We start from the raw sequence: 56555 nt of genomic DNA, 5'->3' as shown, positions 1-56555 counted from the left end.
CGGATTCCGCGCCGGCAGCACCATCGGGTACACCCCGAAGACTACGCTCGTCAGCATCCCCACGAGGTACAGGCACGAGGAAAAGAACGCCATGCGCTCCTTCTTCCTCACCAGGTTCCAGCCCACGCCGGCCAGACCCGCCACCGCCAGCAGCGGCAGGAGATAGCCCCATGGCCAGGTCCGGAAATTCAGGGCCACTTGTGGCTGCACGCGCAAGGTCAACGCCGTCACGAGTGCCGTCAGGGCAATCACCGCCCACCACGCCTGTCCCGCGGCGCGGCCCGCGCGCCGGTTCACCACGCCCGCCGTTTTCCACTGCACCCACAGCCCGCCGTGCATCACCAGCGCGGCCAGCGCCAGCACGCCGACCAGGATCGTGTACCAGTCCAGGATCCCGGTCTCCTCGCCCAGCCGGAAATTCGTCCACAGCGGCTCGAAAAAGTACCCGCTCCCATCCAGGGGCACGCCGCGCACGACGTTGCCGAGGGCCGCCCCGTAGAACACGGCCAGCAGCAGGCTCGCGGCGCAGAACAGGAAATCCCACAGCGGGGCCCACACGGCGCTCTCAATGTGGTTGCGGAATTCGATGGCGCTCCCGCGCAGAATCAGCAGCCACAGCACGATCATCAACGGCAGGTAGAATCCGCTGAAACCCGAGGCATACAACGCGGGAAAGGCGAAGTACAGAACCCCACCCGCGGCCAATAGCCACACTTCGTTGCCGTCCCACACCGGGGCAATGCTCGCGAGCACCTGCCGCCGTTCGGCGTCCGTCTTGGCCACCAGCAGGTGAATCGCGCCCGCTCCCAGGTCGAATCCGTCGAGCAGCACGTACATCGCGATCATGATCGCGACGAGGCAGAACCAGATCGTTTCCATTTCGGCTCCTCCTCACTCCGCTACGGTCAGTTCCGGCCCGCGCTCGATCTCGTGGTGGACGAGAAACAGCCACAGGATCGTCAGCACCGCGTACATTCCCATGAACCCCAGCAGCGTGAACCACGCATTCCCCGCGGCCACCCGCGGCGAGATGCCCTTCGCCGTGTGCATCAAGCCGTAGATCAGCCAGGGCTGGCGGCCCAGCTCCGCCGTCATCCACCCGGCGGTATTGGCGATGTACGGCAGCGGTGCGCAAAGCAGCAGCGTCCAGAGCATGGCGCGGGAGGTGTACAGGGTGCCGCGCCATAGCAGCCACGCGGCAATCGCCATCACCGCAAGGAAGATCGTTCCGAGCCCGGCCATGACGTGATAGCTGTAATAGAGCAGGGGAATCTTGTCCGGCCACTGCTCCTCCGGAAAGCTGTCCAGCCCCTTCACGTTCGCGCTCCAGTTTTGATAGGTGAGAAAGCTTAGCGCCCTGGGCACGACCAACGGGTTGTCCAGGCGGCGCTTCTGCACGTCCGGCTGGCCCAGAATCACCAGCGGCGCGCCCTGCTCGGAGACGAACAGCCCTTCCATGGCCGCCAGCGTCGGCGGCTGGTGCTTGGCAATCATCCGGCCCTGCATGTCCCCCGTCGGGAAGATCTGCAGCACGGCGGCGACCGCGCCGACCAGTACGCCCGTTTTCACGAACGTCCGCGCATACTGCTCATGCCGGCTGGTCAGCAGATAGAACGCACCGACCGCGGCCATCACGAAGCACCCGGTCTGCACCGCGCCCACCATGTTGTGCGCGTACTGCCACAGCGCCCACTTGTTCACCACCAATTCCCAAAAGCTGGCGAGCTGAAACTGGCCCTCCGGCCCCAGTGTGTACCCCGTCGGATGCTGCATCCATGCATCGGTGGCCACGATCAGATACCCGGAGAGCCATGATCCCAGCCACACCAGAAAGGCCGCCCACCAATGCCCCACCCGGCCGAGTTTCTTCTCCCCGAATAAAAACAGTCCGAGAAAACTGGACTCCAGGAAAAAGGAAAAGACGCCTTCCATCGCCAGCGTCTGCCCGATGACCCCGCCGGCGCTTTTCGAAAATTCCGCCCAGTTGGTGCCAAACTGAAATTCCATGGGGATGCCCGTCACCACGCCCAGCGCAAAATTGATGCCGAATATTCGCGCCCAGAAACGCGCCGCGCGGTTATAGTGCTCATCGTTGGTGCGCAGCGCCTTGGTCTTCAGATAGACCAGCAACAGCGCCAGCCCCATGGTCAGTTGCGGGAAGATGTAGTGGAACGTGACCGTGAATGCGAAGTGCAGGCGGTGCACGTCGAGGGCTTGGTCCATGATGCCTCCTCGCGTTGTACGGGTATTCTCTGCAGGGCGTCTAGCGTGGCAAGCACCCCTGGCGGGCGCTTCCGGGCCATTCTCGCACTTTTCCGGCTCCGTTCAACACTTTTCGTGCAAGTTTGCGGGTGCGACCCGCTCATCCGGTCGCACTCTGCATCTCGCGGAACGCAGCGGCCGAATCCCGGAGCTTTCTGACGGGCGCCATGCGCAGGCAGACAGGCGCATATGGTCAGTTCACGCCCAATACGCTGAAGATGTAAAGGAAATCGGGGCGGGCACCGCCGCGCGCAAAAAGGGCCGCTGAGTTCTCAGCGGCCCTTTTCCATTCTCCCGAATTGTCTGCGCAAAAAAAAGGGCGGACTGGAAGTCCGCCCTGGAAACTCGATACGTTGAGTGCTCTTTGACCGATACGATCTGCCAGAATCCGCCCGAACCCGCAGCGCTTGCGCGCCGCGAGTAGAGAGTAAAACGAGCCTGCCGCAGACCCGTGAGAGCCTGGAGCAGCCCTCCCAAACAAGCAAGCTTGTCTGGGAAGTGGGCCGTACAAATCCCGCACACCTGCACGGGAAGTACATGCCGTTTTCTTTAGAAAGGAGGTGATCCAGCCGCAGGTTCTCCTACGGCTACCTTGTTACGACTTCACCCCAATCATGAGTCATACCTTGGGCGCCTGCCCCTCTTGCGAGTTAGCGTGGCGACTTCTAGTACAACTCACTTTCGTGATGTGACGGGCGGTGTGTACAAGGCCCGGGAACGTATTCACGGCGTCGATCTGATACGCCATTACTAGCGATTCCAGCTTCATGCAGTCGAGTTGCAGACTGCAATCCGAACTGAGCAGAGTTTTCTCCGATTAGCTCCCCCTCGCGGGTTGGCAACGGTTTGTACCCTGCATTGTAACACGTGTGTAGCCCTGGACATAAAGGCCATGCGGACTTGACGTCATCCCCACCTTCCTCTCCGTTATCCGGAGCAGTCCACGTAGAGTTCCCTCCTTGCGGAGTGGCAACTACGTGCAGGGGTTGCGCTCGTTGCGGGACTTAACCCAACACCTCACGGCACGAGCTGACGACAGCCATGCAGCGCCTCCACACAGGTCCCTTGCGGGAAGTCCCTATTTCTAGGGATGGTCCGGTGCGCTTCGAGCCCAGGTAAGGTTCCTCGCGTAGCGTCGAATTGAACCACATGTTCCACCGCTTGTGCGGGCCCCCGTCAATTCCTTTGAGTTTCAGTCTTGCGACCGTACTCCCCAGGTGCAGGACTTAACGCGTTAGCTCCGGGACGTCTCGCGAACACGAGACACCCCAAGTCCTGATCGTTTAGGGCTAGGACTACCAGGGTATCTAATCCTGTTTGCTCCCCTAGCTTTCGTTCCTCAGCGTCAGTAGTGGTCCAGCGTGCCGCTTTCGCCACGGGTGTTCCTGCAGATATCTACGCATTTCACCGCTACACCTGCAATTCCACACGCCTCTCCCACACTCGAGCACAGCAGTTTCGGAAGCAGCCTCTGGGTTGAGCCCAGAGATTTCACTCCCGACTTGCCGCACCGCCTACGAACCCTTTACACCCAGTAATTCCGAGCAACGCTGGCCCCCTACGTATTACCGCGGCTGCTGGCACGTAGTTAGCCGGGGCTTCTTATACCCGTACCGTCACTCCCCTTGCGGGGCATTCGTCCGGGTCGAAAGGGGTTTACACTCCGAGAAGCTTCATCCCCCACGCGGCGTCGCTGCGTCAGGCTTTCGCCCATTGCGCAATATTCCCCACTGCTGCCTCCCGTAGGAGTCTGGACCGTGTCTCAGTTCCAGTGTGGCTGGCCATCCTCTCAGACCAGCTAACGATCATAGCCTTGGTAGGCCGTTACCCTACCAACTAGCTAATCGTGCGCGGGCTCCTCCTCCGACGACTTACGCCTTTGAAACCAGGGACCGAGGTCCCCGGAATATTATGCGGAATTAGCCCCGCTTTCGCGGGGTTATTCCCCATCGGAGGGCAGATTGCCCACGTGTTACTCACCCGTGCGCCGTGCGCCCACTCCTGTATTGCTACAGAAGCTACGCACTCGACTTGCATGTGTTAAGCACGCCGCCAGCGTTCGCTCTGAGCCAGGATCAAACTCTCGTTTGAAACCTGTCGCCTGGACAAATAAAAAACTCCGGTTTGCACCGGAGCCAGCCTGTCCAAGCAAATTGTTGATCGCTCGATTTACTACTCAGACCATTCGGGCTCGAAAAGCCGAATGGTTTCGAACGGATTCTGGCACATCGTATCGGTTGTCAAAGAGCAAGGCCCCCCTGTCCTGCAGAAAGGCGTACTGACAAACAGTGACTATACGGAAGAGATGCGACGTTGTCAACATCTCTCTCGGCTCTTTTCCGTTTTCCACAGATGTTGTGGGAACTCGTCAAAGAAGCGTCTTACAGCTTTCCGCAAGACGCATAGCCAACTTGGACATGTTAGCATGTCCCTCCGGAAAAAGCCAGCCCGGAGGTAGACCGCTTCGCGGTCACATATAATCAATGACCATGACCAAAATCACGCGCCGCGAGTTTTCCCGCCGCGCAGCCGTCGCCGCAGCGGTGCCCCTGGCCACAACATGGCTGGCCTTCCCGCAGGAAGCCCCGAAACCGCAAAGCGCGCCAGCGCCCAGCGCAGGCCGCGCCGCAGAACTGCAGACAAAAGCGGAGGCGGAGCGCCAGGAGGTGGCCGCGGCGCTGCACGCCAAGCCCCTGCCTTACGATCTCGAGCCCGCCTTCGTCTTCGCCGCCAAACCACGCGAGAAGAAAAGGCAGGGAAGCAAGGAACTTCAGAGGTAGAGGAGTGAAGTAAGGACTGAAGCGGCAGCAATCCTCGAGTACTGGAGGCTTTCATGAAGCGACCTATCTCATCTCTGGGTTTCCTGGTTTTATTCTCCCTCTTTTTCCTGCCGCACACAGCGGGGGCGCAAAACCCGGAAGTGAAATTTATCGCCGATACGCTAGTGGTACAGGCCGACGGCACTTACGAAGCCGATCCGGACCTCGCCATTCTGACCTTCGACATCAGCGCACAGGAAAAAGAGCTGAAGCTGGCCTACGACAAGGCCACCCAGTCTATGCGCAAGATCGTGGACCTGGCTGAACGCAATGGTCTCAAGAAAGATGACATCTCCATGGGCGTGCTCACCGTGCAGCCCTTCTACGAAGGCGACCGCAAAAAACGCGCGCGCTCCTACCGCGTCAGCGGCCGTCTCGTGCTCAGGGTGAGAGACTTTTCCAAGCTCGGAACCCTCCTGGACGAATCCATCCAGGATGGAATCGCCGATTTCCGCTCGCTGACTTACTCGCTGGCTGACGAAGAAGCCGCCAAGCAAAAAGCCGTCGCCGAAGCTATGAAACGCGCCATCGGGCGCGCCAGCGCGGCGCTCGAGCAGAAGGGCCAGAAGGTCGGAGCTCTGCGCTTTGCCAATCTAGACGTGAAACAGATCGTCGGCGTCTCCCGCATGGATGCCTATACGATGGCGGAATACAACACCCTGCAAGCCATCGAAGTCGCCGATAGCGGCGGAATGTTTAGCAAGAATAAGAGAGCTGCTGCTCCTCCTCCGCCAGTGCCGCAGCCGGAGAAAATCACGGTGAGCGCGACGGTTCAGTGCGCATTTCAGATTCAGTAGCAAAGGGCGCCGCCAGCCCGTTTGACCGGGGAATCATCCTCCGTCCCGGGCAGGCGATTTCAATCCCGTTGTCATCCTGAGGGCTGCGCCCTTTACAGCCCGAAGGATCTCAACTGTGACGCACCACGGACTCATCTGACGGTACAAGGAGAAGCGGCATGGTCGGCGAGGACATCCTCTATCTGAGCGTGCAAGAACTGGGCAAGCTGATCCAGGAGCGTAAGATTTCGCCGGTGGAGCTGGCCGAAGCCACTCTCGCGCGCCTCGAGCAACTGGGGCCGAAGCTCGGCGCCGTGGCCACCATCACCCGCGAGCGCGCCCTGGACGAAGCGCGCATTGCCGAGCGTGAAATCGCCGCCGGGAACTCCCGCGGGCCGCTGCATGGCATTCCCTACGGCGCGAAGGACCTCCTGGCCACCCGCGGCATTCCCACCACCTGGGGTGCGCCGCCCTTCCGGAACCAGGTCTTCGACCACGACGCCACCGTGGTGCGCAAGCTGCGCGAAGCCGGCGCCATCCTCGTCGCCAAACTGGCCATGATCGAACTGGCGGGCGGCGGCGGCTACAACAGCGGCTACGCCTCGCTGCAGGGCGCCGCGCGCTGCCCCTACAACCTCGCGCACTGGGCCGGTGGCAGCTCCAGCGGGCCGGGCGCGGCCGTGCCCCCGGGGCTGGTGGCCTTCGCCATCGGCTCGGAGACGCTCGGCTCGATCATCACTCCCAGCGCATTTTCCGGCGTGAGCGGCCTGCGACCCACCTACGGCCGCGTGAGCCGCCACGGCGCCATGGCCCTCTCCTGGACCATGGATAAGCTCGGCCCCATGTGCCGCAGCGCGCTGGACTGCGGGCTGGTGCTCAACGCCATCGCCGGCGAGGACCCCAGCGACGCCACCTCCAGCCAGGTGCCTTTTTTCTGGTGGCCGCCGAACGACGAAAAGCGCGCCCGCTCGCTCTCCCGCAAAACCCTGGGCGTGGTGCGCCCGGACTTCACCGCCCACGGCGATCCGGAAGTGGGCGCGGCGTTCGATGCAGCCTGCGCCGTGCTGCGTTCGCTGGGCGCCAAACTCGAGCCGTTGGAGTTGCCGGAGCTCCCCTACGGGGCGGTGGCGGAAGCCCTGTACATGGCGGAGGCCGGCTCCATCTTCCGCCCCTTCATCGAGAGCGGGCGCGTGGACGAGCTGATCGACGACACGCAGCGCGCAGGCTTGCGTTCCACGCTGGGATTGACCGCCGCGGATTATCTCGATGCCTTCCGCATCCGCACGCAGATTCAGACGGAAGTGGCCCGGCTGTTTGAGAAGTACGACGCGCTGGTGGCCCCCAGCCGCATCGCGCCCGCGCCGCCGCTGGATCGCAACTTCGATGCTCCGGCTCCCGGGAAAAAAGACCAGGCGGCGGAGAAGAAAACGGAAGCGCCGCCGCCCAGCATCCAGAAGTGGAACGTCATTGGCATGTCCAACGTCGCGGGCTTGCCGGCCATTTCCGTGCCCTGCGGCTTCACCAGGGAAAAGAACCTGCCCATGGGCATCCAGTTCGTGGGCGATGCTTTCCGCGAGGATACTTGCATCGAGTGCGCCCACGCCTACCAGTTGGCCACCGACTGGCATCAGCGCCGGCCAAACGTGTGAGCGGCAGCGACTCGTGACTGGCGAAGAACACGCTGGCGGGCCTCCCCTCTGCAAGACGGTTTCGACATTAGAAAGAACTCTTCTCCGGTGCGCGATTCGTCTTGCCGCCTCCCGCCTGGGCGCGTAAACTTAGGTCGGATTCAAGATTCCCCTTCGTCAAAGAAAGCCGCCTTCGCAGCAATCGCATCTATGGTACGCAACGTTCAGCTTTACCTCATCAAGCCCACGCAATACGACGACGACGGCTACGTCGTCCGCCACTGGCGCGGCGTATTGCCCAGCAACACCCTGGCCTGCCTGGCCGGTCTGACCGAAGAGGTCGTGGCCCAGAAGCGCCTCGGTGAGGACGTACGCGTCCAGGTGCACCTCTTCGACGAAACCGTGGACAAGGTTCCGGTGAAGCGCATCTGCCGCTCGCAGCGCAACGCGCACACCAGGACCATCGTCTGCCTCGCCGGCGTGCAGACCAACCAGTTTCCCCGCGCCGTGGACCTGGCGCGTGTCTTCCGCCGCGCCGGCCTCACCGTGCTGATCGGCGGCTTCCACGTCAGCGGCTATCTGGCCCTGCTCCCGGCGATCCCGCCGGACATCCAGCAACTCCTGGACGAAGGCGTAACCATCGTGAAGGGCGAGGTCGAGGAGACCTGGGGCGACCTGCTCGCGGACGCGGTGCACGGCCGCCTGCGGCCGCTCTACGACTTCCTCAACGACAAGCCCGACCTTTACGAAAAACCCATCCCCGTGGTGCGCAAGAAGTATCTGCGCAAGTTCGTGGCCCCGAATTTTGGCACGCTGGATTGCGGGCGCGGCTGCCCCTTCGAATGCACCTTCTGCACCATCATTAACGTGCAGGGGCGCAAGATGCGCTTCCGCTCCGCCGAGCACATCGCCGCGGCCCTGCGCCGCAACTTCCGCGATCACGGCATCACCTTCTATTTCTTCACCGACGACAACTTCGCCCGCAACAAGAACTGGGAAGCCATCTTCGACGCGCTGATCCGCCTGCGCGAGGAAGAAAAAATTCCCGTCGAGTTCATGATGCAGGTGGACGTGCTCTCCTGGAAGATCAAGAACTTCGTCGGCAAGGCGCGGCGCGCCGGCTGCATCAACGTCTTCATCGGCATGGAGAGCGTCAACCCCGCCAACCTCGCCGCCGCGGGCAAGAACCAGAACCACGTACACGAGTACGCGCAGCTCATCGAGGCCTACCGCACCTCCGACATCTCCACGCACGTCGGCTACATCGTCGGCTTCCCCCACGACACGGCGGAATCGGTGCGCCGCGACGTGGAATTCCTCAAGCACACGGTGCGCCCCGATCACGCCTCTTTCTTCATGCTCATGCCCCTGCCCGGCTCCATGGACCATCTGCACACGGCCCGCCGCGGCGAATGGATGCACCCCGATTTCAATCTCTACGACTCGCACCACGAGGTCACCGCGCATCCGCACATGAAAGACGGCGCGTGGCGCGCCAGCTATTTCGAAGCCTGGAACAATTTCTACAGCTTCGAAAACATGAAGGAGCTGCTGCAGCGCGGTCCCCGCGCCAACTACTGGAACAATTTCCTGCGCTTCCTGTGGTACCGCAACTCCATCCTCACCGAGGGCCGCCATCCCATGATGTGCGGCTTCTTCCGCCTGAAAGGGCGCAAGAACCGCCGCCCGGGCTTTCCTATCCTTTCGCGCTGGGAATACTTCAAGACCCGCGCCAGGGAGATTCGCGCGGACCTCCGGGGCATGCTGCGCATCCTGACCGAGATGGAAGAGCTGTGGCTGCAGACGCGCCACCCCTCCGAAGCCGAGCAGCGCGTCGTGGAAGAGCTCACCAGGATTCGCGCCGCCTACGGCCGGCTGAAGCCAGCGGATCTGCAGGCCGCCTACCGGCGCGCCAAGGCGCACTTCCCTTCGCTGCACGTGCCCTCCAAGCTGCATCTCTTCTGGGCCAAGTGGAGCCCGCTGCTGGTGCCCGGCAAGGTGTACACGCGCCGGGATCTCGCGGCCTTCTGGAGCACGGTGCGGGAGCGCTGGAGCGAGCGGCGCTGGGTGCGCATCCCCGTGCTCCAGCTTCCCTTCAACCTGCTGCGCGACGCCCAGCTCCTCGTGATCTTCTTCTTCCACATGACCCGCACGCGCTAGTTCCCGCTCCGCCGCTTGCTGCGGAGGAGGAATACTCGACCTACCCGGCCGGCGTTGCTACGATAGCTGCGGAGCGCCATGCCCCCGAAAAAGCCATCGCCGAAACGCGCGCGCACCGAAAGCCCCGGGCGCAACGACCTGGTGCGCCGCGTGCTGCACGCGCTCCAGCGCCGGGAGATGCTGCGCCCCGGCGACCGCGTCGCCGTGGCCGTTTCCGGCGGCGCCGATTCCGTGGCCCTCCTGCTCCTGCTCGAAGAGCTGCGCGAGCGGCTGGGCATCGTGCTCAGCGTCGCGCACTTCAATCACCAGCTGCGCGGCAAGGCTTCCGACGCGGACGAAAAGTTCGTGGCCCGCCTCGCCGCGGCCCGCGCGCTTCCCTTTCACGTGCACCGCGCGGACGTGGCCGCGGAGGCCCGGCGGCGGCGCGGCAATCTCGAAGACGCGGCGCGGCGCCTGCGCTACGAATTCTTCGTGCGCCTGGTGCAGGAGGGCCACGCCGAGCGCGTCGCCGTGGCCCACACCGCCGACGACCAGGCGGAGACCGTCCTGGCGCACATCCTGCGCGGCACGGGACTGGCCGGCCTCGGCGGCATCCATCCGGTGGTGGGCCACGTGGTGCGCCCGCTGCTCGAGCTGCGCCGCGCGGAGCTGCGCGCCTATCTGCGGGCGCGCAAACAGCGCTGGCGCGAGGACGTCACCAATCTGGACCTGACGCGCCTGCGCGCGCGCATTCGCCGCAAGCTGCTGCCGCTGCTGGAGCGGAAATTCCAGCCCGCCGTCGTCGCGCACCTGACCGCCCTGGCGGAGCGCGCCCGCGAGGACGAGGCCTTCCTCGAAGCCCTGGCGGCGGAGCGCATGGCGGCGCTAGCCCAGCGCGAAGAGAATGCGGTGCGCATCCGCACCGCGGATCTGCTGCTGCCGTGGAAGAAAGAAAAAGGACTCGACACCGTTGACCGCCTCGCGGTCACGCATGCAGAAGGCGCCGGGATCACGGAGAAAGAAAGAGCAGCGACGGCGCGGGCGCTGAGCAAGCGCCTGCTGCGGCGCATCGTCGAGAGCGTGAAGCAGCGCCCCGGCCAGCTCACTGCGCAGCACCTCGAAGCGCTCTTGCGTCTGGCCGAACACGGCCCCAGCGGCAACGTACTGCAGCTGCCGGGCGGCGTGGAAGCGCGGCGCGATCTGGACGCCATCGTGCTCCGCGGGCCCTCCGTGGCGTCCGCTGCTGGCCCGGCGGCGCTGGAATTTGCCTATCCGGTGCATCTCGGAGCGGGCGGCGCCACCGTGACCGTGCCGCAACTGCACCGCGTCTTCCATCTCACGGTGATTGACTGGCCTGCGCAGAGGGGAGAAACTAGGGAGGTAGCGGCGGTGTTGGACCGCAACCGGCTCCGTGAACCACTCCTTTTGCGGAACTGGCGGCCCGGGGATGCCTTTCGCCCCGCGGGCCACCAGCAGCCGCACAAACTGAAGCGCCTGTTCCTGGAAAAGCGCATCAGCCGGTGGGCACGCGAGGGCTGGCCGGTCCTGACGAGCGGCGGAGCGATCGCGTGGGTCCGCGGCTTTCCGGTCGCCGCAGAATTCGCACCGGATGCACGTACCCAGGTTGGGATCGTAATCGCCGAGGAATCATGCTGAGCAGCCGTTCGCGCGCGGGCTATTCCGCGCCACGCATCGCCAAACAGGTGGCCGCCCTGGGCAAAGCCATTCACAGGGACTACCGCGGCCGCCGCTTGGACGTGGTCATCACCATGGACCGCGGCTTCATTTTTGCCGCCGATCTCGTCCGCCACCTGCCCGGGCCGGTGACCTGTCACTTTGTTTCCGCGGACGTGCGCGACGTCAGGCACAATAACCGCCCCCTGCGCGAAGTTTTCTTCGGCAAGCGGCCCGACCTCCGCGGCCGGGACGTCCTGCTGGTGGATGTGGTGATCGAAAGCGGCGTGACCCAGGAATTTCTCCTGCGCCGCCTGGGCGAAAGCCGGCCCCGCTCGTTGCGCCTGGCCGTGCTTCTGGACAAGCCGGCGCGGCGCCACGTCAGCCTGGAGCCGGATTACTTTGGCTTCCGAACTGCATCTAATCAAGTATGGGTGGGGTACGGTCTGCCCGCGCCCAATGGCTTGGGGCGCAACCTGCCGGCTTTGGCGGCCGGCGGCGCGTTGACCGCTTCGCGGTCACGCATACAACAGAAGAGCACGCGCCGTGGAAAAAATCGCGGCCGCAAGTGAGTTGCCGGGTAAAATAGTAAGATGGAGCCAGGGACCGGAAGGGCCGGCCGGGGACGGCAAGCGTTGCAGCGCATTCCCCGCCGCACCGGGAAAGAACGCCTCGCTGCGCACGGGGTAAACGTGAGGACATTGTGAATTCGAGTTCTGCGGTTAAGACAATTCTCTTCTGGATCTCGATCATCTTCCTGGGCGTCATGCTCTGGAAGCTGGTCTCCGCCAACGGGCAAGCGCCGCGCGAGGACGAGCCCAGCTACAGCGAGTTCATGAGCAAGGTCGACGCCGGCGACGTCAAAGAGGTCACCATCTACCTCTCCCCGAACAGCTACGAGCTCAAGGGCGAATACATCCGCCCCGCCAACCGCAAGTTCCACATGACCGTTTTCAAGGAAGGCGCGCCGGATCTCTCCAAGGCCTTGCGCGAGAAAGCCGTGCAGGTCAAGGTCCAGGAAGTCCGCAGCAACGACTGGATCATGTTCCTGGTGCAGGCCGCTCCGCTCCTCCTCCTGGTCGGCTTCTGCTTCTTCCTGATGCGCCAGATGCAGGCCGGCGGCAACAAGGCCCTGAGCTTCGGCAAATCGCGCGCGCGCCTGCTTTCCGCGCAGCAGAAAAAGGTCACCTTCAAGGACGTGGCCGGCACCGATGAGGCCAAGGAAGAGCTGCAGGAAATCATCGAGTTCCTGAAGGACCCCCAGAAATTCCAGAAGCTCGGCGGGCGCATCCCCAAGGGTGTGCTGCTCGTTGGCCCCCCGGGCACGGGCAAGACCCTGCTCGCACGGGCCATCGCCGGCGAAGCCAACGTGCCCTTCTTCTCCATCTCCGGATCGGACTTCGTCGAGATGTTCGTCGGCGTAGGCGCCAGCCGCGTCCGCGACCTCTTCGAGCAGGGCAAGAAGAACGCCCCCTGCATCATCTTCATCGACGAAATTGACGCCGTCGGCCGCCACCGCGGCGCGGGACTCGGCGGAGGCCACGACGAGCGCGAACAAACTCTCAACGCCCTGCTCGTCGAGATGGACGGCTTCGAATCCAACGAAGGCGTGATCCTCATCGCCGCCACCAACCGCCCCGACGTGCTGGACCCCGCGTTGCTGCGCCCCGGCCGCTTCGACCGCCGCGTGGTTGTGGCCCGCCCCGACGTCAAGGGCCGCGAAGAGATTCTCCGCGTGCACACCCGCAAGGTGCCCATCTCCGACGACGTGGATCTCTCCGTCATCGCCCGCGGCACACCCGGCTTTTCCGGCGCGGACCTTGCCAACCTGGTGAATGAAGCGGCGCTGTGGGCCGCACGCCAGAACCGCAAGTCCGTCCTCATGGTCGATTTCGAAATGGCCAAGGACAAGGTGCTCATGGGCGTCGAGCGCAAGTCCATGATTCTCTCCGACGAGGAGAAGCGGAACACCGCCTATCACGAGGCCGGCCACGCCCTTGTCGCGGAGCTGACCCCGGGCGCCGATCCCGTGCACAAAGTCACCATCATCCCCCGCGGCATGGCCCTGGGCCTGACCATGCAGCTGCCCATCGATGACAAGCACACCTACACCAAGGACTATCTCGAGGGCATGCTCGCCGTGCTCATGGGCGGTCGCTCCGCCGAAGAGCTCTTCCTCGGGCACATCACCACCGGCGCAGGCAACGACATCGAGCGCGCCACCGATATCGCCCGCAACATGGTCTGCGAGTGGGGCATGAGCGAGCTCGGGCCCCTGGCCTACGGCAAAAAGGAAGAGGCCATCTTCCTGGGCCGCGAAATCGCCCAGCACCGCGACTACTCCGAAGACACCGCCATCCAGATCGACAAGGAAGTGAAGCGCATCGTCAACAGCGGCTACGAAAAGGCCCGCAACATCCTGAACACCAACCGCGACACGCTCGAGCGCATCGCTCAGGCCCTGCTGGAGCGCGAAGTCATCGACGCCGTCGAAGTGAAGCTGATCATGGAGAACAAGCCCTTGCCGGAAAAGCCGCGCACCCCGCCCACTGCGCCGCCGGCCCCGGCCGCGGAGCCCAAGCCCGCTGCCGGCCGCCCGGAGCTGCGTCCCGCGCCCGGTTTTACGCGCGGCGAGAACCCCGCAAAGGCTTAAGTCAGTTAATTTAGCTCAAAGCAGGGGGCGCGGCACGCCGCGCCCCCTGCTTTTTTCTCGCTTTACGTGGCGCCACGCCACCCCGTGCCGCTTCCCCAGAAAATGGCGTAGAATACGCTTATGGCTAAGACTCACGACAAGCCCATCCTCGTCGCCTGCCCCTGCTGCCAGGCCAAGCTGACCGTGGACCCCGCCCTCGGCGTAGTGCTCTCTCACGAAGCGCCGCCCCGCAAGGGCCCCGACGTGGACCTCTCCGACGCCGCCAAGATCCTCGCCGAGCAGAACCGCCAGCGCGAAGACAAGTTCCGCGACTCCTGGTTCACCGAATCCAACAAGGAAGACATCCTCGCCAAGAAATTCGACGAGGCCATGAAGAAGGCCAAGGATCAGCCCGCGGTAAAGCCCATCCGCGATTTCGACCTGGATTAAGCTCTGCTGTAGCGCGGGGCGCCGAACCCCGCGGCTTCTCACTCTGCGATACACTGCTGTGGGACCATGCTCCGCCGCAAACCATACCGCCTGAAACTTCCCGCTCGCACCCTGGCACTGGGCGCGCGCACCCTCGTCATGGGCATCCTCAACATCACCCCGGACAGCTTCTCCGACGGCGGCAAATTCTTCGACCCGCAGCGCGCTATCGACCATGCCCTGGCAGTGGAGCAAGCCGGCGCGGACCTCCTGGACATCGGCGGCGAATCCACCCGCCCCGGCTCCGGCGGTACCCCCGCCGAGGAAGAGCTGCAGCGCGTCCTCCCGGTTCTCGAAGCCCTGCGCGGCCGCCTGAGGATTCCCATTTCCATTGACACGCAGAAGTCCAGCGTCGCCGAAGCGGCGCTCGCCGCCGGCGCGGAGATGATCAACGACATTTCCGGCTTGAAGAATGACCCGCGCATCGCAGAAGTGGCCGTGCGCCACCGCGTCCCGCTCATCCTCATGCATATGCGCGGCGAACCGCGCACCATGCAGAAAAAACCCTTCGCGCGCGACGTGCTGAAGGACGTCGCCGCCGGCCTGCGCGCCGCCGCCCAGCGCGCTCGCCGCGCCGGCGTGCCGAAAAATCAGATCGTCCTCGACCCCGGCATCGGCTTCGGAAAAAGCTTCCGCCAGAACTACGAGCTCCTCGCCCGCCTTCCCGAGCTCGCCCGCCTGGGCTTCCCGCTCCTCGTCGGCGCTTCGCGAAAGCAGTTCCTCGGCGCGACCCTCGCCCCGCTTTTTGCGGGGCTCGCGCGCCACGCCCAGCCGCTCCCCGCCAGCGAGCGCATCTGGGGCACCGCCGCTGCCGTCACCGCCAGCGTCCTCGGCGGTGCACACATCGTCCGCGTTCACGACGTCGCCGAAATGGCCCAAGTCGCCCGCGTCGCCGATTGCCTTCTCGATCCCCGCAAAAGCCCCCTCAACCGTTAACCCGCTCGGCGCGCCCCAGAGGCATTAGCATCGAATTGCATCCCGGCTTTGCGAGCCTGACTGGGCAAGGCGAGGTATAATGGCCGTCCGCGGATCAGGCCGGCGGCGAGTCGTTCGGGCAATGCTCTTTGCCGTCGCAGTCGCGTGCAAGGAGGCTTTGTATGCGCGGCTTTGTTGCATTTTGCGGTGCACTTGCGACGGTGAGTTTGTACTGTGCGCTTCTGGGTCACGCACAGGCAGCCGTCAAGCAACCTTCTCCGTCAGAAGTAGTGGCTGGCCAGGAAGGCTGCGAGATCTATCTCGCACTTCAGCCGCTCGATCCTGCTGCGCTGAATTTGCTTGCTACCCCCATCGTGCCCGCGAATCGAAGCGTCTTTACGGACTCCAGCATCAAACAGCTCCAGGATTGGGATTTACCTCCGAAGGTGACCGCATGGCGTGAACGCCCGAGTCCGGAAGAGCTCGCGCGCCGGTGGGAAGAACTGAACAAGAAGTGGAGTGCCGGGGCACAGAACAAGGACAAATCCAAGAAGGATGTGCCCCAAGGGCATGCTGCGCCATACGCTGCGCTCTCTTTGTCAGCGAAACAGTGGCAAGACCTGGAAAAATGGTTTGGTAAAACTGCTCCCAAGAAACTTTCCGGGCTGTGCGTGGATCCCGTCAAGGCTACGTACGTCCTTGCTGTGGGGGTCATCGCGGGCGGCGCCGGCGTCTCCTCGAATGATCCGAATCGTGTGGGCGATTATACGGGCTATGCAAGTAAGCCCCAGCCCAACAGTTTGGGGCCGAATGCCGGGACGGTTGCTCCCTTCCGAACCCCTCATGATGAATTCTCGGGCTCTGAAATGTCGGACGGTCTTTCCGGCAACACTTGCGTCTACCTCTATCGCACCAACGGCAAGGCTCTGGGAGAGGGTGGGAGACGTCAAGAGGTGCCCGACTACTACTATTGCCACGCTGGGGGCGGCATGTCTCAGTCTGCGGTCACCACGATGCTGAAATACTTGACCAAGACCGGCCTCCCAAGAACTCCGTAGCGGTGATCTCTCGGCGGGTGGGTTACCTTTTGTGATTCAGCAAGGTTTGCGTGCCGCAGGTTTGACGAAGTCAAAGCGTGCGAGTTTTGACATTTCAGACTGCAAGGGCAACTCTCCTCACACACTTTCCCATATCGCTCTTCTCAGCGCGCAGCCTTCCCCGTGCGCTATAATTCGCCCGCTCAAGAGCCATCCACGTTTTGCGGCTGGCCCATTCCTCCATAGAGGTGCCGCTTGATGCGACGCAGCGCCATTTTCCTGGCTTCCTTGCTTCTCTGCTTCCTTGCCTCCCCGCTCCCCGCTGCGGCGCAACTCGCACCCGCAAAGCCCGATTCCCTGGCGCCCCCTTTAGTGCCGAAGATGCCGCCGGGCGCCGCCGGATGCTCGATCACCGAAGCCTCCTCCTGCGAGCAGGCCGCGGCGAAGATTCTCCCCGTGGTGCTGGGCCCCTCGCCGCTGGAGGACAATCTGCGCCGCCTCACCGACGAGGTCGGCGGGCGCGTCACCGGCACTCCGCAGATGGCCAAGGCGGTCGAGTGGGCGAAAGCCGCCTTTCGCGCGGCGGGCGTGGACGTGCACACAGAGAAATACACCCTGCCGGTGACGTGGAGCGAGGGCGAGACGCGCCTCGACGTGCTCGGCCCGGTGGCCTTTCCGGTGCATCTGGTCTCCGAAGGCTGGTCGCCGCCCTTTCCGAAAGACGGGTCTCCGGGCAGCGCCGAAGCGAAACTAATCTACATCGGCGACGGTACAGCCGAGGAGTTTGCCCGCGCGGGCGCCATCAAGGGCGCGATCCTGCTCGTGCACAGCGACATCGGCTCGACTTGGGCGGACCTCTTCAACGAGTACATGCGCCCGCCGGAGATCATCGCGCGCGCCGTCGCGGGCGGGGCCGCGGCCATTCTTTGGACCGGCGCGCGCGAGCGCATGCTGCTCTACCGCCACACCAACACGCTCAACGGTGAGATTGACAAGATTCCGCAGGCGGTCGTGGCGCGCGAGGACGCCCTGCGCCTGGCGCGCGCGGCCGTGGCCGGCGGCAACCTGCGCGTGCGCTTTTCTCTGCCCAACAAGATCGGCGGACCCCTCGAGCAGGAAAACGTGGTCGGCGAAATCCGTGGCCGCGAAAAGCCCGGCGAGGTGGTGATTCTAGGGGCGCACCTCGATTCCTGGGAACTGGGCACCGGCGCGCTGGACGACGGCTGCAACGCCGCGCTGGTCATCGAAGCGGCGCGCGCCATCAAGGCCACCGGCCTCCTGCCGCGGCGCACCATCCGCTTCGTTCTTTTCTCCGGCGAGGAGCAGGGCACGTTGGGTTCCTATGAATACGTGAAAGCGCACCGCGCCGAACTGGACAAGATCCGCGCCGTCATCATCTACGATTCCGGCAACGGACGCGTCACCGGCTATTCCCTCGGCGGGCGCCGCGACATCGAAGCCGGCGTGCGCGAGGCCATGAAGCCGCTGGACGCCTGGGGCGCCACGCAGCACACCTACGACGCTTCGTTCGGCACCGACAATTTCGATTTCCTGCTGGAGGGCGTGCCCACGCTGGTGGCCAACAACGAGGTCGCCAACTATCTCGCCAACTACCACGCCGCCTCGGACACGTTCGACAAAGTGGACATCCGCGAGCTGAAAATCAACACCGCCCTGGCCGCGGTCACCGCCTGGGGCGTGGCCGACCGCGCCGAGCCCCTCGGCAAGCGCCAAACGCGCGCCGAGCTCGAGGTCCTCGTCAAGGAGACCGGCCTCGATCAGCAGATGAAGCTGCTCGGCTACTGGGAGTCCTGGCAGAACGGCACCCGCGGACGGAAGCCGTGACCCCCGTCAATTGTTTGAAGCGGGCGCCACGCACGGCGCGAGTCTGGAGGGGAAGCCGACTTGCGCGTCCTTGAATTGGCGGCGCTTCTCGCTGGAGAGACGGAGCGTCCAGTCCGACCATTTCTTCACTGGCTGCGGAAATTCCACTTCCACGCGGTAGTTCAGAAGCATCGCCAGATACATCCGCTGCAGCGCATCGGAGAACGCGCGCTTTCGCTCGTCGGTCAACTGGTAATCCACGTCCCCAGCGGGAGTGACTCCGACCATGCCAAGCACTTCCCCGCCCGTCGCCTTGGCAATATCCGCAATGTCTTCCGGGCTGGTTGTCCCCAGCGCCTGGACACCCGGCCCAAATTCAGAACTGAACAGCGACGCATAGAAGCGAACCCCCGCGGAAACCAAGGTACGCTCGACATTCCTGACTTTGCTGTGACTCTTGTTGTCGCCGCCGTCGGTGATGGCGTACAACACGTCAGCGGAGGTGGGAGCGTCCAGCATCCGGAACCCCGCGAGGATGGAGTCCAACAGTGCGGTAGTGCCACGCACGTTTTTCTTCGTATAGTCCCGCTGCGCGCCGATCTGGTTCAACCTCTCTGTGACCAACTTTGTTCCCTGGGAGAAATCGACCTGTTCGATGATCTTGTCGGAAAAGAGGATGAGAGCCATCTCGCTATTTGGCAGGCGGGACAAAGCAATGTGCGCAGCCATCGCGCGGGCGAGTTCCCATTCGCGGCCCGAGCGGCCGCCATGCATGCTTCCGCTTACATCGAGAAGGATGACGATGCGGCGCGGACGATTGTCCGGAGCGACGGAGAGAATATGGACCGGCTGGCCGCGGAATTTGGCCTCGAAGTCCACCGGCGTCAAGCCTTGTATTGGCTTCCTGTTGGCATCGACGACCGTCACGGAAAAAGTGCGGCGCAAGCAGGGGGCGTCTTGTGCGGAAGAAGCCGGCAGGAAGCCGGCTCCCAGAATCAGAAATGCCAGGACGCCACGCATGTGCAACATAGCTACTCAGCAAATACCACAGCGGCAAGGAATTTGGCAACCAGCGCAAGCCGGGACAGAACCCGGCCCAACAGCACGGCAATATCCAGCGATTCACTTCCTGCACAACCGGAGCGGCCCCCCGAGGTTTTGGATTACGCTTCACGCTATACTGGGAAAGATGCCGCACACTCAGGGAGCGGTGGTGAAACAGGCAACAGTGGCGGATGCGTCCGTGAAGCGGATTCTCGCGGTGGATTACGGGCGCGCGCGGATCGGCCTGGCGCTGGCGGACATGGAAGCAAGGATCGCGCGGCCCCTCGGGACGCTGCTGCGCAAGAACCGCAACGAGGACATGCGCCGGCTGCGCGAAGTCATCCGCGAGCACGGCGTATGCCAGGTGATTGTGGGGCTGCCCCTGCGCCTGGACGGCACGCCCGGCGCGATGGCTCAAGAGGCGGCGCGCTTTGCCGAGCGCATCCGCAAGCAGATCGGCCTGCCGGTGGAAATGGTGGACGAGCGGCTGACGAGTTGGGAAGCGGAGCAGCAGCTCGGGAAAAAGATTGGCCAGCGCGGCACGGAGAGCGCGGAGAAAAAAAAGAAGCGGCAGGAAGGAAAAGATTCGGTGGATGCGCTGGCGGCGGCGGTGATTCTGCGCGAATATCTGGAACGCGCCGGAGCGGCGCGGGAAAAACATTGAGATGAAAGCCCTGCTTACACTTCTCTTGCTGGTGCTGCTGGCGGCCGCCGCTGCGGGCGTCTGGCTGTGGGTGTCGGTGACGCAGCCCTACCAGAACTTCCCCGCCGAAGGCGTCTTCGTGGAAGTCCCGCACGGCGCCTCCTGCCGGACCGTCTCGCGCCTGCTGGCGCAGGAAGGCGTGGTGCGCAGCGCCCTGGCCTTCCAACTCTATTGCCGGCGCCATCCGCGGCGCCGCCTGCAGGCCGGAGAATACTTCTTCGACCACGCCGTCAGCGGCCGCGACGTCTTCTGGACCCTGGCCAGCGGCAAGGTTTTCGAGAAGCCCTTCGTCGTGCGCGAGGGCCTGACCATGTTCGAGATCGCGCGCGAGCTCGAATCCGCGGGATTCGTCAACGCCGGCGCTTTTCTGCAAGCCGCGCAGGACCCCGCCTTGATCCGCGATCTCGCCCCCGGGGCGCAAACCCTGGAGGGTTTCCTCTTCCCTGCCACCTACCAGTTTCCGCGGCATCCCGCGGCGGCGGCCGTGACCTCCGCGATGGTCGGGAAATTCAAGGAGCAGTGGACGCACATCGTGCGGGGCGGCGCGGCCTCCGGGAACACCGGCGGCAGCGACCCGGCCGGAGAGGGCCCAGCGGTTTCCGTCGAATCCATCGTCACGCTGGCCTCGCTCGTCGAACGCGAAACGCCGCAGCCGGACGAGCGCCCGCTCGTCGCCAGCGTCTACGAAAACCGCCTGCGCAAGCGCATGCTCCTGCAATGTGACCCCACGGTGATCTATGCGCTGGAGCGCGACGGCAGCTACTCCGGCAAGCTCACGCTTGGCGACCTGCGCGTCGATTCGCCCTACAACACCTATCGCAACCGCGGCCTGCCTCCGGGCCCCATCGGCAATCCCGGCGAGGCCGCGCTGCGCGCCGCTCTCGCTCCCGCGCACAGCGACTTTCTCTATTTCGTGGCCAACACCCAGGGCGGCCATTTCTTTGGCAAAACCCTGGCGGAGCATAATCGCAACGTGCGCCGCTACCACCGCCTGTTGGCCGGGCTCCCGGATGTCCCCGAACCCGCGGCGCCAAAAAGGCACGCACCGCCGCGGCACAAGCACAGAGCCGGCAACTCGTCGAGGAGCAAAGGACGATGACCGAAGCCCTGAAAACCAAGAAAGCCCTGATCCTCGCCGCAGCCCGGGCCCTTGGCGCAGAACGCTTCACTCCCGCGGAGATCGAACAGCTTCGCCGCAAACTCCTGGCCGAGCACGGCGAGGAAGGCAAGACCGGGGGCGACTACATCGCCGCAGTGCTGAAAGACGCGGGCTTCCGGGTCCTGCTGACGCTGCAGGAAGAGGCCGAGGAGCAGTACGAGGAGGAGTTCGAGGATCTGCTGCATTTCCGTACGCTGGAGGACGCGGAAGTGTCCCTGACGCGGCTGGACGAGCTGTGGCACCGCTTCCAGGCGCACAAGGAGCTTGCCGCCGTCGAGCGCGTGCTGGAAGTCGCGCGGCTAGGCAAGCGGCGCGCGGAGATGATCGCGCGGAATCCCAAAGTGGAAGCGGCGAAGCGCGCCGAAAAACAGGAAATCGCCAGCTGGTTCCGCATCTGGCTGGAAGCGCCGGACGCCTTTTTCGACTGGCTGGAAGTGCGCAAGCAATCGCCGGACTACCAGAGGCGCTTCGGCGCCGCGAGGCTCGAGGAATAGCGGGATGGAACGCAAGCCCTACGCGCTGGAAGTGGAGGCCATGGACCTCGGAGCGGGCATCAAGGCCGCGGGGCTCGAGCTGCTCGACAAGGAAAGCCGCGAGCCGCTGACCGGCGAGACCGCCACGCAGATCTGGGCGGCGCTTTTCCCGGCCCTGGCCGGCGGAGAATTTTTTGCGCTCGATTTTTTCAGCCATCTGGACCGCGTGCGCGAATTCTGCCAGGCCCGGGGCCTCACTTTCCGCGAAGAGGCGGCGCGCTGCCTGGTGATCCCGCAGCCCCTGCCGGAGCAGCTCCCGGCGCTTCTCGCACGTTTTGCGGGGGAGACCTTCGGGATGCGCGCGGGGGTGGCGGCGCGCGCGGGCGACCGCGCGCTTGAGGACGATCTCTCACGGCGCGGTCTGGACGCCTACCAGGCGGCCTATCCGCGCTACACCTTCTGCGCGGTCTGTGAGCTCGCGGATGGCTGGATGACCGTGCTCAGCGAGACGCTGTGGCCCAGCGAGATTCTCCGCCGGGTGCGCCCGGCGCTGGCCTCCTTCGAGGTCGAACTGGCCCGCCCGAACTAGCAGCGCGCTTTCTCTGCGTGCTGGAAAGCGCGGACGCGTTGCGCGTTGACGGGCCTGCCAGTGGTTGTTAGATTGCTTGATCCACCTGTGTTGGAGCGGAAATAGCGGATGAAACGCATCCTGGCGTGCACGGTTCTGGCGACACTGACGGCCCTTTCTGGCGGCTGCGGCGGCGCGGTCAAGACCACCAAAGTGATGGCCCCGGGGACCAAGCCGGTAATGCTCTCCGCCACGCGCGGGCAACTCCTGGGCATCTACGACGCGACCGCCAGCGCCGTGCGCTCCGTGAACGCCACCCTGGAGCTGAAGCCCACCGCGGGTTCGGCCTACAGCGGCATCATCGAGGAGTATCACGAGGTGAAGGCTTTTCTCCTGGCGCAGCGCCCCGCAGCCATCCGCGTGGTGGGCCAGGCTCCTGTGATCGGCTCCACGGTCTTCGACATGGCCAGCGACGGCGACACCTTCCGCGTTTTCATCCCCTCCAAGCAGAAGTTCTTGACCGGCTCCGTGGCCCTCGAGCGCGCCAGCAAGAAGCCCATCGAGAATCTGCGCCCGCAGCACCTGCTCGATGCCCTGCTCTGGCCGGAGATCACCGCGCAGGACTCCGTGCTTCTGGAAGAGTTCAATGACGAAACCGGGCGGTATTACATCCTGACGGTGCTGCGCGGACCGGAAACGCCGGAAATTGCGCGAAAGATCTGGTTCAACCGTGCCGACCTGCAGGTTGCGCGCCTGGTCACCTACGGCCCGGGCGGAATGCTGCTCTCCGAGGTGTACGTCTCGGACTGGCAGCCGCTGGCCGCGCCCGGCGCACCCCCTCCCGGCCCGGGATCTCCGGCGGCATTCCCCCGCGCGATCCGCATCGTGCGCCCGCACGACGATTACCGGCTGGATCTGCAGATCACCAAATTGACGCTCAACGAGATCCTCCCCGCGGATCGCTTCCACCTGGCGCAGCCGGAGGGAACCGAGCTGGTGCGCGTGGGCGAAACACCGGAAGAGAAAAAGCCATGATGGGCGAGCTCATCCTGCGCAATCTCGTGCATCGTCCGCTGCGTACGCTGATTGCCGTGCTGGCCGTGGCCGTCGAGGTCGCCCTGGTGGTGCTCATCGTCGGGCTGACCAGCGGTCTGCTCTCGGAAACCGCCAAGCGCATCGAAGGCATCGGCGCGGACGTCATGCTGCAGCCGCCCTCGGCCTCCGTCTTTCTGGCCTTCAGCGGCTCGCCCATGCCCATCAAGATCGGCGCGAAGCTGGAAGAGCTGAAGTACGTGCAGGCGGTGGCCCCCGTGCTGCTGCAGTTCAGCTCCTCGGGCGGCGTGGACGTGCTCTACGGGATCGACAAGGAGAGCTTCCGGGCGGTTTCCGGGGGTTTCGTATTCCTCGAAGGCCGCGACATGGAGGGCCCCGACGATCTCCTGGTGGATGATTGGGCGGCCAAGGCCAAGAACATCAAGCTGGGCGACACCTTCCGCATCCTGGACCACGAATGGCACGTCGCCGGAATCGTCGAGCACGGCAAGGGCGCGCGGCTCTTCGTCCCCCTGGCCACGCTGCAGGACCTGGTCGGCGCGCACGACAAGGCCTCCATCTTCTTCCTCAAGTGCACCCGCCCGGAGCACACCCCGGACGTCATGGAAGAGATGCGGCAGATCTTCCCGCGCTACGAGATCCGCCCGCTGAAGGATTTTCTCTCGCTGATGACCGCCACCAACGTCCCCGGCCTCGAGACCTTCATCCACGCCATGATCGCCCTGGCCGTGGCCATCGGCCTCCTGGTGATCTTCCTCTCCATGTACACCACGGTCATCGAGCGCACCCGGGACATCGGCGTGCTCAAATCGCTGGGCGCCGGCAAGCACTTCATCATTCGCGCCCTGCTTTCGGAATCGGCCATGATCTGCCTGTTCGGCATCGTCGCCGGCGTCGTCCTGAGCTACGCCTTGCGCGCGGGCTTTCTTCGGCTCTTTCCCACGCTGTCCATTTTGATCACTCTGGAATGGATTCTGCGCGCGGCGGGCATCGCCCTGGCCGGGGCGATCTTTGGCGCCAGTTATCCGGCCTGGCTGGCCAGCCGCAAGGACGCCGTCGAGGCGCTCTCCTACGACTGAAACAGATCGCGAGGCCCGCGGTATTCGCAGCAGCCCCGCCCCGGCGGACGCGCGGCGAGGGAAGGCTAGGCAGAGATGCATTTCGCGGCTACAATACAGGCACTTCCCGAAAGCGAGACTCTCCCAGGACTTATGAGCACGGAACCGATCCTGAAGACGGAAAACCTCTGGAAGCTCTACCGCGCGGGCAAAGTGGAAGTCCCGGCGTTGCGCGGCGTGAACTTCGCCGTGCAGCCCGGGGAATCCGTGGCGGTGATGGGCCCGTCCGGCTGCGGAAAGTCTTCGCTGCTCTACGTCATCGGCGGGCTGGCGCAGGCCAGCCGCGGGCGCGTCCTGGTGGACGGCAACGACCTCACCGCGATGAGCGACGCCGAGCGCACCAAGCTGCGCCGCCACAAGATCGGCTTCGTCTTCCAGCGCTTCAATCTCCTGCCCACGCTCACCGCCAAGGGCAATATCGCCATCGCCCAGTACATTCACGGCGACGGCTTCGACCCCCACCGCTTCGACGTCGTCACCAAGATGCTCGGCCTCGAGGGCCGCCTGGCGCACAAACCCTCCGAGCTTTCCGGCGGCGAGCAGCAGCGCGTGGCCATCGCCCGGGCCATCATCAACGAGCCCAAAATCCTGCTGGCCGACGAGCCCACCGGCAACCTGGACACCAAGAATTCCGAAGTGGTCCTGGCGATGCTCCGCCAGCTCAACAAAGAACTGGGCCAGACCATCGTCATGATCACCCACAACCCTGAAGCCACCACTTTTTTTGATCGCATCGTGCACATGCGCGACGGCGTCATCGTGGATGGCATTCCGGCGGATTGAAATGCGCAAGCTCTGGCACATCCTGACGCGGATTTTCTTCTGGTCCTACGAACGCGGCACCTGGCAGTACGACGTGGCCGTGGGCGCCATCCTCGTCTTCGTGTTGCTCACCCCGCGCCAGTGGTTCCACGACCAGCCGCAGGTGGGCCTCCCCGCCACGGCCGGCCAGGTGGCGCTCGTCTCCAGCGACGCCGCCACGCGCACTTACCGCGTCGACGCCCGCGTCCTGGCCCCGCCCGTGCGCACTCCCGAGCTTTCCAACGACCTGCACAAGACCTTGCAGCGCGCCGTTCCCGAGCTGCACGACCGCGGCTTCGAGATTCTGCGCATCGAAGCGGCGCGCGACGCCGCCGGCACGGTCATCAGCTACGAAGTACAGATTCGCCCGTAGCCCGCGCCTCCCGGGCGCATGTAACGTTCGTCTCCTTTCGCGCATCTTTCTTTAGTGTGTTAGCATCCCGGACCAGGATGGCCGTTCCTCGCAGACGGCCAGGCGACAGGGGCATCCTTTGAAAATGAGACTTGGAAACTATTGTCTGATGGCCCTGGCCCTGCTGGCCGGCGCGCTCGCGGCTGCCGCGGCGCAGACTCCCCCGCACTGGACCGTGGACGCCGTCGTGGAGCAGATGGACCACGCGGCCGCGGGCTTCCGCACGCTCACCGCAGACCTCGAGCACAGCAAGTACACCGACGTGGTAAAGGATACCTCGCTCGAAACCGGGCGGATTTTTGTGCGCCGTGACGAAAAAATGCGCATCGAAATCCTGAAGCCGGATCCGCGCACCATTCTGCGCAGCGGCGACACCCTTTTCGTCTTTACTCCCAAGATCAAGCGCGTCGAGGAGTACGACCTCGGCAAAAGCCGCGCCATGGTCGACCAGTATGTTCTGCTGGGATTCGGTACCCGGGGCGAGGACTTGAAGAAGAGCTACCTGCTGACGGTTCTCGGCGAAGCTGCTTTCGACGATCGCAAGACGGTCCTTCTCGAGCTGACTCCCAAGTCGGAAAAGGTCCGCAGCCAGATTTCCAAGATCCAGATGTGGGTGGACCAGGCCTCGTGGATCCCGGTGCAGCAGAAATTCTTCGAAACCGGCTCCGGCGATTACTTCATCTTCCACTACACCAACGTGGCTCTGAACTCCAAGATCAGCAACAGCCGCTTCAAGCCGGACTGGCCCAAAGACGTAACCCGGGTCAAACCCCGCGGCTAGCGCCCCGCCGCGTCGCGCTCCCGCTCCAGCAGCCGCTCCTTCCGCGAAAGCCCCCAGCGGTAGCCCGCCAGGCTGCCGTCCTCGCGGATCACCCGGTGGCACGGCACCACGATGGAAACCGGATTGGTGGCGCAGGCCCGCGCCACGGCGCGCACGGCCTTGCCTTTCCCCAGAGCGCGCGCGATCTGGCTGTAGGTGCGCGTGGCTCCGAAGGGAATGCGCTGCAGTTCCTGCCAGACGCGGCGCTGGAAGGCCGTGGCCTGCACGTCCAGCGGAAGATCGAGACGCGGCCGCTGGCCCTCGATGCGTTGCACGATCTCGCGCACCCAGCGTGAAAACGAGGCGTCCGCCGGACCCAGCTCCGCCCGCGGATACTCCCGGCGCAGCTCGGCGGACAGCGCCTTTTCGGCGTCCCCCAGATAGACGGCGGAGACGCCGCGCTCCGTCGCCCCCACCAGCACCTTGCCCAGCGCGCAATCCGCGATCGCATAATGTATTTGCATCCCTGCTCCTCCCCGGCGATAGACCGCCGGCGTCATTCCCAGCTTGGCATTGCTGCGCTCGTAGGCGCGGCTGGCCGAGCCGAAACCCGTTTCGTAGAGTGCCGCGGCCACGTTGCCCCCCCCGCGCAACTCCTTCTTGAAGCGCGCGGTGCGCACGGCATCGGCAAAGGCCCGTGGCGTCAACCCGGTCATCGCCCGAAAGGCCCGGCGCAGCACCCCGGGCGAACTCTGCAGTGCGGCGGCCAGCGCACCCAGCTTCAGCCCCTCCCCGCCGCGCTCCGCGAGATGCCGCGCCGCGCGTTCCACCAGCGTCGCCGCGCCGGACACTTCCTTCGGCCGGCAGCGGCGGCAGGCGCGGAAGCCATTGCGCTCCGCCTCCTCGGGCCGCGCGTAAAACACGGCGTTGCGGCGCAGCGGCCGCCGCGCCGGGCACGAAGGCCGGCAGTAGATCCGCGTGGAGAGCACCGCCAGCACGAATTTGCCGTCCCAGCGGGCATCGCGGGCCAGCACGGCGCGCCAGTACTTCCCGGCGGCGCTGGCGTTTCCGGTCGGTGCATTGGGCGTGGAGTCTTTCATGGGCGTCGTCGGGCGCTTCCCGACACGGCCAACTTAGCGCAGGCGGGCAAACAAATCTATCCGGAATGGCGCGTCAAACTGGAAAAATTCAGGCTTCGCCAGGCGTGGGGATGGCGTCGGCCTCGTGCCCCGGCGCCGCGTGCGGCGCGCTGATCACCAGGATCACCGCGGTGAGAATCACCGCCGCCGCCAGCCACGTGCGCAGCGTCACCCCCTCCCCGGCAAAGGCCCAGCCCAGCAGCAGCGCCACCACGGGATTGACGAAGGCGTAGGTGCCCACGCGCGACGCCGTGGTTCTCTTGAGCAGGTAGAGATATGCCGTAAACCCGATCCCCGAGCCGAACACCGTCAGATAACCGAGCGCCACGCCCGAGCGCAGCGAAACGCCCGCGTGAGCCAGCGTGCGGCCCTCCCCCAGAAGCAGGCCGGCGGTCCACAGCGCGGCGCCCCCGGCCAGGCTCTGCATGGCCACGCCCAGGAAAGGCGACGCGGGATGCGCGCTGTGCTTGGAATAGAGCGACCCATAGGCCCAACTGAGCGAGGCCACTACCAGGATGCCTGCCCCGCCAAGCGGGACACGCTCCGAGCCTCCAAGGTGCGCTGGCCCTACCAGCAGCGCCAGACCCGCGAAACCCATCAGCAGCCCCACGACCACGCCCGGCCCCGGCCGCCTGCCTCCGGGCCGCAGCCATTCCATCAGGACCAGCCACAGCGACACCGTGGCCACCAGCAGTGCCGTTATTCCGCTCGGCACCGTCTGCTCCGCCCAGCACACCCCGCCGTTGCTTATGAAGAGCAGCAGGCAACCAGTGACCGCCGCCGAGCGCCACTGGGCCCAGGTCGGCCGGATGCTCGTCTTCCAACGCAGGATGGGATAGAGGACCAGACCGGCGAGGAGGTGGCGCGACCCGGCGAGAAGCAGCGGCGGGAAGGACTCCAAACCGATGCGGATGGCGAAGTAGGTCGAGCCCCAGATCAGATAGATCGCGGCGAAAGCGGCAAAGAGCATCAGGGACGCCTGATCAGCAGGATTCTTCGTGGCCGGGGTGGAGTTGAATGCTGCCGTGGTCATGGTCGGGCCCGCCCTGCAGTTAAAGTAGGGGCAGAGGGCCAACCTGTCGAGAACCATATTGGAGGCCAAAGCGGAGCCCGGAAAGAGTTCTACATAGGCAGGCTGGTACTGGAACCAAGCAGTTGATTTTAAGACACTTCGCACATTTTTACCAGATTGACGCTTTTCCCTGGGAATGCCATGTTAGCGCTCCGCTCCATAGCTGCGGTCATGGGGGAAGTACAAGTGACCGCGCGGCGGCCACACTGGGGATCCAAACATCGACCGCTTCGCGGTCGTGCATGAGCCTGAGGGCGTGCGGGTGCAAGAATGAGCGCAACGAATCGCGCAGTGCAATTTCCTGTTGTCCCGGCGGCAGATTCCGCCGCGGAAGCTAATTTCTCGAGTGCCGCACCGCAAACGGCGAACGGGCGGGTCCCGCAACTGCGGGTGATGCCGATTCACACCGGTCCGCAGCCGCACCGCTTCGCCCGTGTGCCCACCCACGCCGTGAGTGTACATCGCGACCGCGAGCAGCGCGAACACCCGCGCGCCTCGCTCAAGCTCCCGCTGCGCCTGCGCAGCGTCGACGGCATCGCGGAACCCTTTCCCGTCACCCTGGTGACGCGCGACATTAGTTCCACTGGCGTTTTTTTCCTTTGTCCGCGGAGCCTTGCTCTGGGAACCACCGTCGAACTGGAGATCGTCCTGGTCAGCAAGCCCATGGGCCGCGGCAACGTAGTCATGGTGTCGCTGGCCCGCGTCTGCCGCGCTGAACCCGCGGCCATGCCCGGCTGGTTCGGGGTCGCCGCCTCGTTCGCCCAGCTCGAATTTGACCGCGACGATGGGTTGCCCTCCCGCTTCCTGAACCGCTGACCGCACCCGGAAAACCGCACGGCGCCCGCCCGGCAGAACCTCCTGGCCCGTTAGGATTTCCGCAGACTTTCCACAGGCTGTACCTTGCACTTACCTCCGGAATTACCCTACACTCGCGCAGTTTTGTCCGCGGAGGCCATCCCTTCCACTCGGGCTCCCGAGCTTTCCAGCGGACCAGGGGTAGTTCGGAGGAAAAAAATGAAGAGACTGCTGTGTGCCTTGTTTGGGCTTGCGCTCCTGCTCGTCTGCGCCACGCGGAGCCGGGGTCAGGCGCAGATCACTATGGGAACCGTGCAGGGAGACGTCAGCGACGAGAAGGGCGGCAGCGTGCCCGACGCGGTCATCGAGATCAAGAATCTCGACACCAATTTCACGCGCACGGAAAAGACCGGCGCCGACGGCCACTTTGCGTTTCTGAATTTAGCGCCCGGCCGCTACACGCTGACGGTGACCAAGCCGGGCTTCGCCGTCGTCGAACAGCAGAACATCAACCTGACCGTGGGCCAGGCCATCAGCCTGTCGTTTGCGCTGAAGGTTTCCGCCGTCTCGGAAAGGATCGTCGTGGCCGATGTGCCAGTGGTGGAGACCACCAAGACGGAGTCCTCCTCGACGCTGAGCGAACTCGCCGTGGCCAAAACCCCCGTGCTCGGACGCAAGTTTGAAGACCTGCTGACCCTCACACCGGGCGTGAGCATCGTACAGGGCCCCGACGGAGACGAAATCAACTTCAACGGACAGCGCGGCGTCTTCAATAACATCAGCCTGGACGGCGGCGACTACAACAACGGCTTCTTCGGCGAACAGCTCGGCGGACAGCGCGCGGCCATTGACATCACCCTGGACGCGGTCAAGGAGTTCCAAGTGGTGGCTGCGGGCGCCAGCGCCGAATTCGGCCGCACCGCCGGCGGCGTGGTCAACGTCATCACCAAGTCCGGCACCAACGACGTACACGGCAGCGCTTTCTACTTCCAGCGCCTGGAAGCGCTGGCGGCAAATACTTCCGACGGCAAGCCGCTGCAGGATTTCCATCGCGAGCAGCTCGGCGGCACGCTCGGCGGCCCGCTCAAGAAAGACAAGCTGTTCCTCTTCGGCGCTTTCGAGCAGATCCTGGAAAATCTCACCCGCGACAACTTGAGCGCCCCCCTCGGCACTCCCTGCGCCGTGACCAACCCCGTGTTCAACAGCAACATCACCGACACGCAGATTGGCGCCAGCCCGGATTGCCAGCGCCAGGTGCTGCTCGACTTCTTCCAGAGCACCCTCAGTCAAAACGAGGGTTTGCCGGTGAAGCACCCCATCCGCAACTCCGCTGCGCTCGGCCGCTTTGACTGGAACGTCACGCCGCGCAACCAGTTCTCCGCGTCCTACAACTTCGACTATTCCAAGAACACCAATCAGACCTTTGACGTGCCCACCTACGGCAATTCCGCCAACGGCATCGAGGGCCCCTCGAAGATCCACGCCTTGAACCTCAACTTCTTCACCACGGTCTCCTCGACGAAACTCAACGAAGCCCATTTCACCTACCAGCGCGAGCTGCGCCCGCGCGCGGCCGTCCCCTCCAATATCCCGGCGGATACGGCCATGGGCTTCGGCCCGACGTTCCGTTTCGGCCAGCCGTTCTTCCTGCAGCCCACTGTGGACGAGCTGATCTGGCGCACCCAGATTCGCGACAACTTCTCCATCGTCTCCGGCAAGCACACCTTCAAAATGGGCGGCGAGTGGCTGCACACCCTCAACAACCAGACCTTCCGCGGGTTCTTCACCGGCCGTTACCTCTTCGACGATGTGGCCGGCTTCCTGCACTATGCTTCCCCGGCCGCGCTGGGCACGGGCTTCGGACCGACCGCGGCGGAATGCGCGGACGGGACCTTCACCGACATCTCCTTGGTCGTCGACGGCTTGTGTCCGAATGACTCCGCTTTCACCGGGGGGCCGTTGATCTTCTACCTCCAGGACGGCGTGCCCACCGGCTTGAGCACCATCCCGCCCGGCGCATCGAACATCACCAATCAGGATTACGCCCTCTTCGCCCAGGACAAATGGCAGATCCTGCCGAACCTGACGCTGAATTACGGCCTGCGCTGGGAAGCGCAGATCTTCCCGGGCCCTGTCGTTCCTCCGTCCCAGACGGCCTATGCCATCTACTTGAACAACCCGGCATTCCCTTCCGACGGCACCGAACACAGCCAGAAGAAGGAGTTCCAGCCGCGCCTGGGCCTCGCATGGGATGTCGCCAACAACCACAAGTCGGTTCTGCGCGCGAGCTGGGGCATCTACAATGGCCGCCAGAACATGCTCAGCCAGGTCGGTTCGATCACCACCAACGGCGTGCAGCAGCGCACCATCTACACGCAAACCTCCTTTGGCGGCGGCCCGGTCTGGCCCGATGCATTCCCCGTGGTTGCCGGAAATCCATCCTGCACGCTGGATCCCACGCAGCCCAATCCTTTCCCCTGCTTCACGGGCGTGCGCGTCTTCAGCAAGGACTATCAGAACCCGCGCATCTACACGACGAACGTGGCGTTTGAACAGGAGCTCGCCCCCAGCCTGACGGCCTATGTGGACTTCACCCTGTCGAAAGGCGTCCACATGACCCGCTTCTACAATGCCAACAACGGCTCCGGACCCACGGCGATGCCGGCGAACGGCGACACCGTGACCTATCTCGGCCCCAGCCTCTTCGGACCGAACCTCGGCGACGTCTTCGTCACCGCCAGCCCCGGCAAGTCGCTCTACCGCGGCGTTACCTTCGGCGTCCGCAAGCGCTTCAGCCAGAAATGGCAGATGGAGGCCAACTACACCTTCTCGAAAGATATGGACGACGACTCCAACGAGCGCGACCCCTTCACCGATCGCACCTTCAACCGCTTTGATCTCTCGAAGGATTACTCCTATTCGGACCGCGATCAGCGCCACCGCTTCAACTTCTACACCTATGGCGAGCTGCCCTGGGGCTTTACGGGCAACATCCGCATGCAGGCGCATTCGGCGCAGCCCATCACCCCGGAGACGCGCATCCAGAACGGCGTGGATCTGGGCCGCAACAGCCTGCGCAAGGACAATGCCTTCTTCTCCTTCGACTGGCGGCTCGAACGTCCCTTCCACATCGGCGAGCGCATGCAGATCATTCCGGTCCTCGAGATGTTCAACACTTTCAACAACAAGAACAACGTGAACCCGCTGACCACGCCGGCCCTGTTTGACTTCAACGGGTTCCTGCGTCTGGGCGTGGGCGATCCGCGCCAGGCGCAGCTTGCCGTGCGTTTCACGTTCTAATCCTTCCCCGCAGGGGAAGCTTTCCGAAAGAGGGGCGCTCCGGCGCCCCTCTTCGCATTTTCGCTGGCCTCCGCGCACGCTGGCCGCACCGAAATCTCTGTTATTCTAAATTGCGATGAGGAAGAGCGGAAAAGGCGAGATCCACGGCGTGCTCTTCGACTGGGACGGCACGCTGCTCAATTCCTACCACGCCGATTCCCAGGCCTATCTGGCCATGTTCCGGGAGATGGGCATCGCCTGGGGCCTCGACGAACTGGCCCGCCACTATTCCCCCGACTGGTATCAGGTCTACCGCGCCGCCGGGCTGCCCCGCCGCCGCTGGGACGCCGCCGACCGCGCCTGGCGCAAATCCTACGCGGACCACAAGCCGCGGCTCATGCCCGGCGCGCGCCGCGTTCTGGCCACCCTGCTGCGCCGCCACCCGCTCGGCCTGGTCACCAGCGGCGACCGCCACCGCGTGCTCCAGCAGCTCCGCGAATTCCGCCTGGCGCCGCTGTTTGCCGCGCGCGTCTGCGGCGGCGATACCCGCCAGCGCAAGCCGCATCCCGCCCCGCTGCTGCTGGCCTTGCGGAAAATGCGCCTGGAGCCGAGTACCTGCGTTTATGTAGGGGATTCGCCGGAGGATTTGCAGATGGCCCAGCGCGCCGGCGTGCGCGCCATCGGCGTGCTCGGGCCGTTTCCCACGGAAAGGCGCCTGCGCGCCGCCCGCCCGGATCTGCTTCTCGGCTCCCTCGCCGAGCTGCCCCGGGCGCTGCACGAACTCCTCCGTTGACGCCGCGGAGGACAATAGCCATTTACGGTTTTTTCATGGGAGGCGGCGGAGCCGCAGCCGCGGGCGGCGCCCCTGGAAGCGGCTTGTAGTCCGTCCACTTCACGATCAGCCGGATGGGCACGTCGCCGGAGGAGAAGTGCAGGGTATCATCCGAGCGGGAGTAGCTCGGAAACCAGTATTTTCCTTCCACGTTTTCGCGGTAGGTTTCGAACAGTGTGAACGGCAGCGTCGGCGAATGCACGTCGCCGAGATCGGTGACCCACTTGCCGTAAGTCTTCACCACCTCGAGATACTTGTCGTCCACCCATACCACGCCGTCAAAATAGGCGTGCGCGCGCTCCACGCTCTTCGGCTTGGCCTGGAAGACGTAGCAGCTGATCTCGTCCACCTGCTCCTTGCCGATGTACTTCACGTCGTACTTCGCCAGTTGCGCGGTGGTCAGCGGATACGCCGGGATGTACGCCAGCGCCTCGATGTCTTCCGGCGCCAGGCGCAGGCTGCGCAGCGTGGATTCCGGCTGGCCCACGACCCGGTCGTAGAGCTTTCCGTCCGAGGTGACCGCGGGTTCCGTGGTAATCTCCAGCTGCCCGGAGGGCTTGCCGTCCTCGCCGAACTCCTGCACGCGGATGGTTTTGCGATTCCAGAAATGCGTGCGGGCCTCGAGAAACTGCTCTTCCTTCTGCGCCAGCCGCTTGATGATCTCTTCCGCTGGCAGCGCAGGCGGCGCCTCGGCCGCTGGCGTCGTGCCCATGCGGCGCACACTGCGCTCCTCCGGCGGAGGCGGAAGCGGTCCGGGGCGCGCGTCCTGCGCCCGGGCGGAAGCCGCCAGCCCGAGAAATCCCGCCAGCGCGCAACAGAGCAGCACCCCGGGGGTGCGGCGGAAGAATGAGGGTTGTCCGTGTCGGTTGGTCATAACCCCGTTAGATGCAGACACAGGGCGCGGCGTTCCGCTCGAGTCTATCCCCAGCAGCGCGCATCGGCGAAGCCGGCATGCGCCCCGACAAACTCTCCTTGGCCGCCCGCCCTCTCTGCTAAAATTTACAGGAAATGTCCGAAGCCAGGCAGGCCCGCAGATTTTTTGTTTCCGGAATGGTCCAGGGCGTCGGTTTCCGCTACTATGCGCAGCATGCCGCGCAGCGGCTGGTCCTCGCCGGCTACGTCCGCAATCGCCTGGACGGCCGCGTGGAAGCCTATGCCGTGGGCACCAGCGAGCAGCTGGCCGCCTTCCAGGCGGCCCTGAAGAAGGGCCCGCACGGCGCCGTCGTCCGGAATGTCCTGGAAGAAGCGGCGCCAGTCGAGGCCCGGTACGCCAAAGAGTTTTCCATCATCCCTGACGTCTGAGGAGACGATTCGATGAACGATCTGAAGAAGCTGATCCGCGAAATCCCTGACTATCCCAAGCCGGGCATCCTCTTTTACGACGTGACCACGCTCCTCAAGGACAAGAAGGGTTTTCACGCGCTCATCGACCGCCTCTGTGAGCATTACTCCAGCCACCACATCGATCTCGTCGCCGGCATCGAGGCCCGCGGCTTCATCTTCGCTCCCGCGCTGGCCTACCGCCTCGGCGCGGGCTTCGTCCCCGTGCGCAAGCCCAAAAAGCTGCCGGCCAAGACCGCCAGCGTTTCCTACGCCCTCGAATACGGCACGGACACTCTGGAGATCCACGAAGACGCCGTGCAGAAGGGCCAGAAGGTTCTGGTCTGCGACGATCTCCTGGCCACCGGCGGCACCGCCGCCGCCACCGTCAAGCTCGTCCGCCAGCTCGGCGGCGTGGTGGACGGCGCAGCCTTCGCCGTCGAACTCACCTTCCTCAACGGCCGCGCCAAGCTCGCCGGCCTGGATATCTTCTCCATGATTAAGTACGACAAGTAGAAAGGGACTCGATGGATAGTCGAGAATTGATAGTCAAAAGTTGAAAGCAAAAAGCTCAAACGCCAGTAGGCGCTTGAGTTTTTTTGCTGAAATCCTTGGTATGGCTATGGCTTTGCGTGGCTCCGCCGCTGGCGGACGGCTTCGAAGAGCACCACCCCGGCGGCCACGGAAACGTTGAGCGAGCGGATCGGCCCGGTCGTCGGCAGCGACACCACGAAATCGCAGCGCTTGCGCGTCAGTTCGTGCAAGCCCTTTCCCTCTCCGCCCAGAACGATGCCCACCGGTGAACTGTAATCCGCTTCCGTGTAGCTCTTTTCCGCGCTTTCGTCCAGCCCGATCAGCCAGTAGCCTGCCTTTTTCATCTCTTCCATGGTGCGCGCCAGGTTGGTCACCCGCGCCACCGGCAGATGCGCCAGCGCCCCCGCCGAAGCCCGCGCCACCGTGTCCGTCAGACCCGCCGCGCGCCGCTCCGGCACCACCACCCCATGCGCCCCGGCCGCCAGCGCCGTGCGGATAATCGCTCCCAGGTTGTGTGGGTCTTCCACGCCGTCGAGGAGCACAATCAGGCCCTTGCGCTCCGTGTCCGCGGCCGCCCGCTCCATCACGTCCTCGAACGTGCACGCCGCCCGCGCCGCGCCCAGCGCCACCACGCCTTGGTGGTCCTGCGTGGACGCCAGCCGGTCGAGCTGCCCGCGGTCTTCAAAGCGCACCGGCACGTCGCGCTCCCGCGCCAGCTGCACGATCTTTTCGATGCGCGTGTCCTGCCGCCCGCGCGCGATGACGATGCGGTCCAGCGCGCGCCCCGCTTCGAGGGCTTCGCGGACCGCGTTGATTCCGGTGATCTTGTCCATGGACATACCAGTTTACAGTCGATAGTCGCGAGTTGAAAGCAGGACGGAGCCGAGGTCCGGCACCCGTGGGGCGCGCCGCTTCAATCCAGCGCGGAGCAGAATTCCAGCATGCGTTCGTGCGCCGTCTTCACCGGCATGGCAAAGCCCAGCGCGGCGGCAGGATCGAGCAGCAGGATGACCCGGTCGAGCACGCCTGCTCCCGCGCGCCCGGCCAGCGCCAGGCGAATGGGGTGGAACAGCTCGCGCCCGCTCACCTCCAGCCTCTCCTTCATCGCCGTAATGACCTCCTTGAGGCGGTCGGAATCGAGCACCCGCGGGTCCAGCAGATGCGGCGCCAGCTCCCGCAGGACGTCCCGCGCGCCGTAGCGCGCCAGTACCGCGTGCGTTTGCACCTCGCGCAGAATCTCCCGCGCTTCGTAGTGAAAGACCAGCCCCAGCAGCTCGGCAAGCTCCGCGCGATCCGCCGCATGCCCGCCCAGCAGCGCCGCGGCCCGCTCGCACCAGGCCTGCTGCCCGGCCGTGGGTTCTCCCGCAAGCCATCCGCGCTCGCGCAGGATGGCGGCCACATCCGCGGCGGCAAAGGGGTTCGCGGCAGCGGCAGGGTGCGAAGCGGAGTCTTCTTCGGGAGGCATCGCAGGAATTCTAGCGCACTCGCACGGCAACCGGGGTTTACGCGTTCAGCGCGAGGAGAGCGTGGCCACTACATGCGCGGCGATGGCTTCGCCGCGGCCCACGGCGTCCACGCCCTCGTTGGTCTTGGCCTTGAGGCTGATCTTCTCCGCCGGCACGCCCAGCGCGCGCGCCAGCAGCTCGCGCATCTTCGGGAAGTGCGGCCCCAGCTTCGGCTGCTCCAGGATCACCACGGCGTCCACGTGCTCGATGGCCAAATGCCGCTCGTCGAGCAGCTTCTTGGCGTGCTCCAGAAACACCAGGCTCGCCGCGCCCTTCCACTTCGGATCCGTGTCCGGGAAAAGCGTGCCGATGTCCCCGGCGCCTGCCGCGCCCAGCAGCGCGTCGCACAGCGCATGCGCCAGCACGTCCCCGTCGGAATGCCCCACCGGCCCCTTGTCGAAGGGAACTTCCAGCCCCCCGATCATGAGCTTGCGCCCCGCGCCCAGGCGGTGCAGATCGTAGCCGATGCCGCAGCGCGTGCTCATGCCCCGCGCCGCTCGAGCTCCAGATAGAACCGCGCCAGATCCATGTCCGCGGGCCGCGTGATCTTGATGTTGCGCTCCGAGCCCAGCACCACGTGCACGTCGTGTCGCAGCCGCTCGACGAGCCCCGCTTCGTCCGAGGCCGTGATGCCGTCCTGCTCCGCGCTCGCAAAGGCCTCCCGGAAGAGCGCCGCATCGAAGACCTGCGGTGTCTGCGCCAGTACTACGCGCTCGCGCGGAATCGTTCCCGTGATCAGCGCCACGTCCTCGGGCAGGCTGGCGCGCTTCACTTCCTTCACCGTGTCCATCGCCGGAATCCCCAGGATCGCCGCGCGGCAGCGCCGCGCCTCGGCGATCACCCGCTCGATCTGCTCGCGGGTCACGAACGGCCGCACCGCGTCGTGCACCAGCACCAGTTCCACATCCTTCGGCACTTCCCGCAGCGCATTGCCCACCGAGGCCTGCCGCGTGTCCCCGCCCTTCACCACGCGCACCGGTTGCGGAAATTTTTCCCCGCGCACGCGTTCTTCCAGCCAGGCCACTTCATCGGCCCGCGTGGCCACGTAAATCTCCGTAATCAGCGGGCACGAGGAGATGCGGCGCAAGGTGTGCAGAACGATCGGCGCGCCCTCCAGCTCGAGAAACTGCTTGGGCTTGTCCGCGCCCATGCGGGTGCCCAGCCCGGCGGCGGGTAGAATGGCGGCAATGCGGCTCATAAGTCCCCTGAATTACAGGAGTTTACCTCAAGCGCGGGCTGGACGCGAAGCGCTTCTGCGTTTTTGTGTGCTGGGGGCGGCCCCCCGCTCCGGGCAGCAGGGCTCAGTCTACATCCGAATCGGGGAGGGGCTGGACTCCGGCTCCGGCGCCGCCCCCGGCAGGTCCTTCGGAGACGCGGTTCGCGCCCGCGCCAGGACCGGTGGCCGCCGCAGCGCGGACTGCGGAAGCCGCCTGCACCGGGCGCTCCTCGATCCGTCCGAAGATCATCTTGCCCGCGGGAGTCTGGTGCACGGATGTGACGGTCATGTCCACGGTCTTGGTAAGGAAGCGCCGCGCCCCGTCCACCACCACCATCGTGCCGTCGTCGAGGTAGGCCACTCCCTGATTGGCCTCCTTGCCTTCGCGCAGGATGAACACGCGCATGGGTTCGCCCGGCAACACCGCCGGCTTCAGCGCATTGGCCAGCTGGTTCACGTTCAGCACGGGAATCCCGCGCACGCCGGCCACCTTGTTCAGGTTGAAATCGTTGGTGACCAGCTTCGCTCCCATGCGCTTGGCCAGCTCCAGGAGTTTCTGGTCCACCTCCTTCTCCCGGGAAACGTCATCCTCCACCACCCGCACTTCCAGGCCCGGCAATTTCTGCATGCGTTGCAGAACTTCCAGGCCGCGGCGCCCGCGCTGCCGTTTCAAGGGGTCGCTGGAATCCGCCACCATCTGCAGCTCCCGCAGCACAAACTGCGGCACCAGCAGCACGCCGTCGAGAAACTGCGCCTCGCAGATATCGGCGATGCGCCCGTCAATCAGCACGCTGGTATCCAGAATTTTTCCGCCCGCTTCGGCTGCCGCCGCCGGCTTCGCGGCCGCCGCCGCGCTCCCCGATGCCTGCCGCGCAAGTTGTGCGCCCTTCCGCGCGCCGATGGCCGTGCCCAGATAGACGAAAGCGCACAGCGCCGCATACACCACGAAGGTCTTGGTGGGCTCGGGCTCCGCAGTGCGCGAAACAATCAGCGTGAGCAGGAATGCGCCGCAAAGCCCCGCTACCGCTCCCAGCACCGCGCCCGCCAGCCCGTTGACTTCCGCGCGCCGCAGCCGCAATTCCGCCAGCACCAGCGCCAGTGCGCCGGCGAATCCCACTCCCGCCGCCATCCCCGGGCGCAGCCCCAGTGGGGGAACGTGGCTGAGGATCGCCGCGGCGCTCCCCGCGAACAGCAGCCGCCCCAGCCAGAACTGCCAGCCTGTGTGGGAAATGATCTGGCCCGGCCTCATCCTTTGCAATCCGTCATCCATGAATCTTCTTCCCGAATTGCGATTCGGTCGCGGGATTCGCAAGATCTCAAACGCGCTTCATCTCTTGTGACTCTACGGCGGACTCGGACCCCCGGATCGGCACCTGCTCCTGCCGCGAGCAATTTCCAGCACAGAATACCGGAAAATCCCCTCCGATATTCCACAAAGAGTTACATTAACTATGTTTGTATACGCCGCTCGACACCCAACGTCAAGGCACTTCGGAAGCAGTACTTTTTGCGGATTGCGACGCGGATTTGCGATGCAGGCGTGCAAAATGTCTTCCTCGCCCGCCACCGCAAGGTCCTTTTCGGGAATGCCCGTTTCAGGAATGATAGACGCGCGGAACGCGCGCGCTCACCGCGCACAGCAGGTCCGAAGTCACCGTGCCGATGCTTCGCGCGACGAGATTGGCGGGATGCTTGTGCTCTCCATCCGTGCCGTAGATCGTGGCCACGTCCCCGAGCGCGGCCCCGCGCACCTCCGTGACGTCCACCATGGTCACGTCCATCGAGACGATGCCCACGATCGGCGCAAACTGCCCGCGCACCAGCACCCGCCCGCGATTGCCCAGCGAGCGGTGCAAGCCGTCGCCGTAGCCCGCGGAAATCACCGCGATGCGCGACGCCCGCGTGGTCGTAAACACCGCGTCGTAGCCCACGCCTTCTCCCGCGGAAACTTCGCGCAGGCTGATGATCCGCGCGCGCAGGCTCATTACCGTGCGCAGCGGCAGCCTGGCCTCCAACTCGGCGCGCCGCTCCGCCGGATCGTAGCCGGGATGGTAGCCGTAAAGCAGCGCCCCGGGCCGCACCATGTCCGCCCACGTTTCCGGCCGCGCGGTAATGGCCCCGCTGTTGGCCAGATGCACGACCCCCGGCTCTACGCCCAGCCCGCGCAGCCGCGCGACCGCGGCGTGAAATTCTTCTTCCTGCTGCCGCGTCTGTCGCCCCGCCGGCGAATCGTCGAACACGCCCGAGGAAGCGAAGTGCGTGAAGACCCCGTCCAGCCGCAGGTGCGGGCATTGCGCGAGCTTCTGCACAAAGCCTTCCACTTCGCTGGTGGCGATGCCCAGCCGGTTCATGCCGGAATCGATCTTCAGATGAAACGGAAACGCGGCGCGGCGCGCACCCTTCGCTTGCCGCGTGGCGGCGCGCTCTAGCGCCACCAGTTGTTCGCTGCGGATCACCACCGGCGTCAGCTTGTGCTCCACCAGCCGGCTCTCTTCCCCGGGCCAGAAACTCGTGAGCGCCAGAATCTTGCCGCGCACCCCCGCGCGCCGCAGTTCCGCGCCTTCTTCCGCGCAGGTCACCCCGAACCAGCGGGCGCCGCCCTTTTCCAGGGCCCGGGCCACCGCCGCGCCGCCGTGTCCGTAGCCGTTGCCCTTCACGATGGCCAGCACCTCCCGCGGCGCTTGGCGCTTTTCTCCGCGCGGATTCACATACGCGCGGATCGCCTGAAAATTGGAGACCAGCGCCGGCAGCGAAACCTCCGCCCACACCGGCCGCCCGTCTGTTTTCCCCGCGGACTTTCTCTTGGTTGCCATGCGCTCCCCGTAAAACCCGCCCAGCGATTCACCCTGGAAGAAAAATAGTGTACGACATTCGCCGCGCCGCGGACGAATTCCCCCGCGCGCTACCGCGTGTCTGACAACACACCCTTCACGCAGAAAGAGCAGCACGCCGCGGACCAAGCGGCGCCGCAACCCCGCGCACGCTAAACACTGGAGTTAGGAAAGGGGAACGCTTCCAGAAGACCGCAGCCGTGTGGCCGCCAGTCCACACTGTGGGCCATGCGGAACGCCGGCCTCAGCCTTCGTCGGGCGTGAATTGCGCAAAAGCGTCGGGCGCGGCCTCTTCGAAGCGCGTGAGCCGGCTGCGGAAGATAAACCGCACCTTGTCGGTGGGGCCGTTGCGCTGCTTGGCGATGAGCAGTTCGGCTTGGTCGCGCTCTTCCGGCGGCGCATCCAGCTTAAAAAAGTTGGGCCGGTAGATGAACATGACCACGTCGGCGTCCTGTTCGATGGCCCCCGATTCGCGCAGGTCGGCGAGCTGCGGCCGGCGGTCGTCGCGCTCCGGAGCGCGCGTGAGCTGGCTCAGCACCAGCACCGGGATCTGCAGTTCCTTGGCCAGGGCCTTCAGCCCGCGGGTCATGCTGGACACTTCCTCGTTGCGGTTGCCGAAGCGCCCGCGCGCGGTGATCAGCTGCAGGTAGTCCACGATCAGCAGCGAGAGCCCCTTGTCGCGCTTCAGCCGCCGCGCCTTGGCTCCGATCTCCACTACGCTCACCGAACCCGCATCGTCGATCCACAGCGGCGCCGCGGAGATCTCTCCCAGCGCTTCCGTCATGCGCTTCCAGTCCTCTTTGCCCAGATGCCCGGTGCGGAACTTGTGCGCGTCCACCTGCGCCACGCTGGCCAGCAGGCGCTGCAGCAGCGACTCCTTGGACATTTCCAAGCTGAAGATGGCCACCGGATGCGCGCCGCGCACCGCGATGTTTTCCGCCAGGTTCAGCGCCAGCGCCGTTTTCCCCTGCGACGGCCGCGCCGCCAGGACCAGCAGCTCCGAGGGCTGCAGCCCGCTGGTCAGCTTGTCCAGCTCGCTGTAGCCCGTGGGCACCCCGGTGATGCTCTTCCCTTCGCGGAAGATCTTTTCCAGCCGGTCGAAGCTCTGCTGGACGACCTCCTTCATGGGCACGAGGCCCGCGCGCACGCGGTCTTCGGCCAGCGCGAAGATCGAAGACTCGGCGTTGTCCAGTATGGTGTCCGCGCCGTCTTCCCCTTCGAAGGCCCGCTGCTGGATGCCGTGCGTGGCGTGGATCAGGTTGCGCAGCAGCGCCTTCTCCTTCACAATCCGCGCGTAGTGCTCCACATTGGCGACCTTGGGCAGCCCGTCCACCAGCGACGCCAGGTACGCCGAGCCCCCCGACGACTCCAATTCCCCGCGCCGGTGCAATTCCTCCGTCAGCGTCACCAGGTCAATGGCCTGCTGGCTCTCGCCCAGATCCGCCATGCCCTGGAAGACCCGCCGGTGCTGGTCCAGGAAGAAATCTTCGGTGCGCAGGTTTTCCAGCGCGGAGTTCAGGGCGTTGTTGTCGAGCAGGATTGCGCCGAGCACGGAGCGTTCGGCTTCCAGGTTCTGCGGAAGAGGCCGGTCGAGAGCGCTGTCAGCAGCCATAATGTATTCGCTTTTCCTTCGCTATCAATACCACATCCCCCGTCGCCGGGCAAGAGCCAGCTAAAACTGCGGAACGATTCGCCACCACAGCAGGAAGGGTGCTCGGATTGTGCGCACGAACGTCCCGCGCGTCAACCGCGCCACGTGTGGGAAAATTTCCAAACGGTGGAAAACTCGGAAAACCGCCCTGGACAGAAACAAAGCCGCCGCTGCGTGTGATTGTTACCAGCAGCGGCGGGCTGACCGCTTCGCGGTCACTCATACAAATGTTATTTCTGCGAGCTGTCCGGCAAACGCCGCCCGCTTACTCTTCCTTGCCGACGATGACCTTCACCGTCGCGGTGATGTCGCGGAACACCTTGATGGTCACCGGGTACTCGCCAAGCGCCTTGATGGGCTCGGCGATTTGCACGTGCCGCTTGTCCACGCTGAACTTCTGTGTGGCCAGCGCTTCGGCGATGTCCCCCGAGGTGACCGAGCCGAACATCTGATCGTTCTCGCCGGTCTTGCGCGTGAACTGCAGGGTGACCCCGTTCAACAGTTCCGCCTGCTTTTCCCCGGCGGCCTGCTCCGTGGCCGTTTTCTTCGCCAGCGACGTGCGTATGCGCTCCAGGGCGCTCATGTTGCCCTTGGAGGCCGCGATGGCCAGCTTGCGCGGCAGCAGGAAATTGCGGGCGTAGCCTTCCTTGACCTCCACCACGTCGCCGCGGTGGCCCAGCTTCTCGATGTCTTCCTGAAGAATAATCTGCATGAACCCTTCCTCCGCTATTCGCGCCCCACGGGGTCGCCTGTTATGCGCGCACTCGGCGCGTTTTAGCTCGAGCGCTCGCCGCGGTCGCCACCGCGGTCTCCGCCACGGTCCCCGCGGTCCCCGCGATCGCCGCGATCCCCAAAGCGGTGCGGCGCCGAAGAGCCCGCTCCCGGGGTGTGCCCGGCAAACGGCAGCAGCGCGATGTTGCGGGCGCGCTTGATGGCCACGCCCAGCCACCGCTGGTGCCGCGAACACGTCCCGGTCATGCGCCGCGGCAGGATCTTGCCCCGCTCCTGCACGAACGGCGCGAGCACCTCCGCCTTCTTGTAGTCGATGAAGTCGATCTTCTCGGCGCAGAACTTGCACACCTTCTTTTTCCGGAAAAACTGGCGCTTGCCGCGCCGCGGACCACCGGGACCGCCCGGACCGCCTTCCCGGCGCGGGCCGCTTGGGCCGCCTTCCCGGCGCGGTGCATGTCCCCCGCCGCTGGGACCCGCCGGGCCCGTGGGCCCCGCGGAAGCCGCGGGCGCTGCCGGCTGCGCTTGCTTCTGTTCCTCTGCCATACCGTCCTACCTTTCTCGTCTCGCGAATCTCGTCAGGAAATTTTTCCGTCGCCTGGATGACCCCAAAGCGGTCCACCGTTTGCGTGACCGCGAAGCGGTCAACGCGGAAGCTCAGCTGGCTGCGGCGGTCTGTTCGGCCGCGGGAGTGCGGCGCGGTCGCCGTGCGGCGCGCTTCTCGCGGTGCTTCACCAGCTTCTGCTGCCGCTTCAGGTCCTCGTCCAGGCGGATGGTCATGTACTTGATGACCGCGTCCTGCACGCGCAGCCGCCGCTCCAGCTCGGCGATCAGCTCGCCGTGGTTGGTGCGGATCTGCATGTATACGTAGATGCCCTCGCGGTGCTTGGCCACGCGGTACGCCAGCTTCCGCGTGCCCCACAGCTCGTTCTTCTCGATCTTGCCGCCCTTTTCCGCGCAGGCGTGCTCGATCATGGTGATGAGTTTCTTCATCTCTTCTTCCGGCGTTGCTGGCCGGCCGATGAAGATCAGGTCATACAGACGCTCTTCCATATTCCCCTCTGTTTCCTTCTCCGGGCGCGGGGCCCGGGAAACTCGTTCTTCGCTGGTGTGACCGCCCAGCGGTCAACCGCAAGTGTGACCGCTAAGCGGTTAACGTTTGCGTCACGCCTCGGCCTCGTCTTCCGCCGCCGGATTGCGGCGGTTGAAGCGGTTCATGGCCACGGCCACGCCTTCTCGCAGAATCAGCTCCACGGCGTCGGCGGCTTCCTCGATCATCGTCGCCGCTTCTTCCAGCTGCGCCTTCTTCATCGGCCGCAGCACGTACACCGCCAGGTCCCCCACCGGGTGATCCGGCTGCACCCCCAGGCGCACGCGGCTGAATTCGTCCGTGCCCAGGGTCCCGATCACCGACTTCATCCCGTTGTGCCCGCCGGCGCTGCCCCGCTCCCGGATGCGTATCGTGCCCCAGGCCAGCGCCACATCGTCGTAGAGCAGCAGCAGATCCTTCGGCTGTAGCTCGTACTTCCCGAGTAGTTCCCGCACCGCGATGCCGCTCAGATTCATCATCGTCAGCGGTTTCGCCAGCACGATCTCTTCGCCGGCCAGCTTCCCGCGCCCGGCCAGCGCCTTGCCCTCCGGCCGCTCCACGCGGATCCCTCCGCGATTGGCCAGCTCGTCCACCGCCAGAAAGCCGAGGTTATGCGGCGTCCACTGATACTCCGGGCCGGGATTCCCAAGCCCCACAATGAGCCGCATCGCGCACCACTCTCCGCCGCGTTACTTCTTCTTCTCCGGCTTGGCGGCGGCCTCTTCGCCTTCCTCGCCTTCCACTTCCTTCTTGCCCTTCTTGATGACTTCGGGCTCTGCCGGCGCCGCCGCTTCCGCTGCCACGGCCTCTGCGGGCTTCTCTTCCTCGACGCGCAGGGCCACCACGTGCGCGATGATGCGCTCCGGCTCCGTCAGCAGCTTCATCTTCGCCGCATCCAGAGGAATCTCCGAGGCCCGCAACTGCTTGCCCAGCAGCAGCTCGCTCACGTCCATGCGGAACTCCGTCGGAATGTCCGCGGGCAAGCATTCGATTTCCACTTCCCGCGTCACCGTCTCGAAGATGCCGCCCTGCTGCTTCACGCCCGCCGGCTCGCCGAAGGTGTGCACCGGAACGCGCACGCGCATGCGCACGTCCATGGCCACGCGCAGCAGGTCCACGTGCAGCAGGTTCCCGCTTAGCGGGTCCACCAGCCAGTCCTTCAGGATCGCCGGCTGCTGCTGCCCTTCGTAGCTCACCTGAAATAGCGTGTTATGTCCCGACTCGGAGCGGAAAATCGCCAGCAGCTGCTTGGTGTTCACCGCCAGCGGCACCGCTCCCCCCTTGCCGCCATACAGCACGGCGGGGACCTGTCCCGTCAGGCGCAGCCGCTTGGCTTCGTTCTTTCCCCGGCTCGCGCGGGGTGTTCCTTCCACGATAATCTGTGCCATACCGTCCCTGTCCTTCCTTCATCTGTCATCCGGAGGCCCGGCCCATTTCCCCGGGGCGAAGGTTCTCCGCGTCTGCCCCACCGGCCGCTTGTCCGGTTGAAACCTTCGGACCGTGACGTCGTCCCGGCCCTCGCCATGACGGAAAAACCCTAGATAAACAACTCGCTGATCGAGGTCTCTTCGTGGATCGAGCGGATGCCGCGCGCCAGCAGATCCGCGATGCTCAGCACCTTGATCTTCGAAAGCGCGCTGCCCCCCAGCGTGAGCGGCACGGAATCCGTCGCCACCACTTCGCTGATCTGCGACTTCGCAATGCGCTCCACCGCCGGCCCCGAAAGCACCGCGTGCGTGCACGCGGCGTAGACCTGCGTCGCGCCTTCCTTCATCAGCGCCTCGGCGGTCTTCACCAGCGTTCCCGCCGTATCTATGATGTCGTCCACGATCAGCGCGCTGCGCCCGCGCACATCGCCGATCAGGTGCATCACTTCACTGACATCCACGTCCACGCGGCGCTTGTCCACGATCGCCAGCGGCGCATCCACCTTCTTCGCGAAGAACCGCGCCCGTTCCACCCCGCCCGCATCCGGCGAAACCACCGTCAGGTTCGGCAAATTCTTGTTCCGGAAGTATTCCACCAGCACCGGCGATGCATACAGGTGGTCCACCGGCACCGTGAAATATCCCTGAATCTGCGGCGCGTGCAGGTCCAGCGTCAGCGCCCGGCTGGCCCCCGCCGTCTCCAGCAGGTCGGCCACCAGCTTCGCGGAGATCGGCACCCGCGGCTTGTCCTTGCGGTCCTGCCGTGCGTAGCAGTAGTACGGGATCACCGCCGTGATGCGCCACGCCGACGCGCGCTTGAACGCGTCGATCATCAGCAGCAGCTCCATCAGGTGGTAATCCACCGGATTGCTGCACGGCTGCACCACGAAGACATCCGCCCCGCGCACGTTCTCCAGAATCTGGAAATAAATCTCGCCGTCGCTGAACTTCCCCAGGACCTGCCGGCCCAGCGGCATGCCAAAATTCCGGCAGATGTTCTCGGCCAGCGGCCGGTTTGCGGTCCCCGAAAAAATCTTGAATCGCTCGTCGTTCACGGCGCACTCGCTCCAGTATCCGCTTGTGGCGGCTGAATTACGGCTTGGGTTGACCGCTTCGCGGTCACACATACTCTTGACCGCTTCGCGGTCACGCACACTCTTGACCGCTTCGCGGCCACACATACCACTGTCGGGAATGACGCAGAGTGACCGCCGCGGCTCAAACGGGACGTTTCAGCGCCCGCAGATACCTCTCTCGGGAGAGAGTCTCGCAGACAAACGTCTGGTCGTTCGGAAACCCGCAAACGGCTCGGCGCGCCTTGGCTGGGCTCGGGAATACTCCAAACACCGCCGAACCGCTACCCGCCAGCAAGGCTTCTGCGGCTCCTTCGCGAAGCAAGGCCCGCTTGATCTTCCCAAGCCGGGGGATGCGCCGGAAAATGGCCCGCTCGAAATCGTTTACCAGGCCCGTTCCCTGCGCGCTCCAGGAGAGAGCACAGAACCTCCAAAGTTTAGGGGTTGCCGCGGATTTTGTCAACGCGGGAGCGGCCAGCCAGCGGTAGGCGTCCGCCGTGGGCACTCGGATGCCCCGCGGCACCACGATTAGCACTGTCTGCCGCGGCCCGTCTTCCAGCGGATAGATTTCATCCCCGCGGTTCACTCCCAGCGCCCGCCCCCCGAGCAGAAAGAACGGCACGTCCGCCCCCAGGCTCGCCCCCAGCTCCATCAGCCGCGGCAGCGGCAGCGTCCGCCTCGTCAAGCGCAGGTAGCCCGCCAGCGCCGCCGCCGCGTCGCTCGACCCGCCTCCCAGCCCGCCCCCGGCGGGGATCATCTTGTGCAGCTCGATCTCCACTCCGCCACGCAGCCGCAACTCTTCCTGCAGCGCCCGGACGGCCCGGTACACCAGGTTGCCTTCCACCGGCTCGCTCGCTAGCGCTTCGTTGCCGCGGATCCTCAGCGTGATCCCCGGCCGCGGCGCCGCGCGCAGCCGCAGCTCGTCGTGCAGCGAAACGCTCTGAAAAATCGTGCGCAACTCGTGATAGCCGTCGGGACGCTTCCCGAAGATCTCCAGGCGCAGATTGATTTTGGCGAACGCGGGAATGCGAACTTCGCGCATGGTGGCTATTGCGGCTTGGCGCTTTCGCCCGCGGGCTTCTGCGCCGCGATGCGGTGTTTCACCTGTTCCAGTTTCTTTTCCAGCTCCGCGAATTTTTCCGCTTCCAGTTCCGAAGGCAGCGCGCGGCGCCACTCCGCCAGCGCCTTTTCCCATTCCGCCGCGGCCAGCTCCTTGCGCCCGGTGTGGAAATAGACGTCGCCGAGATGGCTGTGAATCGTGGGGTCCACGCTTTCCCGCTGCAGCGCCTTGCGCAGTGTGGTCTCCGCCTCGGCCATCTTGTTTTGCTTGAAATAGATCCAGCCCAGGCTGTCCAGATACGCCCCGTTGTACGGCTCTTCGGCCAGCGCCCGCTCCACCAGCGCGTGCGCCTCGTCCAGCCGCAGCCCCAGGTCCCCCAGCATGTACCCGTAATAGTTCAGCACCGAAGCGTTGCGCGGATTCACCGCCAGCGCCTTCTTGAATTCCGTCTCCGCCCGGTCAAACTGCTTCTGCCGCTCGTAGATCGCCCCCAGCAGAAACCACGCCATCTCGTTCTCGCGCGCCCCGCCCGGCAGCGCTTCCGCCAGCCGGGCCGTCTTCTCCGCTTCCGGGAAGCGCCGCGCCCGCTCGTAGATCTGCGCCATATTCAAATACGTGTCGCGGTCCGCTGCCGTGTGCGTCAGCTGGCTGCGCAGGATCTCCACCGCCCGCTCCACCTGCCCGCTTTCCCCCAGCAGCAGCGCCTGGCTGGCGCGGATCCCTGGATCGTTCGGATACTTCTCCAGCGCCTTCTTCGCTTCCTCCAGCGCCCGCGGCATGTTTTTCGCCGCCCGCCACGTGTCGATCATCAGCAGCCGCGCGCGGCGATCCTCGTTCTCGCCCATTCGCTGCATCTCTTCGAAGCTGTAAATGGCCGCCTGGTAGTTCTGCACCTCGCGGTAGAGCTGCCCCAGCTGCTGGTACAGGATGGCCAGCGTGCGCCGGATCGAAGGCACCGTATCCGCCTGGCCCTTCATCCCCGCCGCGGTATCCGACAATACCCGGATGGCGTCTTCATAACGCCCCTGCGCTTCATACAACAGCGCCTCGTTGTACAGCACCTCGATGTTGCCCGGAGCCTTCTGCCGCGCCTTCACCAGGCTGTTTTCCGCCTCCTCCAACTGGTGCAGCTCGCGGTAGATCTGCCCCAGCCGCAGAAAGACCTCCGCATTTTCCGGCTCCGCCTCCGCCAGCCGCTGGTACACTCCCAGCGCTTCCTTGTACTTTTCCTCCGCCAGCAGCGTTTGCCCCAGGCCGCGCAGATGCCCCAGTTCCGCCGGCTCCAGCTCGGCGGCCTTGCGGAAGGCCCGCTCGGCCTTGCCCAGCTCGCGCATCTGCGTGTACGTGTCGCCCAGCAGGTCCAGCATCGCCGGCGACGGCGACTGTCCTGTCAGCCCTTCCAGCAGCTTGGCCGCCTCTTCCGACCGCCCTTCATCGCTCAACAGTTGCGTCAGCTGCTCCACCGCAGCTTCGTTCTCCGGCTCCCGCTTCAGGATCCCGCGCAGCACCTCTTCGGCCTTCTCGTTGGCGTTTTGCAGCCGGTAGAGCCGCGCCAGCCACAGCGCCGATTCCAGGTCCGCCGGGTCCAGGCGCAGAATTTCCCGATACTGCTCCGCCGCTTGCTGCAGCGCTTCCGGCTGCCCCGAAACCGCGTTCAGGTCCCCCAGGCTCAGCAAGTAAATGCGCGCCAACAGCCGCCGCGCCGCCAGATCGTCCGGATTGCGCCGCAGGATCTCCGTCGCTTCGCGCACCGCGTCGGGCACCCGTTGCGCCTTCCAGTACATCTCCGCCAGGCGTTCCCCGATCACCGGTGTCCCGGGATCGAGCGCGTAGGCCCGCTTGTAATATTCCAGCGCCTGCGTTGCATACTCCGTCTGGCTCGTGGACTCGTACCGCAGTTCCGCGATGTGCCCCATCATGTAATTGTAGTAGGCGTCGGCGCGGCTCGCTCCGCTCACCGCACCCTGCGGCTGGCTCGGCCCGGCACCGGCCGCCGCGAACACTGGCGCCGCTGCGGCCGCGGGCGCCTGCTGCCCGCACAGCGACAGCCCGGCCGCCGAAACCCCCAGCGCCGCCATCATCAGCTTGCCGGTAAAGCCACGAAGTAGGTTCATCTCTTGCGCCTCAAACTAGGAATTATCCCATGCAGGCCGGACACGGTCAAAAACCAACTGAAAAACAGTTCCCCGAGCGGCAAGAGGGCCACCGGAGACTTGCGAAAAAAAGCCTTGCGTTATTTCCCTATTTCTGCAACTATCGAAATGCAATGAAGCCCGATCCCCTTCTCGTTTCCCGCACTGCTCAGCGCTTTGCCGCTCTCGGCGCCGCCCCGCGTTTGCAGATCGTCCGCGCTCTGCTGGCCGCGCACCCCGGGGGCCTCTGTGCCGGAGACATTCAGGAAGAGCTGGGCATCCCCGCTTCGACCCTCTCCCATCACCTGGAAAAACTGAAGCAGGTGGGACTGATCACGGTGCAGCGCGACCGCCAGTTCTTGTGGTATGCCGCGGAAACCGGCGCCCTGCGCGAATTGCTCGGGTTTCTCTACGACGAGTGCTGCACGCGCAGCCGCGCCGTAGCCCCGGAGGCCATCGTGCACCTGAAGGCCTGACTGTAGCCGCCCTCTTCAGAGGGCGGGAATTTTCTTGCAAGTTGACCGCTTCGCGGTCACGCATACAAAGGAGAACAACATGTCCGACACCAACATTCAGGAAGCGGTTAAACAGAAGTACGCGGCGGCGGCCCGCCAGGTCACCAGCGGCGGCAGCGCCTGCTGCGGCGGCGGCGCCGAACTTTCCGCTTGCGATCCCATCACCACCGATCTCTACGACGAAACCCAGAAAGCCGCTCTCCCCACCGAGGCCGTCACCGCTTCCCTCGGCTGCGGCAATCCCACCGCCCTCGCCCAGCTGAAACCCGGGGAGATCGTCCTCGACCTCGGCTCCGGCGGCGGCATTGACGTCCTGCTCTCGGCGCGCCGCGTCGGCCCCGCGGGCAAAGCCTATGGCCTGGACATGACCGACGAGATGCTGGCCCTGGCGCGGGAGAACCAGCGCAAGGCCGGCGTCCAGAACGCCGAATTCCTGAAAGGCACGATCGAAAGCATTCCCCTGCCTGATAATTCCGTGGATGTCATCATCTCCAATTGCGTGATCAATCTTTCCGGCGACAAGGACCGCGTCCTTGCCGAAGCTTTCCGCGTGCTCAAGCCCGGCGGCCGCTTCGCCGTCTCCGACGTCGTCGTGCGCGGCGAAGTTCCCGCGGCCATCCGCAAGAGCATCGAGCTGTGGGCCGGCTGCATCGCCGGCGCCCTCGAAGAGCGCGAGTACCGCGAAAAGCTGGCGCGCGCAGGCTTCACCTCCATCGCCGTCGAACCCACGCGCATCTACCGCGCCGAGGAAGCCCGGGGCTATCTGGCACACAGCGGCTTGGACGCCGACGCCATCGCTCCGCTCATTGACGGCAAATTCATGAGCGCCTTCGTCCGCGCCGCCAAGCCCGTCGCGCAAACCGCGTGTTGTGGCCCAGCCTGCTGCGCATAGGACAGAGAAGAGGAAAATGAAGCCGAAGCGCGTCCTTATCCTCTGCACCGGCAACTCCGCGCGCAGCCAGATGGCCGAAGGCCTGCTCCGTCACCTCGGTGGCTCCGCCGTCGAGGTCCACAGCGCGGGAACCCGGCCCGCCGGCCTTAATCCCCTGGCGGTTCAGGCTATGCGCGAGATCGCCGTGGACATTTCCGCCCAGCGCTCCAAATCCGTGGCCGAATTCGACGGCCAGCGCTTCGACACCGTCATCACCGTCTGCGACAGCGCCGCCGAACAGTGCCCCATCTTCCCCGGCGCGCCGCAGCGCCTGCATTGGAGTCTGCCCGACCCCGCCGCGGTTGCCGGCTCCCCCGAAGAACAACTCGCGGCCTTCCGCGCCGTCCGCAACACCCTCGAAACGCGCCTCCGCGAATTTCTCTCCTCGGAGAACACCCCGCCCCATGCGGGTCCCATGCCCACCTGAAAGCGGGCGCTACATGCTTTTCTGGAATCGCTTTGGCAGCGCCGGACTGCTGACCGGGCTCAGTGCAGGAAGTGCCGCATCCCGGTAAACACCATGGCCAGGTTCAGCCGGTCCGCCGCGGCAATCACCTCGGCGTCGCGCACCGACCCGCCCGGCTGAATCACCGCCGTGGCCCCGGCCTTCGCCGCCTCTTCCACGCCGTCCGCGAACGGAAAGAACGCGTCCGAGGCCACCACGCAGCCCGCCAGCGGATTCTGCGCCTTCATCACCGCCAGCTTCACCGAATCCACGCGGCTCATCTGCCCCGCGCCCACGCCCAGCGTCTGCCCGTCCCGCGCAAACACGATGGCGTTGGACTTCACGTGCTTGGCCACCTTCCACGCGAACTTCAGCGCCGCCAGCTCTGCCGCCGTCGGCGCGCGCTTCGTGGCCACCTTCAATTCCGCCTCGTTCAATTCCCCCAGGTCCGGCTGCTGCACCAGCACTCCGCCGGAGATCTGTTTGAGTTGCGGCGCGCGCTCGGGATCCAGCCCGCCCGCCGGCAGCTCCAGCAGCCGCAGATTTTTCTTCGCCCCCAGCGCCGCCAGCGCCTGCTCCTCAAAGCCTGGCGCCACGATGCACTCCACGAACAGCTTGGCCACCTCTTCCGCCGTCGCCCCGTCCACCACGCGGTTAAACGCCAGCACCCCGCCGAACGCCGACACCGGATCGCAGGCATACGCCTTCCGGTACGCCTCCAGCAGCGTCTCCTGCTCCGCCGTCCCGCACGGATTATTGTGCTTGATGATCACCGCTGCCGGCCGCCGGAACTCTCCCGCCAGGCTGCGCGCCGCTTCCAGGTCCACGTAATTGTTGTAGGAAAGCTCCTTGCCCTGCAGCTGCTTCGCCGCGGCCAGCCCCGCCGCCGCGCGCCCCGCCGGCACGTACAGCGCCGCCGCCTGGTGCGGGTTCTCGCCATAGCGCAGCGGCCGCTGCCGCTCCAGCGCCAGGTGCAGCCGCTCCGGCAGCACCGCCTTCTCCCCCAGCGCCACGCGCCCCGCCGCTGCCGTCAGCCGCTCCAGCTCCGTCGTGATCATCCCGTCGTAGCGCGACGTCGTGGCGTACACCTTGCGCGCCAGTTCCAGCCGCGTGGCCAGCGCCGTCTCCCCCGTCGCCTCCAGCTCCCCGGCCACCCGCCCGTAATCCCCCGGATCGCACACCACCGTCACGCTCTCGAAATTCTTCGCCGCACTCCGCAGCATCGTCGGCCCGCCGATGTCGATATTCTCGATCAGCTCTTCCGCGGTCAGCCCCGCCTTGGCCGCCGTGGCTTCGAACGGGTATAGGTTCACTGCCACCAGATCGATCGGCGCGATCCCATGTTCCTCGGCCTGCTTGCGGTCCTCGGCCAGATTGCGCCGGAACAGCAGCCCGCCGTGCACCTTCGGATGCAGCGTCTTTACCCGCCCGCCCAGCATCTCCGGCCAGCCCGTCAGTTCGGCCACGTCGCGCACCGCCAGCCCCGCTTCCCGCAGTAGCTTGGCCGTCCCTCCCGTCGAGACGATCTCGATGCGCAGCGCGGCCAGCCGCTTGGCAAAGTCCACAACCCCTGTTTTATCGAAAACACTGATGAGCGCCCGCGCCACCGGCATGACTTCCTCCTGTCAACTGAAGAGCCGTGTATTGTATGCGCTGCGCGGCGATTGGAAAAGCGGAAACGCACGGGACTCCGGTGGCCCGGCACCCCGGCGCACAAAAATCCTTTGTTGGCATCGAAGCCGATGGGAGGGTTTTGCAGGCCCGGAAAATCGCGTCCCGGTGCGCCTCCGGCAGTCTTTTGCAGATGCTCGGACACGCCCTCGTCCGAACTCGCCGCGCAGAGAGCCGCGCCCGGCCGTCTCCTTCGAAAGTCCCGGCCGGCAGCCTGGCGCCGGCGGCCCCAGGCTACTGCAGCACCCAGCGCCCTTCTTTTTCGACAAAGCGCATGCCGTACCGCGGGAACGGTGTGCCCTCGGCCTCGGCGCGCACCACCCGGGCCTTGCCCACGTACTCTTCGCTTGCGCTGGCCAGATACACCCCGACGATGGCGTCCTTCTGCAAGACTGCGGCGCATCCGCAGAGAAAGCCGCTCAAGCTGACGTTCTCCGTGCTCGTCACGGCTTCGAAGGGCTTCCCCTGGGCGTCGGTTCCGCGCAGCTTCAGCGGCACGCGCAGGCGCACGCGCACTTCGCTGCGCCGTTCCTTGCGCTTCGTGGTCACCGTTCGCGCCAGACACGCCTTCAAAGCCTCGAAGTCTACCGGCTTTTCGAAGTAGGCTGCTGCCCCGAGATCGCGGCAGAATTCCTTGGTCTGCGCCCCGGCCTCTCCGCTCACGATCAGCACGGGAATCAACTGCGTGCGGCTGAACGAGGTGAGCATCTGGCAGAGTTCGAATCCGGAATAGTGCGGCATCCTCAAGTCCAGCAGAATGGCGTCGGGCTTGTGCTCCATGGCCAGCGCCAGCGCCTCTTCGGGCACTCCGGTGTCGATGATTTCATACGTGTCTTTCAGATTCAGGCGCACCAGGCGCCGCAGGGCTTCGTCGTCGTCCACAATCAGCAGCTTTTCCATCGTCCGCTTCCCTCCTATCGTCCCCGGGAGCGTTCGCTCCCCACCAGTGTCGCTTCCCCCGTCGGCGCTTCCGGTCCTTTCTTCTCCGCGTCGAGCACCTCGCGAACCTTCCGGACCAGCGCTTCTTCCGTGAACGGCTTGTGCAGCAAGTAGGTCCCGGGCTTGAGGACGCCGTGTCCGGCGATAAAGCTGTCGGTATACCCCGACATGTACAGCACCTTGATCCCCGGCTGCCGCGCTACCAGCTGCTCGGCGAGCACTCGCCCGTTCATCCCGGGCATCACCACGTCGGTCAGCAGCAGCTGAATCGGAGCGGAATTCTGCGCAGCCGCCTCCAGGGCTTTCTCTCCGTTCGGCGCCGACAGAACCCGGTACCCGTTTGTCTCCAGAAAGGTTTGCGCAAGTTTCCGCAGCGGGTCCTCATCCTCCACCAGGAGAACCGTCTCCGCCCCCCGCAGCGGCCGGCCCTGCGGGCTGTTCGGTGCTTCCACCGTGGCTTGCTCCTCGATGCGCGGCAGATAGACCTTGAACGAGGCTCCCTTGCCCGGCGCGCTTTCCACCGTGATGTAGCCCCCGCTCTGCTTCACGACTCCGTATACCGTGGACAGCCCCAGTCCCGTGCCTTTGCCGAGCTCTTTGGTCGTGAAGAAGGGCTCGAAAATGTGCACTTGTGTCTCTGCGTCTATTCCCACTCCCGTATCGGTGACGGAGAGCATGATGTAGTGCCCGCGTTTTGCGCCAGGATGCTGCCGGACGTACGCCTCGTCGAACTCCGCGTTCGCGGTTTCAATCTTCAGCTGGCCGCCCTGCTGCATGGCATCCCGGGCGTTGACGGCCAAATTCATCACCACCTGCTCGATCTGTCCCTGATCGGCCTTCACGCAACCCAGCCCCGGATCGAGCGCCGTCGTCACTTCGATGTCTTCTCCCAGCAGCCGGGGCAGCATCTTTTCCATGTCGCTGAACAGCGCATTCAGGTTCAGCACCGCGGGCGTCAACACCTGCTGCCGGCTGAACGCCAGCAACTGCCGGGTCAGCGTCGCGGCCCGCTGTCCGGCCTTTTCCACTTCCACCGTGTGTTCGTAAAGCGGGCTGCCCGCCCCCAGCTCCCGCTTCAACACCTGGCTATACCCGATGATCACCCCGAGAAGATTGTTGAAGTCGTGCGCGATCCCTCCGGACAGTCTTCCGATCGCTTCCATCTTCTGCGCCATGCGCAGTTGCCGCTCCAGAACGCGCTTCTCCGTCACATCTTCGGCGAACGCTTCGATATGCGCCGGAACCCCGTTCGCATCTTTCAAGCGCCGTCCGCTGCACCGCACGGTGATCGGTGCGCCGTCTTTCCGCTTCCATTCGACTTCCACATCCTTCATCTCTTCCGCCCCGGCCAACAGCTCATTCAGCCTCTGATATTCCTCCGGGCAGCGATAGATGTCGCTCGCGAGATTGGCCTGCAGCAGTTCGCTGGGCGATGCGTAGCCCAGCATGGTTTGCAGCGCGGGATTCACCTGCAGCAATTGCCCGCCCATGCTCGCGCGGTAGATGCCATACGGGGCGTCCTCCACCACCGCGCGGAAACTGGCTTCCGACAGCCGCAAAGCCTCTTCCGCCCGTTTCCGCTCGCTGATGTCGCGGTTCACAATCACTAACTGCACCGGTTCCCCTTTCACATTGCGAATCACGCTCGAAGTCGATTCCAGCATCCGCCACGTGCCGTCTTTGTGGCGGATGCGGTATTCCAAAGTCTTGCCCTGCCCGGTCAGCCGCGCTTCCTCCGCCGCTCCCCGCACGCGCTCTTGGTCTTCGGGATGAATCTGCGCGAACGAAGACGACGCGCGCAGCTCTTCCGGGGAGTAACCCAGGACCTTCTGGTACGCCAGGCTGTTATAGATTCGGTGCCCTTCCATATCCACGACCGCAATCATGTCCGCGGCGTTCTCGCTGATCAGACGGAACAGCTCTTCCTTTTCCACCAACTGGCAGCGAATCCGGTGGATCTGCACCTGCTGATAGATGATGTAAACATTGAACAGCAGCACCAGCCCCACCAGGCTCCGGACCGCCACCGATAGCGCCAGCGTGCCTTCATAATCTTCCGTCTGGTGCAAGGACGGCAGGAGAA

52 protein-coding genes and 1 rRNA gene (2 of these 53 running past the window's edge) are annotated in these 56555 nt (G+C 65.0%); 28 read left to right on the top strand and 25 right to left on the bottom strand.

Annotated elements, in window-relative coordinates:
- The 3 genes from cydB to LAN61_03795 all read right to left on the bottom strand — a co-directional run.
- Positions 1–879, bottom strand: the 5' portion of a protein-coding gene (gene cydB, locus LAN61_03805; GenBank protein ID MBZ5539629.1) for a cytochrome d ubiquinol oxidase subunit II. Its footprint begins 174 nt before the window's first position; the window shows 879 of its 1053 coding nt (coding positions 1–879); the start codon lies at positions 877–879; the stop codon falls past the left edge of the window.
- A 12-nt stretch (positions 880–891) separates the two neighbouring features.
- Entirely contained in the window at positions 892–2223 is a 1332-nt protein-coding gene (locus LAN61_03800) for a cytochrome ubiquinol oxidase subunit I (protein ID MBZ5539628.1), read from the bottom strand.
- Positions 2224–2815: 592 nt separating this feature from the next.
- Positions 2816–4353, bottom strand: a 16S ribosomal RNA gene (locus LAN61_03795).
- Between the two features lie 398 nt (positions 4354–4751).
- Here LAN61_03795 and LAN61_03790 point away from each other — a divergent pair.
- The 11 genes from LAN61_03790 to LAN61_03740 all read left to right on the top strand — a co-directional run bounded on the left by LAN61_03790 (position 4752) and on the right by LAN61_03740 (position 18216).
- The gene (locus tag LAN61_03790; protein ID MBZ5539627.1) at positions 4752–5042 is read left to right on the top strand and encodes a hypothetical protein; all 291 of its coding nucleotides are present in this window, start codon (positions 4752–4754) and stop codon (positions 5040–5042) included.
- A gap of 53 nt (positions 5043–5095) precedes the next feature.
- Positions 5096–5878 (top strand): SIMPL domain-containing protein, encoded by a 783-nt coding sequence (locus LAN61_03785; protein MBZ5539626.1) that lies wholly within the window; start codon positions 5096–5098, stop codon positions 5876–5878.
- A gap of 158 nt (positions 5879–6036) precedes the next feature.
- Positions 6037–7506 carry an amidase gene (locus LAN61_03780; protein ID MBZ5539625.1) on the top strand — a complete coding sequence of 490 codons (1470 nt, stop codon included), beginning with the start codon at positions 6037–6039 and terminating at the stop codon, positions 7504–7506.
- A gap of 189 nt (positions 7507–7695) precedes the next feature.
- On the top strand, positions 7696–9645 hold the full coding sequence (locus tag LAN61_03775) for a radical SAM protein (protein MBZ5539624.1): 1950 nt from the start codon (positions 7696–7698) through the stop codon (positions 9643–9645).
- Between the two features lie 78 nt (positions 9646–9723).
- Complete coding sequence (tilS, locus tag LAN61_03770) at positions 9724–11280, top strand: tRNA lysidine(34) synthetase TilS (GenBank protein MBZ5539623.1); 1557 nt, start codon at positions 9724–9726, stop codon at positions 11278–11280.
- Positions 11274–11870: a hypoxanthine phosphoribosyltransferase gene (locus LAN61_03765; protein MBZ5539622.1), complete on the top strand. Its 597-nt coding sequence runs from the start codon at positions 11274–11276 to the stop codon at positions 11868–11870. The genes tilS and LAN61_03765 overlap by 7 nt, the downstream gene beginning before the upstream one ends.
- A 194-nt stretch (positions 11871–12064) precedes the next feature.
- Positions 12065–13951: an ATP-dependent zinc metalloprotease FtsH gene (gene ftsH / locus LAN61_03760; protein MBZ5539621.1), complete on the top strand. Its 1887-nt coding sequence runs from the start codon at positions 12065–12067 to the stop codon at positions 13949–13951.
- A 120-nt stretch (positions 13952–14071) separates the two neighbouring features.
- Positions 14072–14380: a hypothetical protein gene (locus LAN61_03755; protein ID MBZ5539620.1), complete on the top strand. Its 309-nt coding sequence runs from the start codon at positions 14072–14074 to the stop codon at positions 14378–14380.
- Positions 14381–14446: 66 nt separating this feature from the next.
- Complete coding sequence (folP, locus tag LAN61_03750) at positions 14447–15355, top strand: dihydropteroate synthase (GenBank protein ID MBZ5539619.1); 909 nt, start codon at positions 14447–14449, stop codon at positions 15353–15355.
- Positions 15356–15516: 161 nt separating this feature from the next.
- Positions 15517–16392: a hypothetical protein gene (locus tag LAN61_03745; GenBank protein ID MBZ5539618.1), complete on the top strand. Its 876-nt coding sequence runs from the start codon at positions 15517–15519 to the stop codon at positions 16390–16392.
- Positions 16393–16626: 234 nt separating this feature from the next.
- Entirely contained in the window at positions 16627–18216 is a 1590-nt protein-coding gene (locus tag LAN61_03740) for a M20/M25/M40 family metallo-hydrolase (protein MBZ5539617.1), read from the top strand.
- A 6-nt stretch (positions 18217–18222) separates the two neighbouring features.
- On the opposite strand, the gene LAN61_03735 is transcribed toward LAN61_03740, so the two are convergent.
- Positions 18223–19083 carry a VWA domain-containing protein gene (locus LAN61_03735; GenBank protein ID MBZ5539616.1) on the bottom strand — a complete coding sequence of 287 codons (861 nt, stop codon included), beginning with the start codon at positions 19081–19083 and terminating at the stop codon, positions 18223–18225.
- 355 nt (positions 19084–19438) lie between these two features.
- Here LAN61_03735 and ruvX point away from each other — a divergent pair, with 355 nt between their 5' ends.
- The 9 genes from ruvX (at position 19439) to LAN61_03690 (ending at position 26307) form a co-directional block, all read left to right on the top strand.
- Positions 19439–19903: a Holliday junction resolvase RuvX gene (gene ruvX, locus LAN61_03730; protein ID MBZ5539615.1), complete on the top strand. Its 465-nt coding sequence runs from the start codon at positions 19439–19441 to the stop codon at positions 19901–19903.
- A 1-nt stretch (position 19904) separates the two neighbouring features.
- Positions 19905–21041, top strand: coding sequence for an endolytic transglycosylase MltG (gene mltG, locus LAN61_03725; GenBank protein ID MBZ5539614.1), 1137 nt, complete (start codon positions 19905–19907; stop codon positions 21039–21041).
- Positions 21038–21595 (top strand): hypothetical protein, encoded by a 558-nt coding sequence (locus LAN61_03720; protein ID MBZ5539613.1) that lies wholly within the window; start codon positions 21038–21040, stop codon positions 21593–21595. Before mltG ends, LAN61_03720 begins: the two co-directional genes overlap by 4 nt.
- A 4-nt stretch (positions 21596–21599) precedes the next feature.
- Positions 21600–22163 carry a hypothetical protein gene (locus LAN61_03715; GenBank protein MBZ5539612.1) on the top strand — a complete coding sequence of 188 codons (564 nt, stop codon included), beginning with the start codon at positions 21600–21602 and terminating at the stop codon, positions 22161–22163.
- A gap of 108 nt (positions 22164–22271) precedes the next feature.
- A complete protein-coding gene (locus LAN61_03710) occupies positions 22272–23177 on the top strand; it encodes a hypothetical protein (protein MBZ5539611.1) in 906 nt (301 codons plus the stop codon).
- Positions 23174–24274, top strand: coding sequence for an ABC transporter permease (locus LAN61_03705; protein ID MBZ5539610.1), 1101 nt, complete (start codon positions 23174–23176; stop codon positions 24272–24274). The genes LAN61_03710 and LAN61_03705 overlap by 4 nt, the downstream gene beginning before the upstream one ends.
- Before the next feature lie 132 nt (positions 24275–24406).
- Positions 24407–25096 (top strand): ABC transporter ATP-binding protein, encoded by a 690-nt coding sequence (locus tag LAN61_03700; protein MBZ5539609.1) that lies wholly within the window; start codon positions 24407–24409, stop codon positions 25094–25096.
- Between the two features lies 1 nt (position 25097).
- Positions 25098–25487 (top strand): hypothetical protein, encoded by a 390-nt coding sequence (locus tag LAN61_03695; protein ID MBZ5539608.1) that lies wholly within the window; start codon positions 25098–25100, stop codon positions 25485–25487.
- Positions 25488–25611: 124 nt separating this feature from the next.
- Positions 25612–26307 (top strand): outer membrane lipoprotein-sorting protein, encoded by a 696-nt coding sequence (locus LAN61_03690; protein ID MBZ5539607.1) that lies wholly within the window; start codon positions 25612–25614, stop codon positions 26305–26307.
- Here the strand turns inward: LAN61_03690 and ada are convergent.
- Both ada and LAN61_03680 read right to left on the bottom strand, forming a co-directional pair.
- Complete coding sequence (gene ada / locus LAN61_03685; protein ID MBZ5539606.1) at positions 26304–27386, bottom strand: bifunctional DNA-binding transcriptional regulator/O6-methylguanine-DNA methyltransferase Ada; 1083 nt, start codon at positions 27384–27386, stop codon at positions 26304–26306. The genes LAN61_03690 and ada overlap by 4 nt on opposite strands.
- An 88-nt stretch (positions 27387–27474) precedes the next feature.
- Positions 27475–28458 (bottom strand): EamA family transporter, encoded by a 984-nt coding sequence (locus LAN61_03680; protein MBZ5539605.1) that lies wholly within the window; start codon positions 28456–28458, stop codon positions 27475–27477.
- Positions 28459–28767: 309 nt separating this feature from the next.
- On the opposite strand from LAN61_03680, the gene LAN61_03675 reads away from it, so the two are divergent.
- The 3 genes from LAN61_03675 to LAN61_03665 all read left to right on the top strand — a co-directional run bounded on the left by LAN61_03675 (position 28768) and on the right by LAN61_03665 (position 33364).
- A complete protein-coding gene (locus LAN61_03675) occupies positions 28768–29313 on the top strand; it encodes a PilZ domain-containing protein (protein MBZ5539604.1) in 546 nt (181 codons plus the stop codon).
- 198 nt (positions 29314–29511) lie between these two features.
- Positions 29512–32592: a TonB-dependent receptor gene (locus LAN61_03670; protein MBZ5539603.1), complete on the top strand. Its 3081-nt coding sequence runs from the start codon at positions 29512–29514 to the stop codon at positions 32590–32592.
- A 115-nt stretch (positions 32593–32707) separates the two neighbouring features.
- A complete protein-coding gene (locus LAN61_03665) occupies positions 32708–33364 on the top strand; it encodes an HAD family hydrolase (GenBank protein ID MBZ5539602.1) in 657 nt (218 codons plus the stop codon).
- Positions 33365–33386: 22 nt separating this feature from the next.
- Here the strand turns inward: LAN61_03665 and LAN61_03660 are convergent, their stop codons facing one another.
- Positions 33387–34277, bottom strand: coding sequence for a hypothetical protein (locus LAN61_03660; GenBank protein ID MBZ5539601.1), 891 nt, complete (start codon positions 34275–34277; stop codon positions 33387–33389).
- 134 nt (positions 34278–34411) lie between these two features.
- Here LAN61_03660 and LAN61_03655 point away from each other — a divergent pair, with 134 nt between their 5' ends.
- Entirely contained in the window at positions 34412–34705 is a 294-nt protein-coding gene (locus tag LAN61_03655; protein ID MBZ5539600.1) for an acylphosphatase, read from the top strand.
- A gap of 12 nt (positions 34706–34717) precedes the next feature.
- A complete protein-coding gene (locus LAN61_03650) occupies positions 34718–35239 on the top strand; it encodes an adenine phosphoribosyltransferase (GenBank protein MBZ5539599.1) in 522 nt (173 codons plus the stop codon).
- A 104-nt stretch (positions 35240–35343) separates the two neighbouring features.
- Here LAN61_03650 and rlmB read toward each other — a convergent pair whose 3' ends face one another.
- The 15 genes from rlmB to LAN61_03575 all read right to left on the bottom strand — a co-directional run bounded on the left by rlmB (position 35344) and on the right by LAN61_03575 (position 49953).
- A complete protein-coding gene (gene rlmB, locus LAN61_03645; protein ID MBZ5539598.1) occupies positions 35344–36090 on the bottom strand; it encodes a 23S rRNA (guanosine(2251)-2'-O)-methyltransferase RlmB in 747 nt (248 codons plus the stop codon).
- Positions 36091–36170: 80 nt separating this feature from the next.
- Positions 36171–36722, bottom strand: coding sequence for a hypothetical protein (locus LAN61_03640; GenBank protein ID MBZ5539597.1), 552 nt, complete (start codon positions 36720–36722; stop codon positions 36171–36173).
- A 45-nt stretch (positions 36723–36767) separates the two neighbouring features.
- Positions 36768–37247 (bottom strand): 2-C-methyl-D-erythritol 2,4-cyclodiphosphate synthase, encoded by a 480-nt coding sequence (gene ispF / locus LAN61_03635; GenBank protein MBZ5539596.1) that lies wholly within the window; start codon positions 37245–37247, stop codon positions 36768–36770.
- Positions 37244–37960: a 2-C-methyl-D-erythritol 4-phosphate cytidylyltransferase gene (ispD, locus tag LAN61_03630; GenBank protein ID MBZ5539595.1), complete on the bottom strand. Its 717-nt coding sequence runs from the start codon at positions 37958–37960 to the stop codon at positions 37244–37246. Before ispD ends, ispF begins: the two co-directional genes overlap by 4 nt.
- Positions 37961–38063: 103 nt before the next feature.
- Positions 38064–39107: a PIN domain-containing protein gene (locus LAN61_03625; GenBank protein MBZ5539594.1), complete on the bottom strand. Its 1044-nt coding sequence runs from the start codon at positions 39105–39107 to the stop codon at positions 38064–38066.
- 466 nt (positions 39108–39573) lie between these two features.
- Positions 39574–40791, bottom strand: a complete 1218-nt coding sequence (alr, locus tag LAN61_03620) for an alanine racemase (protein ID MBZ5539593.1) — start codon at positions 40789–40791, stop codon at positions 39574–39576.
- Between the two features lie 262 nt (positions 40792–41053).
- Positions 41054–42421 carry a replicative DNA helicase gene (dnaB, locus tag LAN61_03615; protein MBZ5539592.1) on the bottom strand — a complete coding sequence of 456 codons (1368 nt, stop codon included), beginning with the start codon at positions 42419–42421 and terminating at the stop codon, positions 41054–41056.
- A 304-nt stretch (positions 42422–42725) separates the two neighbouring features.
- Complete coding sequence (gene rplI / locus LAN61_03610) at positions 42726–43172, bottom strand: 50S ribosomal protein L9 (GenBank protein ID MBZ5539591.1); 447 nt, start codon at positions 43170–43172, stop codon at positions 42726–42728.
- A gap of 62 nt (positions 43173–43234) precedes the next feature.
- Positions 43235–43735, bottom strand: coding sequence for a 30S ribosomal protein S18 (gene rpsR / locus LAN61_03605; GenBank protein MBZ5539590.1), 501 nt, complete (start codon positions 43733–43735; stop codon positions 43235–43237).
- A 111-nt stretch (positions 43736–43846) separates the two neighbouring features.
- Complete coding sequence (gene rpsF, locus LAN61_03600; protein MBZ5539589.1) at positions 43847–44242, bottom strand: 30S ribosomal protein S6; 396 nt, start codon at positions 44240–44242, stop codon at positions 43847–43849.
- Positions 44243–44353: 111 nt separating this feature from the next.
- Positions 44354–44947 carry an aminoacyl-tRNA hydrolase gene (gene pth, locus LAN61_03595; GenBank protein ID MBZ5539588.1) on the bottom strand — a complete coding sequence of 198 codons (594 nt, stop codon included), beginning with the start codon at positions 44945–44947 and terminating at the stop codon, positions 44354–44356.
- A gap of 21 nt (positions 44948–44968) precedes the next feature.
- A complete protein-coding gene (locus LAN61_03590) occupies positions 44969–45667 on the bottom strand; it encodes a 50S ribosomal protein L25 (GenBank protein ID MBZ5539587.1) in 699 nt (232 codons plus the stop codon).
- Positions 45668–45816: 149 nt separating this feature from the next.
- On the bottom strand, positions 45817–46833 hold the full coding sequence (locus LAN61_03585; protein MBZ5539586.1) for a ribose-phosphate pyrophosphokinase: 1017 nt from the start codon (positions 46831–46833) through the stop codon (positions 45817–45819).
- Between the two features lie 91 nt (positions 46834–46924).
- Entirely contained in the window at positions 46925–47821 is an 897-nt protein-coding gene (ispE, locus tag LAN61_03580) for a 4-(cytidine 5'-diphospho)-2-C-methyl-D-erythritol kinase (protein MBZ5539585.1), read from the bottom strand.
- Positions 47822–47826: 5 nt separating this feature from the next.
- On the bottom strand, positions 47827–49953 hold the full coding sequence (locus tag LAN61_03575; GenBank protein MBZ5539584.1) for a tetratricopeptide repeat protein: 2127 nt from the start codon (positions 49951–49953) through the stop codon (positions 47827–47829).
- A 152-nt stretch (positions 49954–50105) separates the two neighbouring features.
- Here LAN61_03575 and LAN61_03570 point away from each other — a divergent pair, with 152 nt between their 5' ends.
- The 3 genes from LAN61_03570 to LAN61_03560 all read left to right on the top strand — a co-directional run bounded on the left by LAN61_03570 (position 50106) and on the right by LAN61_03560 (position 51844).
- Positions 50106–50447: a metalloregulator ArsR/SmtB family transcription factor gene (locus tag LAN61_03570; protein ID MBZ5539583.1), complete on the top strand. Its 342-nt coding sequence runs from the start codon at positions 50106–50108 to the stop codon at positions 50445–50447.
- A 79-nt stretch (positions 50448–50526) separates the two neighbouring features.
- Positions 50527–51378, top strand: coding sequence for an arsenite methyltransferase (locus LAN61_03565; GenBank protein MBZ5539582.1), 852 nt, complete (start codon positions 50527–50529; stop codon positions 51376–51378).
- 16 nt (positions 51379–51394) lie between these two features.
- Complete coding sequence (locus LAN61_03560) at positions 51395–51844, top strand: arsenate reductase ArsC (protein ID MBZ5539581.1); 450 nt, start codon at positions 51395–51397, stop codon at positions 51842–51844.
- 59 nt (positions 51845–51903) lie between these two features.
- Here LAN61_03560 and purH read toward each other — a convergent pair whose 3' ends face one another.
- From purH to LAN61_03545, 3 genes are all read right to left on the bottom strand, one after another.
- On the bottom strand, positions 51904–53475 hold the full coding sequence (purH, locus tag LAN61_03555) for a bifunctional phosphoribosylaminoimidazolecarboxamide formyltransferase/IMP cyclohydrolase (protein ID MBZ5539580.1): 1572 nt from the start codon (positions 53473–53475) through the stop codon (positions 51904–51906).
- 292 nt (positions 53476–53767) lie between these two features.
- Positions 53768–54433, bottom strand: coding sequence for a response regulator (locus LAN61_03550; protein MBZ5539579.1), 666 nt, complete (start codon positions 54431–54433; stop codon positions 53768–53770).
- A 14-nt stretch (positions 54434–54447) separates the two neighbouring features.
- A protein-coding gene (locus LAN61_03545) for a PAS domain S-box protein (GenBank protein MBZ5539578.1) crosses the window boundary here: on the bottom strand, positions 54448–56555 show its 3' portion. 154 nt of this gene lie beyond the right edge of the window; the window shows 2108 of its 2262 coding nt (coding positions 155–2262); the start codon falls outside the window, past its right edge; its stop codon occupies positions 54448–54450.

Source organism: Terriglobia bacterium (assembly GCA_020072785.1).
Lineage (GTDB): Bacteria > Acidobacteriota > Terriglobia > Acidiferrales > UBA7541 > Acidiferrum.
Note: the sequence above shows the minus strand (reverse complement) of the source record. Positions and strands in the feature narration are given on the sequence as shown.

Coding starts and splice junctions, on each gene's coding strand:
- LAN61_03800 (MBZ5539628.1), bottom strand. CDS start 2,223: ATGGACCAAGCCCTCGACGTGCACCGCCTGCACTTCGCATTCACGGTC.
- LAN61_03790 (MBZ5539627.1), top strand. CDS start 4,752: ATGACCAAAATCACGCGCCGCGAGTTTTCCCGCCGCGCAGCCGTCGCC.
- LAN61_03785 (MBZ5539626.1), top strand. CDS start 5,096: ATGAAGCGACCTATCTCATCTCTGGGTTTCCTGGTTTTATTCTCCCTC.
- LAN61_03780 (MBZ5539625.1), top strand. CDS start 6,037: ATGGTCGGCGAGGACATCCTCTATCTGAGCGTGCAAGAACTGGGCAAG.
- LAN61_03775 (MBZ5539624.1), top strand. CDS start 7,696: ATGGTACGCAACGTTCAGCTTTACCTCATCAAGCCCACGCAATACGAC.
- tilS (MBZ5539623.1), top strand. CDS start 9,724: ATGCCCCCGAAAAAGCCATCGCCGAAACGCGCGCGCACCGAAAGCCCC.
- LAN61_03765 (MBZ5539622.1), top strand. CDS start 11,274: ATGCTGAGCAGCCGTTCGCGCGCGGGCTATTCCGCGCCACGCATCGCC.
- ftsH (MBZ5539621.1), top strand. CDS start 12,065: ATGCTCTGGAAGCTGGTCTCCGCCAACGGGCAAGCGCCGCGCGAGGAC.
- LAN61_03755 (MBZ5539620.1), top strand. CDS start 14,072: ATGGCTAAGACTCACGACAAGCCCATCCTCGTCGCCTGCCCCTGCTGC.
- folP (MBZ5539619.1), top strand. CDS start 14,447: ATGCTCCGCCGCAAACCATACCGCCTGAAACTTCCCGCTCGCACCCTG.
- LAN61_03745 (MBZ5539618.1), top strand. CDS start 15,517: ATGCGCGGCTTTGTTGCATTTTGCGGTGCACTTGCGACGGTGAGTTTG.
- mltG (MBZ5539614.1), top strand. CDS start 19,905: ATGAAAGCCCTGCTTACACTTCTCTTGCTGGTGCTGCTGGCGGCCGCC.
- LAN61_03720 (MBZ5539613.1), top strand. CDS start 21,038: ATGACCGAAGCCCTGAAAACCAAGAAAGCCCTGATCCTCGCCGCAGCC.
- LAN61_03715 (MBZ5539612.1), top strand. CDS start 21,600: ATGGAACGCAAGCCCTACGCGCTGGAAGTGGAGGCCATGGACCTCGGA.
- LAN61_03710 (MBZ5539611.1), top strand. CDS start 22,272: ATGAAACGCATCCTGGCGTGCACGGTTCTGGCGACACTGACGGCCCTT.
- LAN61_03705 (MBZ5539610.1), top strand. CDS start 23,174: ATGATGGGCGAGCTCATCCTGCGCAATCTCGTGCATCGTCCGCTGCGT.
- LAN61_03700 (MBZ5539609.1), top strand. CDS start 24,407: ATGAGCACGGAACCGATCCTGAAGACGGAAAACCTCTGGAAGCTCTAC.
- LAN61_03695 (MBZ5539608.1), top strand. CDS start 25,098: ATGCGCAAGCTCTGGCACATCCTGACGCGGATTTTCTTCTGGTCCTAC.
- LAN61_03690 (MBZ5539607.1), top strand. CDS start 25,612: ATGAGACTTGGAAACTATTGTCTGATGGCCCTGGCCCTGCTGGCCGGC.
- ada (MBZ5539606.1), bottom strand. CDS start 27,386: ATGAAAGACTCCACGCCCAATGCACCGACCGGAAACGCCAGCGCCGCC.
- LAN61_03680 (MBZ5539605.1), bottom strand. CDS start 28,458: ATGACCACGGCAGCATTCAACTCCACCCCGGCCACGAAGAATCCTGCT.
- LAN61_03675 (MBZ5539604.1), top strand. CDS start 28,768: ATGAGCGCAACGAATCGCGCAGTGCAATTTCCTGTTGTCCCGGCGGCA.
- LAN61_03670 (MBZ5539603.1), top strand. CDS start 29,512: ATGAAGAGACTGCTGTGTGCCTTGTTTGGGCTTGCGCTCCTGCTCGTC.
- LAN61_03665 (MBZ5539602.1), top strand. CDS start 32,708: ATGAGGAAGAGCGGAAAAGGCGAGATCCACGGCGTGCTCTTCGACTGG.
- LAN61_03660 (MBZ5539601.1), bottom strand. CDS start 34,277: ATGACCAACCGACACGGACAACCCTCATTCTTCCGCCGCACCCCCGGG.
- LAN61_03655 (MBZ5539600.1), top strand. CDS start 34,412: ATGTCCGAAGCCAGGCAGGCCCGCAGATTTTTTGTTTCCGGAATGGTC.
- LAN61_03650 (MBZ5539599.1), top strand. CDS start 34,718: ATGAACGATCTGAAGAAGCTGATCCGCGAAATCCCTGACTATCCCAAG.
- rlmB (MBZ5539598.1), bottom strand. CDS start 36,090: ATGGACAAGATCACCGGAATCAACGCGGTCCGCGAAGCCCTCGAAGCG.
- LAN61_03640 (MBZ5539597.1), bottom strand. CDS start 36,722: ATGCCTCCCGAAGAAGACTCCGCTTCGCACCCTGCCGCTGCCGCGAAC.
- ispF (MBZ5539596.1), bottom strand. CDS start 37,247: ATGAGCACGCGCTGCGGCATCGGCTACGATCTGCACCGCCTGGGCGCG.
- ispD (MBZ5539595.1), bottom strand. CDS start 37,960: ATGAGCCGCATTGCCGCCATTCTACCCGCCGCCGGGCTGGGCACCCGC.
- LAN61_03625 (MBZ5539594.1), bottom strand. CDS start 39,107: ATGGCGGCGGGAGTGGGATTCGCCGGCGCACTGGCGCTGGTGCTGGCG.
- alr (MBZ5539593.1), bottom strand. CDS start 40,791: ATGGCAACCAAGAGAAAGTCCGCGGGGAAAACAGACGGGCGGCCGGTG.
- dnaB (MBZ5539592.1), bottom strand. CDS start 42,421: ATGGCTGCTGACAGCGCTCTCGACCGGCCTCTTCCGCAGAACCTGGAA.
- rplI (MBZ5539591.1), bottom strand. CDS start 43,172: ATGCAGATTATTCTTCAGGAAGACATCGAGAAGCTGGGCCACCGCGGC.
- rpsR (MBZ5539590.1), bottom strand. CDS start 43,735: ATGGCAGAGGAACAGAAGCAAGCGCAGCCGGCAGCGCCCGCGGCTTCC.
- rpsF (MBZ5539589.1), bottom strand. CDS start 44,242: ATGGAAGAGCGTCTGTATGACCTGATCTTCATCGGCCGGCCAGCAACG.
- pth (MBZ5539588.1), bottom strand. CDS start 44,947: ATGCGGCTCATTGTGGGGCTTGGGAATCCCGGCCCGGAGTATCAGTGG.
- LAN61_03590 (MBZ5539587.1), bottom strand. CDS start 45,667: ATGGCACAGATTATCGTGGAAGGAACACCCCGCGCGAGCCGGGGAAAG.
- LAN61_03585 (MBZ5539586.1), bottom strand. CDS start 46,833: ATGTGTGACCGCGAAGCGGTCAACCCAAGCCGTAATTCAGCCGCCACA.
- ispE (MBZ5539585.1), bottom strand. CDS start 47,821: ATGCGCGAAGTTCGCATTCCCGCGTTCGCCAAAATCAATCTGCGCCTG.
- LAN61_03575 (MBZ5539584.1), bottom strand. CDS start 49,953: ATGAACCTACTTCGTGGCTTTACCGGCAAGCTGATGATGGCGGCGCTG.
- LAN61_03570 (MBZ5539583.1), top strand. CDS start 50,106: ATGAAGCCCGATCCCCTTCTCGTTTCCCGCACTGCTCAGCGCTTTGCC.
- LAN61_03565 (MBZ5539582.1), top strand. CDS start 50,527: ATGTCCGACACCAACATTCAGGAAGCGGTTAAACAGAAGTACGCGGCG.
- LAN61_03560 (MBZ5539581.1), top strand. CDS start 51,395: ATGAAGCCGAAGCGCGTCCTTATCCTCTGCACCGGCAACTCCGCGCGC.
- purH (MBZ5539580.1), bottom strand. CDS start 53,475: ATGCCGGTGGCGCGGGCGCTCATCAGTGTTTTCGATAAAACAGGGGTT.
- LAN61_03550 (MBZ5539579.1), bottom strand. CDS start 54,433: ATGGAAAAGCTGCTGATTGTGGACGACGACGAAGCCCTGCGGCGCCTG.